General features: G+C 64.9%; 58 protein-coding genes and 2 tRNA genes (2 of these 60 running past the window's edge). 39 read left to right on the top strand and 21 right to left on the bottom strand.

The annotated features are described in order from the left end of the window. Positions 1-588, bottom strand: partial view of a translation elongation factor 4 gene (lepA, locus tag ACN0TK_RS03120; protein WP_417307978.1) — the 5' end (the start) only. The gene continues 1,218 nt to the left of window position 1, outside the view; 588 of the gene's 1,806 nt are visible here — the first part of the coding sequence; its start codon is at positions 586-588; its stop codon lies beyond the left edge, outside the window. Between the two features lie 206 nt (positions 589-794). Between lepA and ACN0TK_RS03115 the strand changes: the two genes are divergently transcribed. From ACN0TK_RS03115 to ACN0TK_RS03105, 3 genes are all read left to right on the top strand, one after another. After that, positions 795-1,268 carry a hypothetical protein gene (locus ACN0TK_RS03115; protein ID WP_417307977.1) on the top strand — a complete coding sequence of 158 codons (474 nt, stop codon included), beginning with the start codon at positions 795-797 and terminating at the stop codon, positions 1,266-1,268. Between the two features lie 76 nt (positions 1,269-1,344). Beyond that, positions 1,345-1,929 carry a YdcF family protein gene (locus ACN0TK_RS03110; protein ID WP_417307976.1) on the top strand — a complete coding sequence of 195 codons (585 nt, stop codon included), beginning with the start codon at positions 1,345-1,347 and terminating at the stop codon, positions 1,927-1,929. Continuing rightward, the gene (locus tag ACN0TK_RS03105; protein ID WP_417307975.1) at positions 1,919-2,887 is read left to right on the top strand and encodes a hypothetical protein; all 969 of its coding nucleotides are present in this window, start codon (positions 1,919-1,921) and stop codon (positions 2,885-2,887) included. The genes ACN0TK_RS03110 and ACN0TK_RS03105 overlap by 11 nt, the downstream gene beginning before the upstream one ends. Before the next feature lie 188 nt (positions 2,888-3,075). On the opposite strand, the gene ACN0TK_RS03100 is transcribed toward ACN0TK_RS03105, so the two are convergent. Continuing rightward, on the bottom strand, positions 3,076-3,714 hold the full coding sequence (locus tag ACN0TK_RS03100) for an outer membrane protein (RefSeq protein ID WP_417307974.1): 639 nt from the start codon (positions 3,712-3,714) through the stop codon (positions 3,076-3,078). A gap of 201 nt (positions 3,715-3,915) precedes the next feature. On the opposite strand from ACN0TK_RS03100, the gene ACN0TK_RS03095 reads away from it, so the two are divergent. From ACN0TK_RS03095 to ACN0TK_RS03085, 3 genes are all read left to right on the top strand, one after another. Further along, a complete protein-coding gene (locus tag ACN0TK_RS03095; protein WP_417307973.1) occupies positions 3,916-5,202 on the top strand; it encodes a hypothetical protein in 1,287 nt (428 codons plus the stop codon). Positions 5,203-5,251: 49 nt separating this feature from the next. After that, complete coding sequence (locus ACN0TK_RS03090) at positions 5,252-6,235, top strand: extensin family protein (protein ID WP_417307972.1); 984 nt, start codon at positions 5,252-5,254, stop codon at positions 6,233-6,235. Between the two features lie 127 nt (positions 6,236-6,362). Continuing rightward, a complete protein-coding gene (locus ACN0TK_RS03085) occupies positions 6,363-6,701 on the top strand; it encodes a YciI family protein (RefSeq protein ID WP_417307971.1) in 339 nt (112 codons plus the stop codon). On the opposite strand, the gene ACN0TK_RS03080 is transcribed toward ACN0TK_RS03085, so the two are convergent. The 3 genes from ACN0TK_RS03080 to ACN0TK_RS03070 all read right to left on the bottom strand — a co-directional run bounded on the left by ACN0TK_RS03080 (position 6,698) and on the right by ACN0TK_RS03070 (position 8,891). After that, positions 6,698-7,606: an HNH endonuclease gene (locus ACN0TK_RS03080; protein WP_417307970.1), complete on the bottom strand. Its 909-nt coding sequence runs from the start codon at positions 7,604-7,606 to the stop codon at positions 6,698-6,700. The two genes, ACN0TK_RS03085 and ACN0TK_RS03080, sit on opposite strands and share 4 nt — an antisense overlap. A gap of 139 nt (positions 7,607-7,745) precedes the next feature. Further along, positions 7,746-8,705 (bottom strand): ribosome small subunit-dependent GTPase A, encoded by a 960-nt coding sequence (rsgA, locus tag ACN0TK_RS03075; protein WP_417307969.1) that lies wholly within the window; start codon positions 8,703-8,705, stop codon positions 7,746-7,748. Continuing rightward, a complete protein-coding gene (locus ACN0TK_RS03070; protein ID WP_417307968.1) occupies positions 8,706-8,891 on the bottom strand; it encodes a hypothetical protein in 186 nt (61 codons plus the stop codon). Between the two features lie 162 nt (positions 8,892-9,053). Between ACN0TK_RS03070 and uxaC the strand changes: the two genes are divergently transcribed. The 4 genes from uxaC (at position 9,054) to ACN0TK_RS03050 (ending at position 13,495) form a co-directional block, all read left to right on the top strand. Next, positions 9,054-10,460 carry a glucuronate isomerase gene (gene uxaC, locus ACN0TK_RS03065; RefSeq protein WP_417307967.1) on the top strand — a complete coding sequence of 469 codons (1,407 nt, stop codon included), beginning with the start codon at positions 9,054-9,056 and terminating at the stop codon, positions 10,458-10,460. 38 nt (positions 10,461-10,498) lie between these two features. Beyond that, positions 10,499-11,227 (top strand): FadR/GntR family transcriptional regulator, encoded by a 729-nt coding sequence (locus ACN0TK_RS03060; protein ID WP_417307966.1) that lies wholly within the window; start codon positions 10,499-10,501, stop codon positions 11,225-11,227. A 23-nt stretch (positions 11,228-11,250) separates the two neighbouring features. Beyond that, complete coding sequence (locus tag ACN0TK_RS03055) at positions 11,251-11,583, top strand: cupin domain-containing protein (RefSeq protein WP_417307965.1); 333 nt, start codon at positions 11,251-11,253, stop codon at positions 11,581-11,583. Between the two features lie 226 nt (positions 11,584-11,809). Beyond that, on the top strand, positions 11,810-13,495 hold the full coding sequence (locus tag ACN0TK_RS03050; protein WP_417307964.1) for a diguanylate cyclase: 1,686 nt from the start codon (positions 11,810-11,812) through the stop codon (positions 13,493-13,495). 3 nt (positions 13,496-13,498) lie between these two features. On the opposite strand, the gene ACN0TK_RS03045 is transcribed toward ACN0TK_RS03050, so the two are convergent. Further along, positions 13,499-14,761 (bottom strand): Hsp70 family protein, encoded by a 1,263-nt coding sequence (locus ACN0TK_RS03045; protein ID WP_417307963.1) that lies wholly within the window; start codon positions 14,759-14,761, stop codon positions 13,499-13,501. Between the two features lie 153 nt (positions 14,762-14,914). Here ACN0TK_RS03045 and ACN0TK_RS03040 point away from each other — a divergent pair, with 153 nt between their 5' ends. From ACN0TK_RS03040 to ACN0TK_RS03030, 3 genes are all read left to right on the top strand, one after another. After that, entirely contained in the window at positions 14,915-16,027 is a 1,113-nt protein-coding gene (locus ACN0TK_RS03040) for an NAD(P)-binding domain-containing protein (RefSeq protein ID WP_417307962.1), read from the top strand. 168 nt (positions 16,028-16,195) lie between these two features. Beyond that, the gene (locus tag ACN0TK_RS03035; protein ID WP_417307961.1) at positions 16,196-17,695 is read left to right on the top strand and encodes a cation:proton antiporter; all 1,500 of its coding nucleotides are present in this window, start codon (positions 16,196-16,198) and stop codon (positions 17,693-17,695) included. A gap of 23 nt (positions 17,696-17,718) precedes the next feature. Beyond that, positions 17,719-18,564: an SDR family NAD(P)-dependent oxidoreductase gene (locus ACN0TK_RS03030; protein WP_417307960.1), complete on the top strand. Its 846-nt coding sequence runs from the start codon at positions 17,719-17,721 to the stop codon at positions 18,562-18,564. An 87-nt stretch (positions 18,565-18,651) separates the two neighbouring features. On the opposite strand, the gene ACN0TK_RS03025 is transcribed toward ACN0TK_RS03030, so the two are convergent. Next, positions 18,652-19,269, bottom strand: coding sequence for an outer membrane beta-barrel protein (locus ACN0TK_RS03025; protein WP_417307959.1), 618 nt, complete (start codon positions 19,267-19,269; stop codon positions 18,652-18,654). A gap of 80 nt (positions 19,270-19,349) precedes the next feature. Here ACN0TK_RS03025 and ACN0TK_RS03020 point away from each other — a divergent pair, with 80 nt between their 5' ends. Continuing rightward, the gene (locus ACN0TK_RS03020; RefSeq protein ID WP_417307958.1) at positions 19,350-19,601 is read left to right on the top strand and encodes a hypothetical protein; all 252 of its coding nucleotides are present in this window, start codon (positions 19,350-19,352) and stop codon (positions 19,599-19,601) included. On the opposite strand, the gene ACN0TK_RS03015 is transcribed toward ACN0TK_RS03020, so the two are convergent. From ACN0TK_RS03015 to ACN0TK_RS03005, 3 genes are all read right to left on the bottom strand, one after another. Further along, complete coding sequence (locus ACN0TK_RS03015; protein WP_417307957.1) at positions 19,576-20,820, bottom strand: FAD-dependent oxidoreductase; 1,245 nt, start codon at positions 20,818-20,820, stop codon at positions 19,576-19,578. The two genes, ACN0TK_RS03020 and ACN0TK_RS03015, sit on opposite strands and share 26 nt — an antisense overlap. Before the next feature lie 212 nt (positions 20,821-21,032). Further along, positions 21,033-21,108 (bottom strand) — tRNA-Ala (locus ACN0TK_RS03010). A gap of 156 nt (positions 21,109-21,264) precedes the next feature. Then, positions 21,265-21,696 carry a TIGR02300 family protein gene (locus ACN0TK_RS03005; protein ID WP_417307956.1) on the bottom strand — a complete coding sequence of 144 codons (432 nt, stop codon included), beginning with the start codon at positions 21,694-21,696 and terminating at the stop codon, positions 21,265-21,267. Between the two features lie 177 nt (positions 21,697-21,873). Here ACN0TK_RS03005 and ACN0TK_RS03000 point away from each other — a divergent pair, with 177 nt between their 5' ends. The 5 genes from ACN0TK_RS03000 (at position 21,874) to ACN0TK_RS02980 (ending at position 26,522) form a co-directional block, all read left to right on the top strand. Next, a complete protein-coding gene (locus ACN0TK_RS03000; RefSeq protein ID WP_417307955.1) occupies positions 21,874-22,515 on the top strand; it encodes a (d)CMP kinase in 642 nt (213 codons plus the stop codon). A gap of 189 nt (positions 22,516-22,704) precedes the next feature. Beyond that, positions 22,705-24,381 carry a 30S ribosomal protein S1 gene (gene rpsA, locus ACN0TK_RS02995; protein WP_417308139.1) on the top strand — a complete coding sequence of 559 codons (1,677 nt, stop codon included), beginning with the start codon at positions 22,705-22,707 and terminating at the stop codon, positions 24,379-24,381. A gap of 81 nt (positions 24,382-24,462) precedes the next feature. Then, positions 24,463-24,969: a GNAT family N-acetyltransferase gene (locus ACN0TK_RS02990; RefSeq protein ID WP_417307954.1), complete on the top strand. Its 507-nt coding sequence runs from the start codon at positions 24,463-24,465 to the stop codon at positions 24,967-24,969. Between the two features lie 475 nt (positions 24,970-25,444). Next, positions 25,445-26,104 carry a DUF4386 family protein gene (locus tag ACN0TK_RS02985; RefSeq protein WP_417307953.1) on the top strand — a complete coding sequence of 220 codons (660 nt, stop codon included), beginning with the start codon at positions 25,445-25,447 and terminating at the stop codon, positions 26,102-26,104. Between the two features lie 82 nt (positions 26,105-26,186). Further along, complete coding sequence (locus tag ACN0TK_RS02980; RefSeq protein WP_417307952.1) at positions 26,187-26,522, top strand: hypothetical protein; 336 nt, start codon at positions 26,187-26,189, stop codon at positions 26,520-26,522. A gap of 85 nt (positions 26,523-26,607) precedes the next feature. Here the strand turns inward: ACN0TK_RS02980 and ACN0TK_RS02975 are convergent. Further along, positions 26,608-26,692, bottom strand: a tRNA-Leu gene (locus tag ACN0TK_RS02975). Positions 26,693-26,860: 168 nt separating this feature from the next. Here ACN0TK_RS02975 and ACN0TK_RS02970 point away from each other — a divergent pair. Then, entirely contained in the window at positions 26,861-27,826 is a 966-nt protein-coding gene (locus tag ACN0TK_RS02970) for a complex I NDUFA9 subunit family protein (protein WP_417307951.1), read from the top strand. Between the two features lie 72 nt (positions 27,827-27,898). Here ACN0TK_RS02970 and ACN0TK_RS02965 read toward each other — a convergent pair whose 3' ends face one another. Then, positions 27,899-28,711 (bottom strand): undecaprenyl-diphosphate phosphatase, encoded by an 813-nt coding sequence (locus tag ACN0TK_RS02965; RefSeq protein WP_417307950.1) that lies wholly within the window; start codon positions 28,709-28,711, stop codon positions 27,899-27,901. A gap of 91 nt (positions 28,712-28,802) precedes the next feature. Here ACN0TK_RS02965 and ACN0TK_RS02960 point away from each other — a divergent pair, with 91 nt between their 5' ends. Genes ACN0TK_RS02960 through ACN0TK_RS02940 form a run of 5 tightly spaced genes read left to right on the top strand, consistent with a single transcriptional unit; the run spans position 28,803 to position 32,669 of the window. Beyond that, complete coding sequence (locus tag ACN0TK_RS02960) at positions 28,803-29,480, top strand: glutathione S-transferase family protein (RefSeq protein WP_417307949.1); 678 nt, start codon at positions 28,803-28,805, stop codon at positions 29,478-29,480. Further along, positions 29,461-30,630, top strand: coding sequence for a tRNA epoxyqueuosine(34) reductase QueG (gene queG / locus ACN0TK_RS02955; protein ID WP_417307948.1), 1,170 nt, complete (start codon positions 29,461-29,463; stop codon positions 30,628-30,630). Before ACN0TK_RS02960 ends, queG begins: the two co-directional genes overlap by 20 nt. 16 nt (positions 30,631-30,646) lie before the next feature. Further along, on the top strand, positions 30,647-31,519 hold the full coding sequence (locus tag ACN0TK_RS02950; RefSeq protein WP_417307947.1) for an SDR family oxidoreductase: 873 nt from the start codon (positions 30,647-30,649) through the stop codon (positions 31,517-31,519). After that, a complete protein-coding gene (locus ACN0TK_RS02945; protein WP_417307946.1) occupies positions 31,516-32,172 on the top strand; it encodes a GNAT family N-acetyltransferase in 657 nt (218 codons plus the stop codon). The genes ACN0TK_RS02950 and ACN0TK_RS02945 overlap by 4 nt, the downstream gene beginning before the upstream one ends. After that, a complete protein-coding gene (locus ACN0TK_RS02940) occupies positions 32,169-32,669 on the top strand; it encodes a DUF6886 family protein (RefSeq protein ID WP_417307945.1) in 501 nt (166 codons plus the stop codon). The genes ACN0TK_RS02945 and ACN0TK_RS02940 overlap by 4 nt, the downstream gene beginning before the upstream one ends. Here ACN0TK_RS02940 and ACN0TK_RS02935 read toward each other — a convergent pair. Then, positions 32,666-33,457: an alpha/beta hydrolase gene (locus ACN0TK_RS02935; protein ID WP_417307944.1), complete on the bottom strand. Its 792-nt coding sequence runs from the start codon at positions 33,455-33,457 to the stop codon at positions 32,666-32,668. The genes ACN0TK_RS02940 and ACN0TK_RS02935 overlap by 4 nt on opposite strands. Before the next feature lie 205 nt (positions 33,458-33,662). On the opposite strand from ACN0TK_RS02935, the gene infC reads away from it, so the two are divergent. The 10 genes from infC (at position 33,663) to pheT (ending at position 41,535) form a co-directional block, all read left to right on the top strand. Then, positions 33,663-34,199 (top strand): translation initiation factor IF-3, encoded by a 537-nt coding sequence (infC, locus tag ACN0TK_RS02930; RefSeq protein WP_417308138.1) that lies wholly within the window; start codon positions 33,663-33,665, stop codon positions 34,197-34,199. Positions 34,200-34,356: 157 nt separating this feature from the next. Continuing rightward, positions 34,357-35,118 (top strand): hypothetical protein, encoded by a 762-nt coding sequence (locus ACN0TK_RS02925; protein WP_417307943.1) that lies wholly within the window; start codon positions 34,357-34,359, stop codon positions 35,116-35,118. A gap of 67 nt (positions 35,119-35,185) precedes the next feature. Beyond that, positions 35,186-35,617, top strand: coding sequence for a MarR family winged helix-turn-helix transcriptional regulator (locus tag ACN0TK_RS02920; protein WP_417307942.1), 432 nt, complete (start codon positions 35,186-35,188; stop codon positions 35,615-35,617). A gap of 134 nt (positions 35,618-35,751) precedes the next feature. Continuing rightward, positions 35,752-35,952, top strand: a complete 201-nt coding sequence (rpmI, locus tag ACN0TK_RS02915; RefSeq protein WP_417307941.1) for a 50S ribosomal protein L35 — start codon at positions 35,752-35,754, stop codon at positions 35,950-35,952. Between the two features lie 14 nt (positions 35,953-35,966). After that, positions 35,967-36,368: a 50S ribosomal protein L20 gene (rplT, locus tag ACN0TK_RS02910; protein ID WP_417307940.1), complete on the top strand. Its 402-nt coding sequence runs from the start codon at positions 35,967-35,969 to the stop codon at positions 36,366-36,368. Between the two features lie 135 nt (positions 36,369-36,503). Beyond that, complete coding sequence (gene pheS, locus ACN0TK_RS02905; RefSeq protein WP_417307939.1) at positions 36,504-37,634, top strand: phenylalanine--tRNA ligase subunit alpha; 1,131 nt, start codon at positions 36,504-36,506, stop codon at positions 37,632-37,634. A gap of 16 nt (positions 37,635-37,650) precedes the next feature. Further along, a complete protein-coding gene (locus tag ACN0TK_RS02900; RefSeq protein WP_417307938.1) occupies positions 37,651-38,052 on the top strand; it encodes an ASCH domain-containing protein in 402 nt (133 codons plus the stop codon). Next, positions 38,049-38,702: a 3'-5' exoribonuclease domain-containing protein gene (locus tag ACN0TK_RS02895; protein WP_417307937.1), complete on the top strand. Its 654-nt coding sequence runs from the start codon at positions 38,049-38,051 to the stop codon at positions 38,700-38,702. The genes ACN0TK_RS02900 and ACN0TK_RS02895 overlap by 4 nt, the downstream gene beginning before the upstream one ends. Next, positions 38,699-39,127, top strand: a complete 429-nt coding sequence (locus tag ACN0TK_RS02890) for a hypothetical protein (protein ID WP_417307936.1) — start codon at positions 38,699-38,701, stop codon at positions 39,125-39,127. Before ACN0TK_RS02895 ends, ACN0TK_RS02890 begins: the two co-directional genes overlap by 4 nt. Then, positions 39,127-41,535, top strand: a complete 2,409-nt coding sequence (gene pheT, locus ACN0TK_RS02885) for a phenylalanine--tRNA ligase subunit beta (RefSeq protein ID WP_417307935.1) — start codon at positions 39,127-39,129, stop codon at positions 41,533-41,535. The genes ACN0TK_RS02890 and pheT overlap by 1 nt, the downstream gene beginning before the upstream one ends. 219 nt (positions 41,536-41,754) lie before the next feature. Here pheT and ACN0TK_RS02880 read toward each other — a convergent pair whose 3' ends face one another. Then, positions 41,755-42,777 carry an aldo/keto reductase gene (locus ACN0TK_RS02880; protein WP_417307934.1) on the bottom strand — a complete coding sequence of 341 codons (1,023 nt, stop codon included), beginning with the start codon at positions 42,775-42,777 and terminating at the stop codon, positions 41,755-41,757. 117 nt (positions 42,778-42,894) lie between these two features. Next, entirely contained in the window at positions 42,895-43,821 is a 927-nt protein-coding gene (locus tag ACN0TK_RS02875) for an aldo/keto reductase (protein ID WP_417307933.1), read from the bottom strand. Between the two features lie 161 nt (positions 43,822-43,982). Here ACN0TK_RS02875 and ACN0TK_RS02870 point away from each other — a divergent pair, with 161 nt between their 5' ends. After that, positions 43,983-44,996 carry a rhodanese-related sulfurtransferase gene (locus tag ACN0TK_RS02870; RefSeq protein ID WP_417307932.1) on the top strand — a complete coding sequence of 338 codons (1,014 nt, stop codon included), beginning with the start codon at positions 43,983-43,985 and terminating at the stop codon, positions 44,994-44,996. Positions 44,997-45,153: 157 nt separating this feature from the next. Here ACN0TK_RS02870 and ACN0TK_RS02865 read toward each other — a convergent pair whose 3' ends face one another. Beyond that, positions 45,154-46,008 (bottom strand): hypothetical protein, encoded by an 855-nt coding sequence (locus ACN0TK_RS02865; protein ID WP_417307931.1) that lies wholly within the window; start codon positions 46,006-46,008, stop codon positions 45,154-45,156. Between the two features lie 202 nt (positions 46,009-46,210). On the opposite strand from ACN0TK_RS02865, the gene ACN0TK_RS02860 reads away from it, so the two are divergent. Next, positions 46,211-47,521, top strand: coding sequence for a phenylacetate--CoA ligase family protein (locus tag ACN0TK_RS02860; RefSeq protein ID WP_417307930.1), 1,311 nt, complete (start codon positions 46,211-46,213; stop codon positions 47,519-47,521). A gap of 31 nt (positions 47,522-47,552) precedes the next feature. Here ACN0TK_RS02860 and ACN0TK_RS02855 read toward each other — a convergent pair whose 3' ends face one another. Further along, a complete protein-coding gene (locus tag ACN0TK_RS02855) occupies positions 47,553-48,407 on the bottom strand; it encodes a hypothetical protein (RefSeq protein WP_417307929.1) in 855 nt (284 codons plus the stop codon). Positions 48,408-48,668: 261 nt separating this feature from the next. Here ACN0TK_RS02855 and ACN0TK_RS02850 point away from each other — a divergent pair, with 261 nt between their 5' ends. After that, positions 48,669-49,985, top strand: coding sequence for a phenylacetate--CoA ligase family protein (locus tag ACN0TK_RS02850; RefSeq protein WP_417307928.1), 1,317 nt, complete (start codon positions 48,669-48,671; stop codon positions 49,983-49,985). Positions 49,986-50,108: 123 nt separating this feature from the next. Here ACN0TK_RS02850 and ACN0TK_RS02845 read toward each other — a convergent pair whose 3' ends face one another. Beyond that, positions 50,109-50,990: a hypothetical protein gene (locus ACN0TK_RS02845; protein WP_417307927.1), complete on the bottom strand. Its 882-nt coding sequence runs from the start codon at positions 50,988-50,990 to the stop codon at positions 50,109-50,111. Between the two features lie 441 nt (positions 50,991-51,431). Continuing rightward, positions 51,432-52,316, bottom strand: coding sequence for a hypothetical protein (locus ACN0TK_RS02840; protein WP_417307926.1), 885 nt, complete (start codon positions 52,314-52,316; stop codon positions 51,432-51,434). Positions 52,317-52,708: 392 nt separating this feature from the next. Between ACN0TK_RS02840 and ACN0TK_RS02835 the strand changes: the two genes are divergently transcribed. Beyond that, on the top strand, positions 52,709-54,334 hold the full coding sequence (locus ACN0TK_RS02835; RefSeq protein ID WP_417308137.1) for a GMC family oxidoreductase: 1,626 nt from the start codon (positions 52,709-52,711) through the stop codon (positions 54,332-54,334). A gap of 6 nt (positions 54,335-54,340) precedes the next feature. Here ACN0TK_RS02835 and ACN0TK_RS02830 read toward each other — a convergent pair whose 3' ends face one another. Further along, a complete protein-coding gene (locus tag ACN0TK_RS02830) occupies positions 54,341-54,739 on the bottom strand; it encodes a hypothetical protein (protein WP_417307925.1) in 399 nt (132 codons plus the stop codon). 126 nt (positions 54,740-54,865) lie between these two features. Next, positions 54,866-55,287 carry the 3' portion of a LytTR family DNA-binding domain-containing protein gene (locus tag ACN0TK_RS02825; RefSeq protein ID WP_417307924.1) on the bottom strand. Its footprint extends 352 nt past the window's final position, so only the last 422 of its 774 coding nucleotides appear in the window; its start codon lies off the right edge, out of view — the gene reads right to left on this strand; its stop codon occupies positions 54,866-54,868.

Raw genomic sequence — 55,287 nt, 5'->3', positions numbered from 1 at the left:
CTTGAGCGGCGCCGTGATATCGCCCTTGGGCGCCGGCAGCCGGGTGACGATCGCCTCGAGCACCTTGTCGACGCCCATGCCGGTCTTGGCCGAGATCTCGACCGAATCCGAGGCATCGATGCCGATTACATCCTCGATCTGCGCCTTGACCCGCTCGACATCGGCGGCCGGCAGATCGACCTTGTTGAGCACCGGCACCAGCTCGTGATTGGCCTCGATGGCGTGGTAGACATTGGCCAGCGTCTGCGCCTCGACGCCCTGCGATGCATCGACCACCAGCAGCGAGCCCTCGACGGCCGCCATGGAGCGCGAGACCTCATAGGCGAAATCGACATGGCCGGGCGTGTCGATGAGGTTGAGCACATAGGTCTCGCCATCGGCGGCCTTGTAGTGCAGCCGCACGGTCTGCGCCTTGATGGTGATGCCGCGCTCGCGCTCGATCTCCATCGAGTCGAGCACCTGAGCCTTCATCTCCCGCACCTCGAGCCCACCGGTCATCTGGATCAGCCGGTCGGCCAGCGTCGACTTGCCGTGGTCGATGTGCGCGACGATGGAGAAATTGCGAATATGGTCGAGTGAGACGGTCATGTGCGGCTGATAGCAGGGTTCTGACGGGTCGCAAAGGTGGTTTACGCGCGGTAAACACGTGCCTGCGTTCTGCGCATGGCGGCGTGGCCGGGTCGGTGCCGGCGGGGAGGGGCGAGGTGTGGCTTTGGTGCGCCGCCCGCCCCAGATTTGCCACGGCAATGACGTTGATCTGTCGCCGGCCGGCGCGGCGCCGCGAGGAGATATCGATGCTGAGACTGTGTGCGGTGATGCTGGCCCTGCTGGTGCCGGGGGCGGCGCTGGCCGCCGACTGGCAATATGAGGGCGGCGCCATCCCCATCGCCTATGTCGATGATGGCGCGGCGCAGCTGCATTTCGCCTGCCGCGGCGGCGATCTCGCCATGGGCTACTGGGTCCGCGCCCCGCACCGCGACGTCGCCGGCGGCAGCACGATGAGCGTGGCGCTCACCCCCGATCCGCCCGGCGGCAGCACGTTTTTCGCCCAGGACATGCCGCTGATCCACGCCGATGGCAGCTCGGTGATCGTGCGCGGGCCGGTGACCCAGCAATGGGCCAAGCTGGCAATGCAAGCGAAAACCGCCATGCGCGTCGCCTATGCCCGCCAGACCGCCGCGGGCAAGCTCGACTATCTCGACAGCCACGAGTTCGGCGCCAGCGGCTCCGCCGCCGCGATCAGAAAGGTCCTCGCCATCTGCGGGTGACGAGCCGCCGCGCCGGGCTTGAGTTCGGGCTGCGGCGCAGACTATGTAGGGCGATATTTTGTGAGTATTGCCCGCCATGTTGCCTCTCGATGCCCGTGCCAGGCGTCTGATCACGGAACTGGTGTTCCCGCCGGCGGCGCCGGCGCGTGCCGACTACACCATCGTGCTCGGCATGACCCTGTGGAAGAATCCGCTGGCCGCCGCCCTCCAGCTTCATGACCAGCAGATTGCGGGCAAACTGATCTTCACCGGCGGATACAATGCGCGGATCGGCCGCCCCGAGGCTATGGCGATGGCCGAGGCGGCGCTGGCGCATGGCGTGCCGCCGGATAGGGTGCTGTGCGAGCCGCGCGCCCGCCATACGGGCGAGAACATCGCCTTCAGCTGGGCGATGGTGGCAGCGCTGCCGTATCGCGTGGAGGCCGTCAATGTCGTGGGGATCTCCTATCATGTGACGCGTGCGTTGATCACCGCGCGCACGGTGGTCCCGGACACGGTGGCGTTGGGCCATCAAGGCTACCCGAGTCAGTATTTCGGACCCGACGACTGGCATTTGACGGCGCGCGGCCGCCGTGACGTGCTGGGCGAAGTCGCAAAGCTCGGTCGCTACTTTCCCCATGCGCTCCCACCCGAGCTCAGGGAGCAACGTTGTGCCTCGTGATCCGGCAAGCCCGATGTGGGTCGTCACCTCCTATTTCAATCCGACCGGGTCGCGGAACCGGCTGGAGAACTACCGCGCCTTTCGCCGCAATCTCGCGGCGCCGCTGTTGACGGTGGAGCTTTCCGCGCCCGGCAGCCGGCAGTTGGGTGAAGATGATGCCGAGATCCTGCTGAGCCGCGATGGAGAGCCGTTCATCTGGCAGAAGGAGCGGTTGATCAATATCGGGATCGCCGCCCTGCCGGCGCATGTGGAATTCGTCGCCTGGGTCGACTGCGACGTGATCTTCTCGCGCCACGATTGGCTGCAAAGCGCCATCTCGGCATTGCAACAGGACGGCGGACTTTTGCACCTGTTCCGCGAGGTGGTGCACTTGCCCCCCGGGGACGCCTCAGGCTGGACGGCCGAGACTGCGCGGCAGGCTTCGGCGCTGCTGCGCGAGCCGTCGCTTGGACTTGCGGCGGGCGAAGGGCGCGGGGCAGAGGCGCTGCGGGCCTGCTACGATCCAGCGAGCCGACGCGCGCATGGCAACGTTTCTGCCACCGGCATGGCGCTGGCGGCACGGCGAAAGAGTCTCGAAGACGGCCTCTACGATGCGGCAATCGTCGGTGGCGGCGATGCGATCATGATGTGCGCGGCGCTCGGCCTGCTCGACGAGGGTTTTATTCATCGTCAGGCCAATCCGTTCGAATTCGCCTGTATCGTGGACTGGGCGGAACGCGCTCGGCGTGCTGGCCTGTTTGCGCCGTTCCGGGCGATCGAGCAGACGGCCTATCACATGTGGCATGGCGATTTGCGCAACCGCAAGTATGGCAAGCGCCATCACATCACTGCGGCCGCCGGCTTCGACCCGCGCCGCCACCTGCGCCGCGCCGAAAACGGCACCTGGTCCTGGGCAGAGGGGCAGGACGCCCTTGCGCAGGGCGTCCGCGACTACTTCATTGGGCGGCGGGAGGGGTAGCGCGGGTCTCAACCAAGCGTGATACGACGGGCCCGCCCCGAGATTTCCGGACAGTCGATCGAGGTCCGATGCGATTGCGCCATGGCTGCCCGGGTCAAGCCCGGGCATGACGACTGATAAATTGTTGATCGGAGCCGATCTCGCATGGCCCGCGTCGTCACCCGACGCAGGCCAGCAAGTTTCCCGCCTCAGAAGTGATAGTTCAGAACGAGCTTGCCGATGTGGCTGTCGAGCTCCTGCTCGACGATGGTCCCCGTCGGTTCGGTATCGGTGGCCGACAGATCGACATAATTGTACGCGGCGCCGATCGAGACGTTTTCGGTGAGGGCCAGATCGATACCGGCGCCAAGGGTCCAGCCATTATAGAACGTGTCGCCGGAGTAGCTGGCGCTGCCTTCGGTATCGGACAGGGTGCCGGTCGCGACGGCCACGCCGGCTAGCCCGTAGAGGGACAGGTCGCCAGTCGACCACCCGAACTTGCCCTGCGCTAGGGCGAGCCCGGTCAACTCGCGCTCGACATAGCGGGGTATGGACGCATTGCCGAAATTTTCCAGCGTCTGGCTGTCGCTCGCATGACCGAAGGAGGCGCTCAGTTCCGCGCCGATGAGCAGGTCGGAACCAGTCGCGAAATTGTAGCCCAGCTGAACACCAGCAACGGGGCCCAGTGAATCGGCATCGGCCAGCACGCCGGAACCGTTGTTGGCCGTGACGTTGCCCGACAATGTGCCCATTGCCGCGCCGGCGTGAATGCCGGCATAGAAACCCGACATGTCCTGGGCCTGCGCCACGGCGCTGGCTGAAATGGCAATCACGGACGTGGCGCACATCAGCGAAAGTGTGGTTCTGCGCGACCGGCGAAAATGGCTGTAAAACATAAAAAAATCTCCTGATAACGATACCAGCCATACGATGATTTCCCTGCCGTCTGAAAGCCACAATCGAGCCGATCCGTGAACCTGCACGAACGATCCCTCATCTCTTCAGCCTTTTCGACCAACCCCTTGGAGTTGGTGCCCCGTGATGTGCAGATGCAGCTGTCCAATATTTCGGCGATGCAACTGCTCGAGAATGGCGACCGGGCGGCGCGAGAAACCTGGCAGCGGGCGCAATTGGGCAATGTGCTGCGCCATGCGGCGCAGAAATCGGCCTGGTGGCGAGAACGTATCCTGTCGGCATCCGACGGCTTCGCCGCGCTGCCGGCCCTGACGCGCGGCGAACTGGCGGCACAGAGCGAGGCGGATGGGAGCCTGGTTCCCGAGGAGAGCGGGGGAAAGAGGAGCTATGCGTCCACAGGGTCGACCGGCACGCCGGTGCGCGTCTACACCAGCGGCGCGAACGGCTATTACAACGTCCAGCGCAGCCTGGCGCAGTATTTCGTCAACGATCTCCCGCTGTCGGAGAACCGGGTGCAGATCAATCCGGCGCTCAATCTGGGCGCCATGCAGGGTCCGGTGGTCGTCCGCCGCAGCGAGAACTGGGCCGGCGATCTGGCGCGGCTCTTCGCCAATGGGACCAATCGCGAGATCATTCACAGCTTCGCCGACGGCGCGATTGAGGACGTTGTCGCGGCCATGCGGGAAGCCCCGGTCGGCTATCTCGTCAGCACCAGCCGCTTCGTCGAACTGCTGCATGAGCATGGCGGCGACGCGCTATTGGCCGAGCTGGGGGTCAAGGCCTGGATGCACACCTCGGACTATCGCAGCGAGGCGATGGTGGCGGCCTTCGCCCGATTGGGCGTTCGCTCCTACGCGAACTATTCCTCCGGCGAGACCGGACCAATCGCCTATGAGTGCCGGCATATGCCCGGCTATTTCCATGTCGCGCATAGCAATGTGATCGTCGAGGCCGACCCCTCCGTCACGGCCGAGTATCAGGGCGCGACGGTTAGCCGGTTGCTGGTGACCGGCCTCAACGCCTATGCCACCCCGATCCTGCGCTACGACATCGGCGACCTCGGGCAGGTGCACCGGCAGTGCCCGTGTGGGCATGATGGCACGACGCTGTCGCACATCTATGGCCGCGGCAAGAGCTTCGTCCGCCATCCGGATGGTCGGCTGATCCCGTTCTATCTGTCCACACGCTCGGTGATGAAAATTGCCGCCTTCGACGAGTGTCGCGTCCGCCAGTACAGCCGGGAGGTCCTGACCGTCGAGATCAGCCGGAAGGATCCGCTTGAGGCAGACGTACGCCAAAAGCTGCGTCAACTCATTCGAACGGCGACGGACACGGCGTTCGAGGTGGAAGTTGTTGTCAGTGACCGGCTGGACTGGTCCCAGGACCTCAAGCGGCTGTTCTTTGCGAGCAAGGTTTCATGACACTGCCTTGCCGCCGCAACCTCCCGGGGGCACAGGACGTTCAGCTGGCATGCGATTTTTGATCCCCCTGATATTTTGCCTGATTGCCGGCCCCGCTTTTGCCCAGGAGACGGCGGCCCCGCCGCCCGCTGCGGGCGACAGCGTTGCTACCCCCGCCAATACCGACGGCCCGCCGCTGCCGCGCAGCCGGCCAGAGGATCTCGGCACGCCATTGCCCGAACCCGAAGCGGCGGCAGAGTCGGCGGCCGAAGCCGATACGCCCGCGGATAGCCCCTCGCCCGAGGCCGCGCCGGAAGGTGAGGAGGGCGTCGCTGAAGCCGTGCCGGACGCGGAGGAGGGCGACGTGCCCCTGCCGCGCCCGCGGCCCGATGCGGCAGCCCCCGATGCAGAACCCCGCGATACCGGTAGCGGCGAAATCCCCGCCGACGAGGTGGTGCAGCAATATGCTGAGCCCGAGGTCACCGCGCCGCCGCGGGTCTATCAGACAGCGTGTCCTGCCATGATGCTCGGCCGGGTCGAGGCGAAAATGCTCGCGCCGATCGCCGACGGGGCCTGCGGCACGCAATCGCCGTTGTCGGTGACCGCGGTGTCCGCCAACGGCCGCATGATACCGCTCTCCAGCGCCGCCATCACCGATTGTGGCATGGCCTCGGCGCTGCCGGTGTGGGTCGAGGCGGTCGACAGCTGGCTCATCGGGCGGGAGAACACCCGGCTCAAGGAGATCATCATCAGCACCTCCTACATGTGCCGCCGCGTTAATAATGCCAAAACCGGTAATCTGAGCTTTCACGCCTTCGCCGACGCGCTCGATATCATGGGATTCCGGCTCGAGGATGGGCGCACGGTGATGATCGACGGCGGCTGGAGCGACCCGGATGCCTTCGAGGGCCGGTTCCTGCGCTATGCGCACGGCGCTGCCTGCTCGAGCTTCACCACCGTGCTCGGGCCCGAGGCCAATGCGCTGCACGGCGACCATTTCCACATCGACCTCGGCTGCCACGGCAAGAGGTGCACTGCGCGGATTTGCGAATAGCGGCGGACGCGCGCGGGCGGCCAAAGAAATTTCTGTCGCCTTTTGTCGATATCGCGCAGGCTGCGGCGTCGGGTAGGTGACGTGTAGGCGCGGTGCCGGCACGATAGCACCAAAAAGGGACAGCCCCATGCCGCAATTCCTGGTCGCCATTCAGCACCCCGTCGACTACGACGGCTCGGCCGAACCCCCTGAGATGGGGGAAGAGATTTCCGCCCTCAATCGCGAAATGACCGAGGCTGGCATCCGGCTTTTCGCCGGCGGCCTGCAGCCGGGCACGCGGGCCAAATCGGTCCGCAGGGGGCCGAACGGCGCCCTCAGCGTCACCGACGGCCCCTATGCCGAAACCCGTGAGATGATCGGCGGCTTCTGGATCCTCGAGGTCGCCGACATGGATGCGGCGCTCGGCTGGGCCAAAAAGGCCGCTGTCGCCTGCCGCGTCCCGGTCGAGGTCCGGGCGTTTCACTAGTGCTTGAAGCAGTTCTCGCGGTGCCAAGCGAGGAACGCGGGGTGTGGACGGTCTCGGGCCAACTCCGGGCCGATCAGGCGGCCGCTGCGGTTGATTAGGCCCTCCACGCTGTCGCGATCGTTGACCTGGCGAGAAATGCTGATCGTCAGGTCATCTTCAACCGCGATCATCCCGCGGTCAAACATCCAGTGCGCGGTGCCCGAGAGCGCAATGCCATTGGTGACGATGTCCGGGCCATTGGCTTCGACGGAGCGGATATGCGCTGCATCGACTTCGGCGCGCCCGCCGCCATTGATCAGTTTGATTCCAGTGACAGCACAGCGGGCGTCATAGGCGCGCAGCACCACCTTGCGGAACACGCGGTCGCGCACAATGCGTGATCCAAGCGTTGGGATGCGGATACGGTCGTCGAGCGCGAATTGCGCCTGATCGGCGTCGTTCCACTGAAACGGTTCGAGCTGCGGCGTCGCGGCGTCGACCCTTGGTAGAACCAGGTCGGTCTCGTCAGTTCCCCGGCTGACGATCCGGTTGAAATCGCCCGGCGACAGCGCCCGAACCGCCGCTTGCCGGGTCCCCGAGAAGCCCCCTTGCGCATTGACCAATCCGGTTTCGGCAGGGCCATCGGGCAGGTTGAAAGGCACGGGTTCTGCAAATTCGAGATATGAGCCCGGCGTAATCAGCGCGAGGTACATGTCCTGTGCGCTGGTATCCGGGACAATATCTTGGACCTGAGCGACGGCGTAGTAGCCGCGCGACTGAGGCACCTTGGTAGGTTCGTAATAAATGACCCAGTCGCCGACACAGCGTTCGGCGCGGCCGAGATACTGCTTCGGAAACTGGTACCGCGTCGCCGGGCTATCCGCGTAGATCGAGTCCGCTCGGTGAATGAATATGCCGAAACCCATGTACCGCTCCCCGACCCAACGCCACGCTATGCGCCGGGTGGCACCACCGCAATTGTTCAGTCGCGTATTTGGAAAGGGCTGGAGAGCAAACAAACGGGAGGCCGCACCGTCGCCAGGCGCGCATCTGCGCACGGCGCCGCTACCGCCCGCCACGGCTTTCGCTCTGGAGTTTCTGCCAGCGCTTGAGGCGCTCCGGGTCGAGTGTGCCGTTGGCGACGGCCTTGAGGACGGCGCAGCCGGGTTCGTGGGTGTGGCTGCAGTCGCGGAACTTGCACAGCGGCGCGAGTTCGGTGATCTCGGCGAACAGCAGGTCGATGCCTTCGGCCATGTCCTTGATGTGGAGGCTGCGGATGCCCGGCGTGTCGATCACCCAGCCGCCGCCGGCCATCGGATGCAGCGAGCGCGCCGTGGTGGTGTGCCGGCCGCGCGCATCGCTGGCGCGGATGGCGCCGGTGGCCTGCCAGTCTTCGCCGATCAGCGTGTTGACCAGCGTCGACTTGCCGACGCCCGACGAGCCGACCAGCGCGACGGTGGCCCCCGGCCCGCACCAGGGCGCCAGCGCCTCTGCCGCATCGGCGGCGCGCGCATTGACGGTGACCACCGCCAGGTCGCGCTGCAGAGCGGCGGCCTCGCGTGCGAAGCGTTCGGGATCGTCGGCGGTATCGGCCTTGGTGAGCACGATCACCGGATCGGTGCCCGCGTCATTGGCAAAACTCAGATAGCGTTCGAGCCGGGCCGGGTTGAAATCGGCATTGCACGAAGCGGCGATGAACAGCGTATCGACATTGGCGGCGACCAGCTGGAGCGGCCGGCGGCCTTCGCTGGGCCGCTGCAGCAGCGTCTTGCGCTCGAGCAGCCGGTCGCAGAGACCGGTTGCCGGATCGATGAGCACCCAGTCGCCGACGGCGAATTCGGCCGTACTGGTATTGACCGGCGGCTCGAGCCTGATCTGGCCCTTCGGCGTCAGGGCGGACAGTCGCCCGCGATGCACCGCGTCGATGCGCGCCGGCGCCAGCGCTTCATCGTCTGTGGTCAGCTGATCTGCGAAAAACCCCGACCAGCCGAGCCGCGCCAGCGCTGCATCGCGCGCCGCCGTCATCTAGTCCTCGGACGGGGGCGTGCCAGGCGTATCCCCGGCATCGGCGTCTTCGGCCGGCTTTGCCTTGGCCTCGGCCTTTTCCGCAGCCTTGATCTTCTTCAGCCGTTCGCGTTCGCGTCGTTCGAAGTCGTAATTGGGCTTGCGCGCCATGGTGCCTCGCTGGTTGTGCGGCAGGGGTCCTGCCACGGGCCCAAGTACCTGAGCCTTCGGGCGGCAAAACACAAGCCGCAGGCCGTGCCGGGGCGGGATCGGCTGGGCAAAGTTCCCGCTTTGCAACGCTGAGGCGCCCCTCATGCGTTGACATCGCGCGTCTGCTTGGTAACCAGTTGGTTAGGTGGAGGGACTGACTTGACGATACTACACGACGACCGGCTGTTTGACGCCGAGCCGAAGGCGCGCGGCGTGGCGCGGGCACTTTATGAAACGGTGAAGGACCTGCCGCTGGTTTCGCCGCACGGCCATACCGATCCGCGCTGGTATGCCGAGAACGCGCATTTCCCCGATCCCGCCCAATTGCTGATCGTGCCGGATCACTACGTGTTCCGCATGCTGTTCTCGCAGGGCGTCCGCCTCGAGGATCTCGGCGTGCCGACCGCCGATGGCAGCGCGGTCGAAACCGACGGGCGCACCATCTGGCGCCGCTTCGCCGAAAACTACTATCTGTTCCGCGGCACGCCGACCCGCATGTGGATGGACCATACGTTGGCCACCCTGTTCGGCATCACCGAGCGCCTGACCCCGGCGAACGCGGACGCGACCTATGACCGGATCGCCGAACTGCTGCTGACCGACGCCTACCGGCCGCGCCAGCTGTTCGAGCGCTTCAATCTCGAGGTGATCTCCACCACCGACGCGGCGCTCGACGACCTCAGATGGCACGAAATGATTGCCCAGAGCGGCTGGAACGGCCGCGTCGTGCCGGCCTATCGCCCGGATTCGGTGGTCGACCCCGATTTCGACGGCTTCGACCAGAACCTCGACCGGCTGGGCGAGATCACCGGCGAAGATACCGGCAGCTGGGCCGGCTATCTCGAGGCGCATCGCCAGCGCCGGGCGTTCTTCATCAAGCATGGCGCCACCTCGTCCGATCACGGGCATCCGACGGCCGATACTGCCAACCTGTCGGCCAATGCGGCTTCGCTGCTGTTCGACAAGGTGCGGACGGGCACGGCAAATGCCGCCGAAAAGGCCCTGTTCCGCGCCCAGATGCTGACCGAAATGGCCAAGATGAGCGTCGATGACGGGCTGGTGCTGCAGATCCATCCGGGCTCGTGGCGCAATCATTCCCCTGCGATGATGACGCGCTTCGGCCGCGACAAGGGCTTCGATATCCCGACCCAGACCGATTACGTCGGTGCGCTGAAACCGCTGCTTGACGTCGTCGGCACCGAGCCGGACCTGTCGGTGATCCTCTTCACCCTCGACGAAACCTCCTATGCGCGCGAACTGGCGCCGCTGGCGGGCGTCTATCCTGCGCTGAAGCTCGGCCCGCCCTGGTGGTTTCACGACAGCCCGGAGGGCATGCGGCGCTTCCGCGAGATGGCGACCGAAACGGCGGGGTTCTACAATACCGTCGGCTTCAACGACGACACCCGCGCCTTCCCCTCCATCCCGGCCCGGCACGATGTGGCGCGCCGTATCGATTGCGCTTTCCTCGCGCGGCTCGTCACCGAGCATCGATTGGAGGAGGACGAAGCGCACGAAGTGGCGCATGATCTCGCCTATCGCCTGGTCAAGCAGGCGTATCGGCTGTGAGCCCGACCCCCGGGATCGCCGCGGGAGGGTTTAACGACATGCGCAGGTCTGCAGCGCCGCGCGAAAAGCTCTCGGTGCGCGTCGCCGAGACGCTGCGCGAGCAGTTGATGCGGGGCGAGCTCTCGGCCGGCGAGAAACTGCCCACCGAGCAACGGCTGACCGAGATCTTCGGCGTGTCGCGCACCGTGGTGCGCGAGGCGATCGCCACTCTTGCGGCCGATGGGCTGGTGGTGCCGCGCCAGGGGGCAGGGGTGTTCGTTGCCGACCACCCGCTGCCCAGCTTCGGCGCCATGGCGGGCGAACTGGCGCGCCGGGTCTCGAATGCGCTCAACATGCTCGAAGTGCGGCTGGCGATGGAGGTGGAGGGCGCCGCGCTGGCGGCCGAGCGCCGCAACCCGACCCAGGAAGCCGAGATGCACGAGGCCTATCTGGAGTTCGATCGCCTGCTGCGCGAGGGCAAGCAGACCGGGCCGGCCGATTTCGCCTTTCACCGCGCCATCGCCCAGGCGACAGGCAATCCGTTCTATGTCGAACTGCTCGACGCCATGGGCCGGCGCGCCATCCCCGGCGATGTCGGCTCGATCTATCCCGGCGACCCGGCGCGGGAAGCCGAGATGCTGGCAACCGTGCATCGCGAGCATCTGGACGTCCTGACCGCCATCGGTGATGGCGACCCGGACAGGGCGCGCAGCACCATGCGGCTCCATCTGGTCAACAGCCAGGAACGCTATCGCGAGCACCAGCGCCGCCGCGCCACGCCCGCCTGATCCGCAAATCGAGGAAGTGCCCCATGTCCGCCCCGAAACTCTTTGCCGGCCCGCATGAGGGCAAGCTGACCCGGCTCGACGGATCGACCCGCCGGGTGATCCTCGATCTGCCCGAACTGATGCTGGTCGAGTTCAGCTTCGAAGCCGGTGCCGTCGGCGCTCCGCATACGCACCCGCATGTCCAGAACTCCTATGTCGCCGAAGGACGCTTCGAGGTCACGATTGGCGATGAGACGCAGATCGTTGCCGCAGGGGGCGGTTTCATCGTGCCCTCCGGCGTCACCCACGGCGTCGTAGCGCTGGAGCCGGGCCGCCTCGTCGACAGTTTTACCCCGCGCCGCGATGACTTTCTGTAAGGATCGCCGCCGTAGAACGGCTTAGCCGGACTTCTGTCTGCTAAGGCTTGCGAAGACTTTGTTAACCACGACTTGAGTGATTGACTAGGAACAGGAAGTAATCGGTCTCCCCACCTTACGCGCTTTGCGTTACCCATGCGGCGACGTGAGGGGATGGCGAGTGAATCGGATAGTTTCCAGATTGGGCGTGTGGCGGGACAGGCTCAGTCTCGGCCAGCAGACTGCCATGCTTCTGGTCACACTCTGCGTCCTTGTGGTGGCGACCTGCGTCGGGATTGTCGCCGACATTGCCCGCAACCAGGCCGTGGACCGCGCCAGCGCGCAGATGTCGGCTTTCAGCGCCAACATCACCTCAGGTCTCGACCGCATCATCAGCGGACACGTTCGCTCCGTAACCGATGTCGTCGGTCTCGAGCCGCTTGAGCCGGTCTTCAGAGCCGGCGGCGCGCCGCTGCGCGACATGTTCGAAGGCCTTCAGCGCGCACACCCCGAATTCGTCTGGATCGGCTTTGCCGGCACCGATGGCCGTGTCGATGCGGCGACCGGCGGGCTGCTGGAAGGCGAGTCGGTGGTCGGCAGCGCGTGGTTTTCGGACGGTCTGCAGCGGCCGACACTCGTGGATGCGCATTCCGCCGAGTTGCTGTCCGACCGCCTGCCCGTCAATAGCGCGGCCGGACCGGGCCGGCTTCTCGATATCGCGCTGCCGGTTCTGGCAAAAGACGGGCGGCAGATTGGCGTGCTTGGCACGCATGTGGACCTGGCACATCTCGACGCGAGCCGCGCCGGCGTTCTCGCGACACTCGACGCCGACTTGCAAAACGACTTGTGGATTCTTAGGGCCGACGGGCGTGTGCTGTTCGGGCCCGGCTATGGCACGGCACCGCTGCCACCCGAGCGCATCAACGCCATCACGACCGGGCACCCTACCGTGTTTATCGATGACACCGGCCCGCGGACCATCACCGCAGCAACCAGAATGGCGCTTCAGGTCGGGGGCAAGCCACTAGGCTGGATCGTGGTGGCACGGCGCCCCGTGGCGACGGCTTTTGCTGATGCCGACGCCCTGTCGATGACGATACTGGGCGTGGGCGTGCTGATCGCGCTGCTGGCCAGCATGCTGGGCGTCGTACTGGCTCGGCGTCTAACGAGCCCGCTGCGCCAGCTAGCCGAGCAGGTCGACCGCATCGGGCGCACCCCCGACGCCACGATGATCGAGCGCGAACATGGCTCGAGCGACATTCGGCAGCTCTCGACCTCCATCCGCGCCCTGCTGCGCCGCCTGGGCACCGCTGAGGACGCGGGAGAAAGTGCGCGCGCGGCGGCAGCCCAGTTGCAGCAGCACATGGACGAGCGAACCCGTCGGCTTGGCGAGCGCATCTCCAACCTGCAGGTGCTGGCCGACACCGATCCGCTGACGCAATTGCTCAACCGCCGGGCCTTCCTGACATTTGCGGAAGAAGCGATGGTTCAGTTCAACCGCAGCGGCCACGACTTCGGCATGCTGATCATCGACATCGACCACTTCAAGCGGGTCAATGACACCTATGGCCATGCGGTGGGCGATGACGTGATCACCTTCGTCAGCCAGGCCATCGAGCAGGAGGTGCGCCACGGCGACAAGGTGGCGCGCTTCGGCGGTGAAGAGTTTGTCGTCTTGCTGAGCAAGATCGACAAGGAAGGCGTCGAGCTGATCGCCGAACGGATCCGCTCACGCATCGCCTCGCGCCGCTATGTCGCGCGCGACCATGTCGCTGTTTCCGTCACCGCCTCGATCGGCGTGGCGCTGGCAAGCCGTGACGACCGCGACGTGTCCGATCTGATCGAGCGCGCGGACCGCTCGCTCTATGCCGCCAAGTCCGGTGGACGAAATCAGGTGATCGTGGCGCGTCGCGCCGTCTCCGACGCCGCCTGAGCCTCAGTCACCGAAGCGGCGCTTCGCATCGAGCGCCAGCCCCAGCCCCACACTGCCGAACGCGTCGGTTTCAACCGCCTTTGCTGCCGGAAACAGCGCCTTGAGCACGCGCCCAACGGCCGGTACGCGCGTCGAGCCGCCGGTCAGGATCAGCGTGTCGATCCGTTCGCCCGCAACCCCCGCTGCCGCCAGCGTCCGGGCAATCGCTTCGGCGATCGCGCTGGTGGCACTGTCGAGGGCCTCGGTCAGCTCGCTGGCAGTAATGCCGGTTTCGAGACGCACATCCGGCGTCGTGAAGCGGAACAGCGTCTGGTCAGCCTCGCTGAGCGCGATCTTGGCCTCTTCGACCCGGCCGGCCAGCCGGTGCCCCTGGCGTTCCTCGACCAGCGCCACCAGTGCCGCGACGAGATCGGGGTGCTGCGCTTCCTTTTGCGTGCTGCGCAGCTCGGCCAGCATTTTCGCACTGTAGAGCCGGTTGATCCGGTGCCAGGTGGCGAAATCATAATAGGGCGCGACGGGCAGGTTGCGCTTGCCGTCGGCTGTGCCGGTGCCCAGCCCCATCAGCGGCATGACTTTCTTCAAAGATAGCAGCCGGTCGAAATCGGTGCCGCCGACATGAACGCCCCCGGTGGCGAGGATATCGCTTTGCCGGTCGAGCGATCGCGCCCGCTCGGGCGACAAGCGGATCACCGTGAAATCCGAAGTGCCGCCACCGATATCGGCGACCAGCCCCAGTTCCTCGCCCGAGACCTGCTGCTCATAGTCGAGCGCCGCCGCGATGGGCTCGAACTGGAACTCGACCTCGGAGAACCCCTGGGCTCTCACGGCTGCCGCCAACTGGTCCTGTGCTGCGGCATCGGCGCTGTCATCGTCATCGACAAAACGCACCGGCCGCCCGCAGACCACCGCACGCGTCTCCTCACCCAGCGCTGTCTCGGCCCGCGCCTTCAGCTGCGCGATGAACAGGCCGATGATCTCGCCAAAGCCGTAAGCGTGCTGTTTGACCCGGGTACGATCGGCGAACAGCGTCGTGCCGAGCACGCTTTTCAGCGCCCGCATCAGCCGCCCGTCGATGCCGGAGACATATTGGCTGACCGCTTCGCGGCCGAAATAGATGCCCGGGTCCTCGAAGGAGAAAAAGAGCGCCGAGGGCAGGGTGGGCCGATCGTCCTCAAGCGGCAGCAGGCGGGGCGCGCTGCCTTCGGTTGCCACGGCGAAGGTGGAGTTTGAGGTGCCGAAATCCATGCCGCAGTGCACACGCGTCATTGTCTGTCTCATCGCTGAAAGGGCTGTGGTCGCGACCGGGCACATGGGCGGTCGGCGAGCGGGGTCGGTGCAATCGGAAATTTTGCCGCGCAAGTCAAGCCGCAGGGGACGCACCGCTTGCACTTGCCGGGGCCGCGCCCCCATATCCCGGCAATGAGTGACCCCGCCGCCGCGCCGACAGCGATTGCCAAAAACATCGCCATCAAGACCGAGATCGTGGTGATCGGCGCCGGACAGGCGGGCCTGTCGACCGCCTATCATCTGGTGCAGCGCGGGCTGAAACCGGGCGCGGGCTTCATCATTCTCGATGAAGCGCCCCAGGCCGGCGGCGCCTGGCAGTTCCGCTGGCCCTCGCTGACGCTGTCGACCGTCAACCGCATTCACGACCTTCCGGGCATGCCCTTTTCCGATGCCGTCGACACCAGTGCGGAAACGCTGGAGGCCGCCGCCGCCGTGCCGCGCTATTTCGCAGCCTATGAAGAGCGCTTCGGGCTCAATGTGGCGCGGCCGGTTGAGGTGGAAACGGTGACCGAACGCAACGGGCGCTTCCGGGTCGAGACCGACCGCGGCGCCTTCGCTGCCCGCGGTCTCGTCAATGCCACGGGCACCTGGACCCGGCCCTATATCCCCGACTATCCGGGCCAGGACCGATTTCGCGGCCGACAGCTGCACACCCGGGACTACCAGACCGCCGAGGCCTTTGCCGGGAAGCATGTGGTGATCGTTGGCGCCGGCATTTCCGCCATCCAACTGCTCGACGAGATCTCGCAGGTGACCGCCACCACCTGGGTGACCCGCCGCCCGCCGGTCTTCGCCGAGGGGCCGTTCGACGTCGAACAGGGCCGCGCCGCCGTAGCGCAGGTCGAAAAAAGGGTGCGCGCCGGCCTGCCGCCCAATTCGGTGGTCTCGGTCACCGGCCTGCACATGACCCCGCGCATTGCCGCGATGCGCGCGCGCGGCGCGCTCGAGCGCCAGCCAATGTTCGCCGAGCTCACCGAGACCGGCATCCGCTGGGCCGATGGCCGCGAACAGGCGGCCGATGTGATCCTGTGGTGCACCGGCTTTCGCTCGGCGCTCGATCATCTGGCGCCGCTCTATCTGCGCGAAGCCTCGGGCGGCATCACCATGACCGGCCGGCTCGCGACCGAGGTGGCCAAAGCCCCGCGCATCCATCTCGTCGGCTATGGCCCGTCCGCCTCGACCATCGGCGCCAATCGGGCCGGCGCCGTCGCCGCGCGGGAACTGATGGAAACGCTCGCGCTTTAGCTCTGGCCAGGGGCGGCAGAGGGCGCGCTGGCGCAACCGCGCTTGGCGATGTGCTTGAGGATGCTCTAACATCTGAATCGGCCGGCACGGCCGCCGAACCTTCCCCGGCGCATGCCGGCGCCATCACCGCACAGCCCAGGCGCGCCATCGCCGCTGCAGGAGAGCTTCATGGAAGACATGTCCCACAGCGTGCCGCTCGTCGAGATTGCCATCGTCGTCGTGGTCGCGGTGGTCTCCGGGCTAATGCTGATCCGGCTGAAACAGCCGCCACTGGTGGGCTATATTCTTGCCGGCGTGGTGCTCGGCCCGACCGGCCTGGGACTGGTCGAAAACAGCGAGGGCGTGTCGGCGCTGGCCGAAATGGGCCTGCTGCTGCTGCTGTTCTTCATCGGCACCGAGCTGTCGCTAAAGGCCTTCGTCGCCACCATCGGCCCGGCGCTGACCGTCGCTATCGGGCAATTGACCGCCGGTGTCGTCCTCGGCGCGGCGATCGCTTTTGCCATCGGCACTACCTTCGCCGAAGGCCTCGTTCTGGGCTTCATCCTCACGCTGTCGAGCACCGTGGTGGCGATGAAGATGCTCGACGACATGGGCGCGCTGCGCCGCAAGCCCGGCCGGATCGCGGTCGGCGTGCTGATCGCCCAGGACATTGCCGTCGTCCCCATGCTCATTCTCGTCTCCTCGCTGGGGCAGGAGGGCGAGATCAATCCCGGCGAACTGGCGCTGAAGATCGGCCTCGCCGTCGGCTTGCTGACGCTGCTGCTGTGGTGGCTGGGCCGCAGCCCCAAGTTCAAGATGCCCTTCGACGCGCAACTGGGCGACAGCACCGAACTGCTGGCGCTGGTTTCGCTGGCGCTCTGTTTCGGGGCGGCGGCGATATCCGGTCTGGCGGGTCTGTCGCCGGCCTATGGCGCCTTCATCATCGGACTGATCATCGGCAATTCGACGCTGCGCAACCGGGTGATCCCGGTGATCGAACCGATCCAGAGCGTCTTGGTCGTGGTGTTCTTTCTCTCGATCGGCCTGCTCATCGACCTCGGCTTCGTCTGGGGCAACCTGCTCCTCGTGCTGTTTGCCGCGCTGATCGTCATCGCCATCAAGACCGTGCTCAATGTCGCGCTGCTGCGGCTCACCGGTTCGGACCGGGAGACGGCGCTGATCGCCGGCCTTTCGATGGCGCAGATCGGCGAGTTCTCCTTCGTCCTCGCGGCGGCGGGCCTCGCGGCGGGCGCGATGAGCGATGACCTGTATCGTCTCGCCATCGCCGTGACCGCCATCACCCTGTTGCTGTCGCCGGCCTGGTCGGCGCTGATGCACCGGGTCGAGACCCTGAGGCTCGAAAGCTATGCCTCCTATCGCCTCGCCCTTGCCGAGGCCTATGCCGACGAGATCGGCAATGTGCAGAACGGGCTGTGGTGGCTGAAAGTGCGCTACCGCGCCTGGCGCCGGGCCCACCCGGCAAAGCGCGATGCGGCAAAGACCGAGACCGCCGAGGCGGCGCCCGAACCGGCGGAAGAGCCCAATACGGTTGCTACCGCGCCAGCAGTCGTACCGTCTGCGGCAGACGATCAGATGATGGGGCCACAGAAGCCTGCCTCTGCAGATGCCGAGCCGGACACGGAAGCGCCAGCGACACCAGCGGACGACGAGACGCCGCGCAAGGCGTGAACCAGAAACTCAGGGAGGCAGGAATGGCCGAGGCTTTTGCAAAGGACGGCGTGGCCGTCATCACCGGTGGCGCCAGCGGCATTGGCCGTGCGGCCGCCCGACGGGCTGCGGCGACCGGCATGCGCGTGGTCATCGCCGACATGAACGAGGCCAAGCTGGCCGCCACCGCGGACGAACTGGCGGAGACGCTTGGCGCGGACAACGTCATGGCAAAGGTGCTGGATGTCGCGTCGGTCGACGCCATGACCGCACTGGCGGGCGAGGTGGAAACCCGCTTCGGCGCGCCGACCCTGCTGATGAACAACGCTGCGGCCTTCGTTTCCGGTGGCGCCGGCGGCATTCTCGACCCGGTCGAGAACTGGCAGCGCCTGTTCGCCGTCAACGTGCTCGGCATCGTCAACGGTGTGCAGGCCTTCCTGCCCAAGATGCTGTCAGCCGGGCGCCCGGGGGCGATCGTCAACACCGGCTCCAAACAGGGGCTGACCAGCCCGCCCGGCAATCCGGCCTACAACACTTCGAAAGCCGCGGTGAACGCCTATAGCCAGAACCTGGCGCGCGATCTGCGCGAACGCCCCGACTGCCAGGTGACGGCGCACCTGCTGATCCCCGGCTGGACCACGACGGGCGACGCTACGCACAAGCAGGGCGCCTGGCTGCCGGAGCAGGTCATCGGGTTCATGGCAGACGTGATGGCGCGCGACGCCTTCTTCATCCTGTGCCCGGACGACGAGACCCCGCCCGAGACCGACCACAAGCGCATCTACTGGAATGCGATGGACATCATCCTCGACCGCCCGGCGCTATCGCGCTGGCATGCCGATTTCAAGGAGGCTTTCGCCGCCTTCATGCAGCGCGATCTGCCGAAGTGACGGGGGCAAGGCCGATGGCGCGCAACCAATGGCCTGCCAAAAGAAAGGCCCCCGTGCGGGGGCCTTGGAAAAGCGCTGCGACTTGAATCAGAAGTCGAACTTGACACCCGCGAGAACGGAAGTGGTGCCGATCTGCTCGTCGTCAATGCGTTCGAAAGACTCCACGTGGCGTATTTCGCCCACCAGGCTCACAGCATCAGCGACCTGAGCGGTCACACCGGCCTTCAGGAGATAGCCAGCCCCCCAGCCTTCAGCCTCGACGGCTCCGCCAATCTCTTCGTCACGCAAATAGACGCCACCAAGACCGACGGCTCCATAGACGGAGAAGGTGTCGTTGAGATCGACAGTGTACTTCAAGGCCGCCATGGCGCTCGCTGTCGTCACGTTGTACTCGTCATTCTCGTCAGGAGACGAATCCCGCGAGGCGTAGAACAGGTCACCTTCAAGCGACAGACCATCGATACCGGTGGCAAAGCCAAGCACGCCGGCCACAGCCCAGCCAGCGGCATAATCGTATTCATCATCGGTGTCGTAGATCATTGTAGCCGGGAGTGCGGCGCCGCCGAGAAACTCGGCGTAGACGCCTGTCTCATGGGCGGGCGCCATTGCCATCGGAGCGGGCGTGTCGATGATCAGATCAGCGGCCAAGGCGGGCATAGACAGGGCGAATAGTGCAACGCCCCCCAGCAGGGCAGATCTTGTCATGAATTCGGTCCTTACAGAGGTATGTTGATTCGGTATCGACTAGCACTATTGCTTATGGCCGACTCTGCTGTCCAACGTGTTTGGGGAAGCGCCGCACAATTTTGCTAGCGGTGTCACCGGCGCGCAACGGTTTCGGCGCATCGGTCGCGACCGACAAGAGACAGATCACTGTTTCGGTGCCAGTAGTTCTTTCGCACGCTGCGAATACCCACCACAAGCGCATCTACTGGAATGCGCTGGACATCATCCTCGGCCGCCCGGCGCTGTCGCGCTGGCATGCCGATTTCAAGGAGGCTTTTGCCGCCTTCATGCAGCGCGATCTGCCGAAGTGACGGGGGCGAGGCTGATGGCGCGCAAGGGACGCAGCATCTGGCCCGAAACCAGCTGCGCCAGCAGCGCGGCAACGGGGGGCAGCTTTCCGATACCGGAGACGAGGACGTCGCGGACGAACGGCAGGGTCCGGCTGTCGGACTGGTAAAAAGGCGTCAGCGCCAGCGACATGAATTGGTAGAACCGCACGTGCCAGCGGCGGAACCGGCAATAGAGCTCCAGCGCTTCCGCGACGGAGCCGGCGCGGTCGAGGGCCGTCGCCAGCGCCGCCGCATCGAGCAGCGCCATATTGGCGCCCTGGCCGAGTTGCGGGCTGGTGCAATGGGCGCTGTCGCCGACAAAGCCGATGCCGGTGCCGGCGGGCACTCGCAGGGTTTCATGCGCATAGCGGGCAAGGTTCATCTGTTCGAAGCTCGCCATATGGCTCAGATGCGGCGCAGTCTCCGGCCAGTGTGACAGCACCTCGTCGTGCCAGGCGGCAATGCCCCGCGCCCGCAACCCGTCATAGCTCTCCGGCTTGAGGCTCCAGAAGAACGCGGCGAGCTCCGGGCCGTCGCCGGTTTGCCTTCCAACCGGCAGCACGCCGATCATCACGCTCGATTTGCGATAGCGCTGGCTGAGGGCGTGCCGGTCGAACCCCGAATCGACCCACGGAACGGTGCTCCAGATTGCCCCATAGGTGAGCGGCCGTGGTTTGGGGGGAAAGCGCGCCGCCACCCGCAAGGGGGATCGCGCGCCCGAGGCATCGACGATCAGATCGAACGGCCCCTCGCGCCCCCTATCGCTCTGCAGCCAATGGCCGGTCTCGCCTGTTGTCATCGCGGTGGCGGTGAACCCCGTGACCAGCGCGATGCCCTTTCGCTGCACGGCACTATGCAGCACATTGAATAGCGCCGCGCGGTGGACCGCCAGCGCATGGACATTGGGTCCGAGCGGCGCATAGCCGACGTCGAGCACTGTGCGACCCGAGCGCGAATCCGTGCCGGTCAGCCGATCCACTCGGGCACCCAGCTGGCCGATCTGACCGTCCAGCCCGAGCGCCTGCAGCACCGCGAGCCCCGTCGGTTGCAGCATCAGGCCCGAGCCAACCGGATGCGCGGTGTCGAAGCGCTCGAAGACCGTGGCCCTGTGGCCCGCCCGGTGCAGGAACAGCGCCGTGGCGAGACCGCCCGGTCCCGCGCCGACGATTGCGATGTCGAGCTGATTGCGCAGGTTCGCCATCCCCTCCAAGCCAGGGCCACCCGAAAGCACTCCGGTCCCACATCGCGTCAGCAAGACACGGCGGGTCCGCACGGGCAAGGCCCCGCAGGGTGGCGCGCGCCGGCGAGGCGTCTTGTGGTGCGCAGCAGAAGCCGCCCGACAGCGCTCAAGCGCCGGGTCGTTCTACGATGCAGCGGGAGTGTGGTGGTGTCTCAGCCCTGGCGGGTGAGGAATGGTGGAGCCAGACGGAATCGAACCGACGACCTCTTGCATGCCATGCAAGCGCTCTCCCAACTGAGCTATGGCCCCATCCGTGATCTACCTCGATCACATCCGGCGACGCGGCGGGCAGGACCCTTTGCGTCTTTGGGATTTGCACTGCGGCGGTTTCCGTCGCAGCGCGGTGCTATCTACCCATCTGGCCCGGCGGTTGCAAGAGCCTATTTTGGGTTTTTGTGACGCCGCTTAGCGGTCGTCGGTATCGTCCTTGACCGGGAAGTCCAGATCGTCGTCGTCATCCTCGTCTTCTTCGAGGAAAACGTCGGCATCGTCCTCGCCGAGATCTTCGACATCGTCATCGACGCCATCCACATCGGGGATGTTCTCGCTGTCGGTATCGTCACCGGATTCCTCGGCGTCGGCTTCCTCGAGCGAAACGATCTCCGGGCCATCGGGCGCGGCCTCGGCCACGACTTCCAGCTCTTCCTCTTCCTCTGCGACCGGCTTTTCCTTCACTTCGGCCGCAGCCTTGTGACGGACCGCAACGGTCTCTTCGAAGAAGGAACGTGGATAGGATTTACCGGTATAGGGCGATACGATCGGATCCTTGTTCAGATCGTAGAACTTCTTGCCGGTTTCGGGATCTTCCCGTTTGGTCCCGCGAGCATCCTTGTCCAATTGCAGCCTCTTTACATTTGCGGGGCAAGCCCCACCGGGTAAGCGGCTCGGTTAGGGTGAAAGCCCGGCCCTGTCAAACCCTAATTGGCCCATTTGCGGGTGAGCGGCGCCCGGGCTGGCAGAAGGGCCGCACTTGATGTTAACACGGCGCCGGTTTGGGACCGCGCGGGGACGGGCATGATCATTGCAGTGGATGGACCGGCCGCGTCCGGCAAAGGGACACTGGCCGAAGGCCTCGCCGAGCACTACCAGCTGCCGCATCTCGATACCGGGCTGCTCTATCGTGCCGTCGGGCTGATGGTTGCCGACGACCTCGAAAGCCCTGATTTCACCGAGCGCGCCATCGCCGCCGCCCGCGCCCTGAAGCCGGGCCAACTGCCAGAACGCAAACAGCTCACTAGCGCCGGCGCCGGCGTCCTGGCCTCGCATGTGGCGGTCATCCGCGAAGTGCGCGAGGCGATGCGCGACTATCAGCGCAATTTCGCCCTGCAGCCGGGCGGCGCCGTGCTCGACGGGCGCGACATCGGCACCGTCGTCTGCCCCGAAGCCGATGTGAAGCTGTTCATCGTCGCCGATTCCAAGGCCCGCATGGAGCGCCGTGCCCGTCAGCTCGAGGCACGCGGCCTCACCGTCGACCGCTACGCGCTCTATCACCAGATCGAGGAGCGCGACGCGCGCGACAGTGCCAACCCTAACGGCGGCTTCTACAAGGCCGACGATGCCCACTTGCTGGATACGACGCTTCTCGATATACAGGCCGCACTCCGCGCAGCCGTCGCCATCGTCGACGGGGTCGTGGCACGTCGGGAGAAGCCCTGAGCTTCCAATCCAATTCCGATGGCCGGATCCCCGTTCTGAGGCAGACCACCAGGCGGCGGATTTCATCCACTAGACTCATGGCTCGCGCGCCGGCGCACCGGATCGTTCGTATCGAACGATGGCAGACGGGCCATTTCACACAAGCCACCGGGCGCAATGGAGAAGATTTTGGCAGTTGAAACTGTATCCATGGACGATTTCGAGTCCATGCTGATGGATTCCTTCCTTGAGAACGAGCCGCTGGAAGGCGCCGTTGTCAAGGGACGGGTCGTGGCGATCGAGAAGGATCTCGCCATCGTCGACGTCGGTCTCAAGACCGAGGGGCGCGTTGCGCTCAAGGAATTCGGCCAGGCCGGCCGTGACGGCACCATCCAGGTCGGATCGGAAGTCGAGGTCTATGTCGATCGCGTCGAGAACGCGGTTGGCGAAGCCGTTCTCAGCCGTGAAAAGGCCCGCCGCGAAGAAAGCTGGGTCAAGCTCGAGGATCTGTACGCCAAGAACGAGCGCGTCGAAGGCATCATCTTCAACCAGGTCAAGGGTGGCTTCACCGTCGACCTCGAAGGTGCCGTGGCCTTCCTGCCGCGTTCGCAGGTGGATATCCGCCCGATCCGCGACATCGGCCCGCTGATGAATGTGCCGCAGCCCTTCCAGATCCTGAAGATGGACAAGCGTCGCGGCAATATCGTCGTGTCGCGCCGTGCCATTCTCGAGGAAAGCCGCGCCGAGCAGCGTTCCGAGATCGTCCAGCAGCTCGAAGAGGGCCAGGTTGTCGACGGCGTGGTCAAGAACATCACCGATTACGGTGCGTTCGTTGATCTCGGCGGCATCGACGGCCTGCTGCACGTCACCGACATCGCCTGGCGCCGAGTCAATCACCCGACCGAAGTGCTGTCGATCGGCGAGACCATCAAGGTGCAGATCGTCCGCATCAACCACGAGAGCCACCGCATCTCGCTGGGCATGAAGCAGCTGCAGGCTGATCCGTGGGATGGCATTGCCGCCAAGTACCCGGTCGGCGCCAAGTTCACCGGCCGCGTGACCAACATCACCGACTACGGTGCATTCGTCGAGCTGGAGCCGGGCATCGAAGGCCTGATCCACGTCTCGGAGATGAGCTGGACCAAAAAGAACGTCCACCCGGGCAAGATCGTCTCCACCTCCCAGGAAGTGGAAGTCATGGTGCTCGAGGTCGATCCCGACAAGCGCCGCATCTCGCTCGGTCTCAAGCAGACCCTGTCGAACCCGTGGGAGAGCTTCGCCGAGAAGTTCCCGATCGGTGCGACCATCGAAGGCGAAGTCAAGAACAAGACCGAATTCGGCCTGTTCATCGGCCTCGACGGCGATGTCGACGGCATGGTGCACCTGTCCGATCTCGACTGGCAGAAGCCAGGCGAACTGGCCCTCGAAGAGTACAACCGTGGCGACATGGTTCAGGCTCGGGTGCTGGACGTCGATGTCGACAAGGAACGCATCTCGCTGGGCATCAAGCAGCTGTCGGCCGGCGATGCCGTCGACACCGGCGGTGATGGCATCCGCAAGGGCTCCGTCGTCACCGGCATCGTGACCGAGGTCAACGATGGCGGCATCGAGGTGAAGATCGAAGGTGGCGAGATGACTGCGTTCATCCGTCGTGCCGATCTCAGCCGCGACCGCAACGACCAGCGTCCGGAGCGTTTCTCCAAGGGCGAGAAGGTCGACGCGCGCGTCACCGTCTTCGACCGCAAGACCAGCCGCATCAACCTCTCCATCAAGGCGCTGGAAATCGCCGAGGAGAAGGAAGCCGTGGCCAATTACGGTTCGTCGGACTCGGGCGCTTCGCTCGGCGACATCCTGGGCGCTGCCCTCAAGGATCGCGAACAGAACTGAGCCTCGCCTCCTGTCGGAGGTTGAGTGCCGCAAATCCTGGGCTCGCACTTCGGTGCGGGCCCTTTTTCCGGGGGCTCGATAATGCTGCACAAGACGGTCGCCTGGCGCGCCATGACCGGCTACGACATGGCCGAAGTCGAAAAGATCGCCGATGTCGTTCATCCCGATTTCTTCGAGGCGCCCGAGGTGCTGGCCGAGCGTCAGCTGCTCTACCACAATGGCTGCTACCTGCTGGAGATCACCGACAAGCCCGCCGGCTATGTCATCTCCCACCCCTGGCGCTATGGCACGCTGCCGGCGCTGAACACGCTGCTCGAGCGCCTGCCGGCCGAGCCCGACACCTATTACCTGCACGATCTCGCGCTGCTGCCAGTCGCCCGCCGCGTCGGCGCCGCCAGCCAGATCGTCAGCGCGCTGATCAAGCATGCCGAAGTGGGCGGCTATCCCACCATGACCCTGGTTGCTGTCAACGGCTCGGTGCCCTTCTGGCAAAAGCATGGCTTCGTCGTCGCCGAAGTGCCCGATCTCTACGGCAAGCTGCTGAGTTACGAAGAGGGCGCCCGCTACATGGTCAAGCGGCTCGACTGAATCGCGTCGGCGAGAGCGAAAGTTGTCTTCCTCAGTCGGAATATTCAACGCAGCGTGTCTTTGTGGCTCTTGGCCGTCCGTTCGACGTCCGAGACGAAGCGCGATCCGTGTGCCCCAATCAACCGAATAACGCGCAGCATCCGGCGCTGGGCTGTTTCACGTATCCGTATTACCCCTCAGGCGGGCGATCCATATCTGTAAATCGTGCTGCGTAGATCACGTTATACTAGTCTGACGTTGTCATTTTCGAAGACGGCGTTATCATAATACGCGTGATGGTCGGTGGCTGCTGGGAGTCAGTCGCCGATTCGGAACGTGGTTCAAAGCGCAGCCGCTGCGTGACTTGTCCATAGCGGACCCGCAATCCATTCCGCCATCGCGTGAGGAGCCCGTCATCGTCGTGTGGTGACGCGCGCGTGCAGAACTGGCGTAGGAGGTTGAGGGGATGCGGCGATTTGGCGGAGTGGCTGCGATCGTGCTTGCGCTCGCATCGGCGATAGCGATCGTTTTATCAAATGTCGTGCTCACGCCCGCCGGGTTTAACGACCCCACTGCCGATGTCTTTGCCGTCTACACCAACCACCGGACTTCCGTTTACCTGTGGTTCCTGCTGACGGGCATCGTCATGGCGCTGCTGCTCATCCCGGTCAGTGTGGCGCTCGCCTACGAGATCCGCCACCGCGCGGAAATGCTCGCCTATGTCATTCTGGGGTTCAGCCTGCTCTGGGCGACGGCGCGTTTCGCGACGGGCTTGCTTGGCACCACCAGCCCCGATTTCGTCACGGACCTTTCGCGCATCAGCCGCGAGGATGCCATGGATGTCTACAATGTCCTGACGGCCTTTGACCGGGCGCTCAACCAGGGCGATACGATCCTCGGCGGCCTCTGGCTCGTGCTGATGAGCTTTGCCCTGCTGCGTGGAGGTCTGCCACGGCCGCTGTGCTATCTGGGCATCGCCGTCGGCGTCGCCGGCATCTCGCCAGTAGTGCCGCCCCTCGCGATCCAGGGCGCCAGTGTGTTCCTGCTCGGCAGCACGCTGTGGTTCGGCCTTGCGGGTTTGGCCATGGTGCGCTCCGCGCCGTCGCGCCGGTACAGCCCGCACCAGACAGACTCGCGGCACATTCCGGCAGAATAGCTCGCGCGCAGCAATGCGCAGCCCTCTCGAAACATGATCTTCAGCATTGCGGGCAAGACTATTGACCAGCTGAGGGCTGGCCATGTCGAAGAGATTTGTCATGCTGAGCGCGCTTGCGCTGCTTCTCTATACCGGTGCCGCGAGCGCCGCGCAGTTCCGTGATGACGGGTCCTTCGTGCATTACGAATATCCGCCGCCCGAGATGCAGCGCACTGCCACGGGCCTGCCGTCCTTCGTGATCCTGCCGGGTGCACCGGGTTTCCTGAAGGTCACACGGCGACACTATGGCGCCGGCAGCGCAGGTGCAGCCATCACCGATGACCGCAACTGCGACAGCTTCGCCGGACCGGTTCAGATCGTCAACGGCAACGATCCGTACAATCTCGACGCCGACAACGACGGCATCGGCTGCGAATAGCGCCGCTGCCCGGACCACCGGCACGCCATACGCCCCAAACGCAAAACGGCCCCCCTTGCGGGAGGCCGTTTTTGGCGCTGGCCATTGGTGCCCTGGAGAAGACTCGAACTTCCACGTCTTGCGACACACGGACCTGAACCGTGCGCGTCTACCAATTCCGCCACCAGGGCAATCCGATGGGGCGCGCGTCTCCTAGGCAATGGCCCGCAGCTTGTCAATGCGCCCTGTGCAGCGAAGCGAAACTTTGTGTCGCAGATGCAGGCGCGCACCCCACTCGACACATCGGGGGACGCGCGCTATTAGGCCTTGGCCTAACGCGAAAACGGAGCCCCGCGCCCATGCAACCTTCCGACACTGTCGTCACGGTTTTCGGTGGCTCGGGCTTTATCGGCACCCAGATGATCCAGTTGCTGGCCCGCAAGGGCTGGCGCGTGCGGGTGGCGGTGCGCCGCCCCGATCTGGCCGGTCACGTGCGCCCGCTGGGTACCGTCGGCCAGGTGATGCCGATCCAGGCCAATATCCGCAATCTCGAATCGGTGCAGCGCGCCGTGCACGGCGCCGATATCGTCATCAATCTCGTCGGCGTCGGCCATGAGAGCGGCAAGCAGCGCTTCCGCGCCGTGCACACCATGGGCGCCCGCAATATCGCCCAGGCCGCCACGGCCGCCGGCGTCAAATCGCTGGTGCAGGTCTCGGCCATCGGTGCCGACACGCAAAGCGTCTCCGCCTATGCGCGCTCCAAGGCGCTGGGCGAGGAAGAGATTCTCGCCGGCTTCCCCAATGCGATCATCCTGCGGCCCTCGATCGTCTTCGGCTCGGGCGATGGCTTCTTCAACCTTTATGGCGCCCTGTCGCGCCTGTCGCCGGTGCTGCCGCTGATCGGCGGCAAGACCCGCTTCCAGCCGGTCTATGTCGGCGATCTGGCCGAGGTGATCGTTCGCGCCGCTGAAGGTGCCGTGCCCGGCGGCCGCATCTACGAGATCGGCGGCCCCGAGGTCGTCACCCATCGCGAGGTGCTGGAGACCGTGGTGGCCGAAACCCAGCGCGGCAACCTGATCCTGCCGATCCCGGCAGGGCTCGGCAAGCTGATGGCCGTGCCCTTCGCCATCCTGCCCTTCCCGCCGCTGATCACCTCCGATCAGGTGGACCTGCTGCAGGTCGACAATGTCGTCTCGGACGAGGCGATTGCCGAGAACCGCGATATCTCCGCCTTCGGCATCGTGCCGACCGCCATCGAGGCGATCGTGCCGAGCTATCTGTGGCGCTTCCGCAAGAACGGCCAGTTCGACCGCCAGACGGTCTGATCCCGCGCAGGTAAAAGGCGGCGCCGGGTTCAGCCGGACACCGCCTTGAAGGACCGATGGGGCAGGCGCCGTTCAGCCGAACAGCAGGACGCCCCATAGCCCGATGGCGCCGACGAAAATGCGCCAGTAGGCGAACAGCGCAAAGCCGCGCTTCGACACGTAATCCAGCAGATAGCGCACCACGAAGAATGCGGTGACGAACGCGGCGGCAAAGCCGATGACGACGCTGAAGCCCACCTCGCTGGTGATGAACTCGCGGCTCTTGTAGAGCTCGTAGGCAAAGGCGCCGCTCATGATCGGCAATGCCAGGAAGAAGGTGAACTCGGCCGCAGAGCGCTTGTCGGTGCCAAGCAACAGGGCGCCGACGATGGTGGCGCCTGAGCGCGAGACGCCCGGCACCAGCGCCAGCACCTGGAACAGCCCGACATAAAGGCACAGCAGCGGCGGAAAGCTGTAGATATCGGTATATTTCGGCGTCAGCTTCAACTGGTCGACATAGAGCAGCACCAGCCCGCCGACGATCAGCGACACGCAGATCACCACCGGCGACTCATAGATAACCGTCTTGATGAAATCGTGTGCCAGCACTCCGGCCAACGCCGCCGGGAACGAGGCCAGGACGATGCCCAGGATGAAGCGAAGGGCCCCCGGTTTGCGGGCGATTGCGTCGCGCGCAATGGCGATCAGCCGGCTGAAATAGACGACCACGATGGCAAGGATGGCGCCGAGCTGGATAAGCACTTCGAACACCCGTCCGGGGCTGTCGAACCCCAGGAACTTGCCGGCCAGCAGCAGGTGTGCGGTGGAGGAAACCGGCAGGAATTCGGTAACCCCTTCGATGATGCCGAGCAGGAGCGGCACAAAAAGACCTTGATCGCCGTTCAATTCATCTCCTACTCAATCTCATCGTCGCCGCTTTGGGCTGCTTCTAGCCCGATTTGCCGGCCATCGCCAAGGAATAGCGCCACCCGCTGATATGACCAGGTTGCTTCATCACCGGCTGGATCCCGCGTCCCGCCTCGTCCGCCTGATGTTCGCCGAATATGGCGTTACTGCGGAGCTTGAGGACATCAAGCCCTGGGCCCGCGAGGCCCGGCTGCTCGACATCAATCCGGCGGGCACCGTGCCCGTGCTGTTCGAGGACGGCGAACCGCCGATCGTCGGCACGCTGGCCGTGCTTCATGCGGTCGAAGACGCCTATGCGCCGACCTCGGTGCCGGGGCTGATCCCCGCGTCGCCGCGCGACAAGGCCGAGATGTGGCGCCTGCTCGAATGGGTGCTGATCAAGCTCAATGACGAAGTGACCCGCTACGTGCTCGAGGAAAAGATCGTCAAGCGCGACCAGCGCGGCGCGACGCCAGAGCCCGGCGTGCTGCGCGTCGCCAAGGCCAACCTCGGCGAGCATCTGCTCTATTTCAACTGGCTCTTCGCCTCGCGCGAATGGATGGCCGGCGACGACATGACGCTCGCCGATTTCGCGCTGGCCGCGCACCTGAGCAGCCTCGACTATCTCGGCGACGTGGCCTGGGATTCCTCGCCCGAAACGCGGCAATGGTATGCCCGCATCAAGTCGCGTCCGGCCTTCCGCACTCTGCTGAACGACCGCATCTCCGGCATGATGCCGTCAAAGGGCTATGCCGACCTCGATTTCTGATACGCTGCCGCGGGTGGATCAGACAAAACTCATTGCCGAACTCAAAAGCCGCGCCAAGGCGCTGGGCTTTGATGCCTTCGGCATTGCGGCGGCCGATGCCCGGCCCGACCTGCCCGAAAAACTGCAAGTGGCGCTTGAGCGCGGCTGGCATGGCGACATGGACTGGATGGCCGAAACCGCCGCACGGCGGGAAGCACCGGCGGGCCTCTGGCCCGAGGCGCGCGCCATCATCATGCTCGGCGTCAACTATGGACCCGATAGCGATCCGCTGGCGCAGCTCGGCGAGCGCGAGACCGGCAATATCTCGGTCTATGCCCGCAATCGGGATTACCACGACCTGATCAAGGGCAAGCTGAAGGAGCTCGCGGGGCTCTTGCATCGGCGCGCCGGGGCTGAGGTGAAGGTCTTTGTCGATACCGCCCCGGTGATGGAAAAGCCGCTCGGCGAAGCAGCCGGTATCGGCTGGCAGGGCAAGCACACGGTGCTGGTCAGTCGCGAATTCGGCTCCTGGCTGTTTCTGGGCGCCATCATGACAGACATGGCGCTGCCGCCCGATGCGCCGCATGCTGAAAGCTGCGGCTCGTGCCGGCGCTGCCTCGATATCTGCCCCACCAATGCCTTCCCGGCGCCCTTCCAGCTCGATGCGCGGCGCTGCCTCGCCTATCTCAACATCGAGCTCAAGGGCGCCATCCCGCACGAATTCCGCATCGCCATGGGCAACCGCATCTATGGCTGCGACGATTGCCTCGCCGTCTGCCCGTGGAACAAGTTCGCGACGCAAACCCGCGAGATGAAGCTGCAGGCCCGCGAGTATCTCAGGGCCCCGGCGCTGGCCGATCTCGCGCAGCTGGACGACCCGGGCTTTCGGGCCCTGTTCGCCGGCTCCCCGGTCAAGCGGCTGGGGCATGCCCGTTTCCTGCGCAATGTGCTGATCGCCCTCGGCAACTCGCAAAGCCGCGCCCTCGCGCCGCTCGCCGAGCAAAGGCTGACGGATCCCGACCCGCTGATCCGCGGTGCCGCCGTCTGGGCCACTCGCCGGCTGGCCGAGGCCGAAAAAGCCGCAGCCCTGAAACTTGCCTTTTTGCCCGCAGAGCGCGACACATCCGTCCGTGAAGAATGGAACGCGGTCGTCCCAGCCGACGCGCGCTGACTGAAAGGTAGTAAAAGTGCGCCTCTTCTTTTTTGGCATGGGCTATTCCTCGCGCGCGACCGCACAGGCGCTGCGCAATCTCGAAAACCAGGACATTCCCGTCGCCGGCACCACCCGCAGCCTCGAATCTGCGGAAGACTGGGCCGACACGAGCTACGACATGCATGTCTTCGATGGCGAAGTGCCCGGCCCGACGCTGTCGGCCGACCTGCGCCAGGCGACGCATGTCATTCTCTCGATTCCGCCCGACGAGCGCGGCGACGCGGCGCTGAACCTGCACCGGGCCGATCTCGATGCGGCCGAAAACCTCGAATGGATCGGCTATTTCTCGACCGTCGGCGTCTATGGGGATTTCGGCGGCCAGTGGATCGACGAGGATGCGCCGACGCGGCCCGTCAATCCGCGCTCGAAGCAGCGCGTTGCGGCCGAAGAGGCCTGGCGCGACTATGCGAAAGAGCGTGGGGTGCCGCTGTTCATCGAGCGTCTCGCCGGCATCTACGGGCCGGGCCGTTCCGCCTTCGACAAGCTGCGCGCCGGCACCGCCCGCCGCATCGTCAAGCCGGGGCAGGTGTTCAACCGCATCCATGTCACCGATATCGGCGAAATCACCGCGCTGGCCGCCCGCGCCCGCCTGGCCGGCACCTACAACCTCACCGATACGGAGCCCGCGCCGCCGCAGGATCTGGTCAGCTACGCAGCCGACCTGATGGGCGTTGCGCCGCCGCCGGACACGCCCTTCGAGACCGCGCCGCTCAGCCCCATGGCGCGCAGCTTTTATTCCGACAACAAGCGCGTGTCCTCGAAACGCCTGCTCGCAGCGCTCGATACCGAGCTGCGTTTTCCGACCTATCGCGAGGGGCTGAACGCCATCTGGGAGACGCATCAGTGAGTGCGCCGCAGCCGGCTAGCGGGCGCCCGGCGCGCATCGTACTCGAGGGGCAATATGTCCGCCTCGAGCCGCTGCGCCCCGAGCACGCGGCCGATCTCTACGTCGCGTCCGCCGATCCGGATGCGGCCGCGCGCTACCGCTATCTGTTCGAGTCGGCACCGGCCGACGCCGACGAGATGGACGCCTGGGTCGCGGCCGCGATGCCGGTCGACGATCCGCTGCACTTCGCGGTGGTCGATCGCGCCACTGGCCGCGCCATGGGCCGGCAGGCGCTGATGCGCATCGTCCCCGAGCATGGCGTCATCGAGATCGGCTCGATCTACTGGGGGCCGGCCATGGCCCGCACCCGGCGCGCCACCGAAGCGCTTTATCTCAGCGCGCGCTACATCTTCGATGAGCTCGGCTACCGGCGCTTCGAGTGGAAGTGCAATGATCGCAATGCCCCCTCCATCAGCGCCGCCAGGCGCTTCGGGTTCACCTATGAGGGCACGTTCCGCCAGCACATGATCCAGAAGGGCGAAAACCGCGACACCGCCTGGTTCGCCATGCTGGATGGCGACTGGCCCAAAATCCGCGCCGAATACGAACGCTGGCTCGCCCCGGAGAATTTTGACACCGATGGCGTGCAGAGGGCGCGCCTCAGCCTGTCGTGAAGCTGCTCCACGTCAGCGAAACGTCCGGCATCGCGCGTTTCGTGCCGCGGCCGGCGGCGGATGGCGTGGCCAAGGTCTGGGCTGTCGAGGAGCGGACGCTCGTCAATTACCTGCTGCCACGCGACTGCCCGCGGCTTTGCTTCCACCCGGGCCCGGATGCGACGCCGGACGAACTGGCGCTGCTCGGGGGTGCGGCAGCCGTCGTCGCCATCGAGCAGGCCTGGGCGGCCCGGGTAAACGCCGCCAGCGTCTGGGTCTACGATATGCCGGCCGAAAGCTTCCGCAACATCGATCCGGTGGCCGGCTACTGGATCAGCGAGACGCCGGTGACCCCGGTCGCGGCGCGTCTCGAGACCGACCTGCCGGCGCGGATTGCCGCCCGCGGCGCGCAGTTGAGAGTCCTCGATTCGCTGTGGCCGCTCCATGATGTCGTCACGGCTTCCGGGCTGGCATTCTCTGCGATCCGCATGCGCAACGCCGCCCTGCGCCCCGCCTAAAGCTCCATGCGCAATTGCAGCGCCGGGGCGCCGACCTGCCGCTTCACCGCCTCGCGCAGCAGTTCGAGGTCGCTGTCGCGGCTCAGCCGATGGTCGCCATCGGGGATGAGGGTCAGCGTCGTGGGGTCGATCAGCAGGTGCTGGACCAGTTTCATCGCGTGCTCCGGCGGCACGTCCGGGTCCTTGGCGCCCTGCAGGATGGTCACCGGGCAGCCGGTCTCGATGCCGCGGCCGAACAGCAGATGGTTGCGCCCGTCCTCCAGCAGCGCCCGGGTGTAGGGGTAGGGCGTGTCCGAATACTGCGAGGCGCGGTAGACGACGCCGTCGCGCTTGAGAATGTGCTGCTCGGCCGTGCTCAGGCGCTTCTGCATCAGTTCAGCTGTCGCATCGACGGCTGGTGCTATGAGGATCAGCGCTTTCACCCGGTCGGGCGCAGACTTGCGCAGCGCCCGGGCGAGCAGCAGCGCGATCCAGCCGCCGATCGATGAGCCGACGATGATCTGCGGCCCTTTGGTGGTCGAAAACACCGCCAGGGCCTCTTCGAGCCAGCGGCTGATCGTGCCGTCGAGAAAATCACCGCCCGACTGGCCATGGCCCGAATAGTCGAAGCGGGTGACGGCAAGACCCAGTTCGGCCCCGAACGCATCGAGCGCCTCGGCCTTCAGCCCCACCATTTCGGAGCGATAGCCCGACAGCCAGAACAGGCCCGGCGCGCGTCCGGTGCGGCGCAGCACGGCGATCTGCCGGGCATCGCTGCCTACGCTCAGGAACTCCGGACCCCCCACCATGCCTCACTCATGCCCTCGTCACACCGGGTTTGTGCCGGTTTGTGCACGCCGCAGCAACACTTTGGCGTGTTAATCGTTAGTGCAGCGACCCAATCGGGCAAGTTTGCCGATTCCGGTCACGCTTGGCTGTTGACTTATGCCGGTCCCAGCACGATTTTAGGCGCGATTTCCCGCCGTCCTGGTAACAATTGAAGGAACGTCTGCCATTCGTCGTCCCATGAGACCCGTAGCGCCCCAGAAGGATGGGCCGCTTTCCAATGAAGATATCACCTCCGCCGACGTCCAGCTGATCGACGGCGAGGGCACCAACCGTGGTGTGATTCGAACCCGCGATGCGCTGACCGAAGCGCAGGACCAGGGGCTCGATCTGGTCATTATTTCCCCGAACGCGAACCCACCGGTCGCCAAGATGCTCGATCTTGGCCGCTTCAAGTACGCCGCCCAGAAGAAAGCTTCCGAGGCGCGCAAGAAGCAGAAGGTGATCGAGGTCAAGGAAATCCAGATGCGGCCGAACATCGACACGCATGACTACGACACCAAGATGAAGAAGGTTCACAAGTTCCTCGAGGACGGTGACCGCGTCAAGGTGACCATGCGTTTCCGTGGCCGTGAGATGGCGCATCAGGACATCGGCATGGATCTGCTGCGCAAGGTGCAGTCGGAAGTCGACGAGAAGGCCAAGGTCGAATCCGCGCCGCGCTCCGAGGGCCGCCAGATGGTGATGGTTCTCGCGCCGAAGTAAGGCGCACACAGTTTTGATCGTTTATGGGGCGGCCTTCGGGTCGCCCCTTTTGTTTTTGGGTCCCGGGGACTCGCATCCGCTAACCAGATATTGCAAAAGCGGTTTCAGATTTATTTTTTTATGTATCTACTTAATCCGATTTTAATTGGTGGTGACCGTGTCTCCCTCCGGATATCTGCGAAAAATTCTCGAACGCGAGGCAGTCGCGGTCGAGACAGAAGCCAATCTGCGCCTACTTGAAGGCCGCGTCCATGAACTGTGCGCCGACTGGGCCGGGCGGCACCTGCTCGAAATCTTTCCTGTTGGTGCCGTGCAAAAGCGCACCGCCAACATCGGCGGCATTGCTATCGACTTCGCCGTTGCCTTGAGCCCCCGCACGCCCCACGCCGTACCGGTGATCTATCGCTCGATGGAAAGTGCGCTGCAGCGCGCTGGATACCCGACGCGGCGGCGCAACGTCTCGCTCGCGGTCGATCTCGATGGCACGCTGGTCGATCTGGTGCCGGTCAAGCGCGAGAGCTTCACCAGCGAGATGCACGAGCTCTACTCGGTGCGGCGCGACACCTCGATGAAATCCAATCTGGCCCGCAACAGCCGCGCCATCCGCGACAGCGGTCGGCTGGAGGAGATCCGCGTGCTGAAGCTGTGGCGCGACAAGCTCGGGCTCGATTTTCCGTCATTCTATCTGGAGCTCAGTGTGCTGGCGGCGCTGCGGGGGCGCCCCACCGGGGAACTGGCCGACAATGTCTGGGTGACCTTCGGTTATCTCGAAAAGCACTTTTTCGCCCGGGCGGCACTCGACCCCTCGCATGCCATCAACCTGGTGTCGGACGAACTGACCCGCGGGCAGAAGCTTGCCATCCGTGATGCCGCCGCCGCCGTGCGCGCCACCCGGGCCTGGTCGGATATCCTTGCCTGAGCGGCTAAGGCCCAGTTAATCAGAACACGTTATGCTACGCCCTGCAGTTATTCGTCTGGTGGCTCTCATGCCGGTTTCGCCTGACTTCAAGGACAGCCTGTTTCAGGTCTCAGCGCTTTTGGCGCGACGCCTCGCCGTCGTGCTGCGCGATGCGCTTGCCCCGCATGGCCTGCATCCGGCCCAGTTCATCGCTCTGAACGAGATCGCCGCGCGCGAGGGGCTGACCCAGGCCGAACTGGCCCTCAGGCTCGAACTCGAACAGCCCGGCGTGGCCCGCACCCTTAGCGCCTTGTCCGCCGATGGCTGGATCGAGCGCAGCACCTTGGGCAAGGGCCGCGCCCAGGGACTTTATCTCAGCGAACGCGCGCGATCCGTGCTACCTGAGGCTGCAGCGGCCGTCGCAGCGGCCGAACGCAAGGCCACGGCCTCGCTGGGCCGCACCGAGTCCGCGCTGCTCGTTGATGCACTGGCCATGCTGGCAGCGGAAATCCGCGACTGAGCGCCTCCAGCGCCCTTGCCTTCGGTCAAAATTGCCCCTATAGACGCGCCTTCTAGCGGGCCGCCCGGCCAACAGGCATGCCGTGGCAGTCTCGAATGCTGGTCCTCCGGACCACCTCTAACAGGATGAGCAAAATGCCCAAAATGAAGACCAAATCGGGCGCTAAAAAGCGCTTCAAGATGACTGCGACAGGCCGCGTCAAGGCAGGCGTCGCAGGCAAGCGTCACCGGCTTATCAGCCACAGCGCCGACTACATTCGCTCCCACCGCGGCACCAAGGTGCTCAAGAAGGGCGATGAAGGTCTGGTGAAGTGGTACATGCCCTACAATCGCTAAGGAGCCAGTGAACAATGTCACGCGTTAAAAGAGGCGTTACCGCCCACGCCCGTCACAAGAAGGTTCTGAAGGCAGCTTCGGGCTTTTATGGTCGCCGCAAGAACACCATCCGCACGGCCAAGGCCGCTGTCGATAAGGCCGGCCAGTACGCTTACCGCGATCGTCGCGCCAAAAAGCGCAACTTCCGCGCCCTGTGGATCCAGCGCATCAACGCCGCTGTCCGCGAGCACGGCCTGACCTACGGTCGATTTATCGACGGCCTCTTGAAGGCTGATATCGCTGTCGACCGCAAGGTGCTCTCTGATCTCGCGATCACCGAGCCCGCAGCGTTCGCAGCGCTGGTTGCCCAGGCCAAGACCGCGCTCAACTATCTCGGCGACGTCGAAAAGACGACGCACGAGCGCGTTTCCGCCTAAGCACCTCGCCTTTTAAGAGGCCTTGAGCTAAGCCTTGCGCCGCCCCGACGGGTGGCGCGGGGCTTTTTGCTTTCCGCCGTGTGCTTGCGTTCGCAGGCCGCTCGCAGCCAAGACGACGAATACGGAAGAACCCCAATGTCTCTCGACGCCCAGATCGATACCCTTCGCACCGAGATCACCGCCGCTGTGGCGGCTGCCAGCGATCAGACGCAGATCGAGGCCGTGCGCGTCGGCGCCCTCGGCAAGAAGGGCTCCGTCTCCGCCTTGCTGGCAACGCTCGGCAAGATGCAGCCCGAGGAGCGCAAGAGCGCCGGTGCCGCGATCAACGGGCTGAAGACGGAAATGGCCGGCCTGATCGAAGCGCGTGCCGCCGAACTGGCCCGCGCCGCGCTCGATGCGCGCCTCGCTGCCGAGCGGGTCGATGTCACCCTGCCGGTCGGTACCCCGCCCACCGCCGAAGGCCGCATCCACCCCGTCAGCCAGGTGATGGACGAGATCACCGCGATCTTCTCGGACATGGGCTTTTCCATTGCCGAAGGCCCGGAAATCGAGACCGACTGGTACAATTTCACCGCGCTGAACTTCCCCGAGGGGCACCCGGCGCGCGAGATGCACGACACCTTCTTCATGGCGCCGTCGGCCGACGGGGTGAAGCGCGTGCTGCGCACCCACACCTCGCCGGTGCAGGTGCGTTCGATGCTGAAGACCAACGAAAAGCCCGCCGCGCCCTATCTCACCCCGGCCGTCGAGCCGCCGATCCGCGTCGTCTGCCCGGGCCGCACCTACCGGCACGATTCCGATCAGACCCACACGCCCATGTTCCATCAGGTCGAGGGTCTGGTGATCGACAAGACCAGCCATATCGGCCAGCTGCGCTGGGTGCTCGAGGAGTTCTTCAAGGCCTTCTTCGAGATCGACGACGTGACGCTGCGGTTCCGCCCCAGCTTCTTCCCCTTCACCGAACCCTCGATGGAGGTCGACGTGCAATGCGACCGCTCCGGCCCGGACGTGAAGATCGGGCAGGGCAGCGACTGGCTGGAAGTGCTCGGCTGCGGCATGGTGCACCCCAACGTCCTGCGCAATTGCGGGCTCGACCCCGACGTCTACCAGGGCTTCGCCTGGGGCATCGGCATCGACCGGCTCGCCATGCTGAAATACGGCATGAACGACCTGCGCGCCTTCTTCGACGCCGACAAGCGCTGGCTCGATCACTACGGCTTCCGCCCGCTCGACCTGCCGACGCTGTTCGGCGGCCTCAGCAGCTGATGTTTGGGGCAATGGCATGAGCGATCAACAGACCGGCACCGTCACCTTTGCCTTCGGCGATAGCCCGGAAATGGCCGATGAGCTGCTCGGGCTGGTGCTGGCCGGCAAGAAGACCGCGACCTGTGGCGCCCTGCGCGATTTCGGTCCGGGTGGCGAGGCGCGCCCGGTTGTCGGCCGGCGCGACGTCATTCTCGACGGCAAGGGGCGCCCTGGTGCGCTGATCGAAACCCTCGAGGTCACCGAGCGTCGCTTCGACGAGATTGACGAAGCCTTTGCCCGCGATGAGGGCGAGGGCCTGTTGACCCTGGCCGACTGGCGCGAGGGCCATCGGGACTATTTCGAACGCAATGGCGGCTGGAGCGAAGACATGATGCTGCTGTGCGAGCGCTTCCGCCTCGTCGAGGACCTCACCCGATGAGCCTGCAGCCGCCCATCCTCGACGAAGAGCCGCCGGTCACCACGTTTGTCGTGACCGATATTGAGTCCGACGGTCACGACCCGTTGCAGAGCTCGATGCTGAGCTTCGCCTCGGTCGCCTGCGACGTCACAGGCAAGGTGCTCGGCGAGTTCGACGCGGTGCTGAAGCCGCGCACAGACCGCGCGCCTGACCCCAACACCATGGCCTGGTGGCAGACCCAGCCCGAAGCCTGGGCGCACGCGACCAACAATCCCGAAGCGCCGGAAATCGTCATGCCGCGCTTTGCCGACTGGGTCGACAGCCTGCCTGGCTTCAAGGTGTTTGCCGCTGCGCCGATGATCTTCGACGGGCTGTGGATGGATCATTACCTGTCCACCTTCGCTGGCACGCGAGTGCTCGGTGGGCCCTACAAGTCGCGCCAGATCTTCCGCGGTGGCGGCGTCTGCCTCTACACTATGGCCGGCACGCTGCGCGGCGCGGAATATCTGCAGTGGGGCATGCAGCGCGTGCCGCCCGAATGGTACGGCCATATCGAGCACACGCACCGTGCCATCGACGACGCGCGCGGCTTTGCCAATGTGCTGGCCAAACTGTTCGAGATTTCCGGCGGCCTGCCGAAGATCGAGGCAACCGAGAGCGTTTACAAATGAGGGGCTTCGGGGTCGTGGCATTGCTGCATATGGCCGGGAAAAAGCCCGTCGAGAAAAAGCCGCTGCCGCATGGCGCGCCGGCGGGCACCTATACCTGCCTGGTGCGCCGCGTCGAATATTGGTCGGGCCCCCGCGCCGGCGAGGTCGAGGAGCTGGAGGGCGGCGACTGGCAGCTCGATGTCATCACCGACCAGAACCTGTTGTGGGAATATGAAGACGGCAACAGCCTGCACAACGGCCTGCCGCTGACCATTCGCTACAAGCCCAATGGCGCCGATCAGCTGATCGCCCATACCTCCGATCTCGGCCTCGTGCTGCGCATTGCCCTGGGGCCGGACCCCGAGCACGTTCCCGATCCTTTCACGGCCCTTGGCGCGCAGGTCGCGCTGAACGGTATCTGCTATTTCCAACCACGAGGTTCATGATGAAATTCACCCTGGAGTGGCTGAAGGACCATCTCGAAACCGAAGCGAGCGTCGAAGAGATCGCCAAGGCGCTGACCGAAATCGGCCTCGAGGTCGAAGACGTCTCCGATCCTGCCGAGGCCCTGCGCCCCTTCGTCGTGGCGAAGGTGGTCGAGGCGAAGCCGCATCCCAATTCCGACCATCTGAACCTTTGCAAGGTCGATGCCGGCACCGGCGAACTGATCGACGTGGTCTGCGGCGCGCCCAATGCGCGCACCGGCATCAAGTCGGTTTTCGCGGCGCCCGGCACCTATATCCCGGGCAAGGATTTCACCTTGAAGGGCGGCGTCGTCATCCGCGGCGAGCCCTCGAACGGCATGCTGTGTTCGGCCGCCGAGCTCGAGCTCAGCGACGACCATGACGGCATCATCGAACTGCCCGAGGATGCGCCGGTCGGCATTTCCTATGTCGATTATGCCAAGCTCGGCGGCGCAGTGATCGACATCTCGATCACCCCCAACCGTGGCGACGCGACCGGCGTTTATGGCATCGCTCGCGATCTCGCAGCCTTTGGCCTCGGCACGCTGAAGCCGACCGACATGTCGCCGGTGCCCTCGAAGGGCAAGAGCGCCATCGCGCCCCTGGCGCATGACTTCGCCGAAGGTCAGCCCAAGGCGATCCGCAAGTTCGCCGGTCGGCTGATCGTCGGCATCGTCAACGGCCCGTCGCCCGACTGGCTGCAGCAGCGCCTGCGCGCCGTCGGCCTGCGCCCCATCAACAAGGTGGTGGACATCACCAATCTCGTGTCGCTCGGCTGGGGCCGGCCGCTGCACGCCTATGACGCCGACAAGGTCGCCGGCACCATGGTGCTGCGCAATGCCCGCGAAGGCGAAACCCTCGACGCGCTCGACAACAAGATCTACCCGCTCGACGACACGATGACGGTGATCGCCGACAATCAGGGCCCGCTCTGCCTCGGCGGCATCATGGGCGGCATCCGCTCGGGCGTCACCGATGAGACCACCAATGTCTTCATGGAATCGGCGAGCTGGGACCCGGACCTGATCGCCCAGTCGGGCCGCAAGACCGGCATCGTTTCCGATGCCCGCTATCGGCTGGAGCGCTCGGTTGATCCTGCGCTGACCGAGCCCGGCCTTGAACTCGCGACCCGTCTGGTGCTCGAGCTCTGCGGTGGCGAGCCGATGGAACACGCCATTTCCGGCGCCGATGTCTTCCCCGAAACCGAGATCGACTTCCCGCTGTCTGAAGTGCGCCGCCTCACCGGTCTCTCCCGCGCGCCTGAAGAGATCACGGCCGTGCTCGAACGCCTCGGCTTCGAGGTCGAAGGCGATGGCGAAACCCGCAAGGTGCTGGTCCCCTCCTGGCGTCCCGATGTCACCATGAAGGCCGACCTCGCCGAAGAGGTGATGCGCATGGTGGGCGTCGACAACATCCCGGTCGATCCGCTGCCGCGGCTCACCACCGTTGCCCCGCGCATCCTCACCACCATGCAGAACCGCCGCCGTCTGGCGCGGCGCGTTCTGGCCGCCCGCGGTCTCGACGAGGCGGTCAACTGGTCCTTCATTTCGGCAAAGGAAGCCGAGCGCTTCGGCGGCGGTTCGCCCGAGCTGAAACTCGCCAACCCGATCGCCTCCGAACTGACCGACATGCGGCCTTCGCTGCTGCCGGGCCTGCTCGGAGCGCTGCAGCGCAACACCGCACGCGGCATCAACGAGCTGAAGCTGTTCGAGGTCGGCCAGGTCTTCGCCTCGGTCAATCCCGATGGCCAGCGCACCTATGCCTCGGGCCTGCGCATGGGCGCCCCGCGCGACTGGCGCGGCGTCAGCAAGACTCCGGATGTCTTCGACGCCAAGGCCGATCTCGGCGCGCTGCTCGATGCCATGGGCCTCGATATCGACAAGCTGCAGGTGACGGCAGACGCCGCCGGCTGGAGCCATCCCGGCCGCGGCGGGCGCATCCAGATGGGCCCCAAGCTGATCATCGGCTGGTTCGGCGAAGTGCACCCCGATGTGCTGGAGCTCTACGATCTCACGGGCCCGGTCGTCGCCTTCGAACTCGATCTCGACGCCATCCCCGAGCCGCGCCGCAAGTCGAGCCGCGCCAAGCCGGCGCTGTCACTCTCCGACCAGATGCCGCTCAACCGCGATTTCGCCTTCGTCGTCGACAGCGACGTGCCGGCGGCAACCCTGCTCAAGGCCGCCCGAGGTGCCGACAAGACCCTGATCTCGAACGTCAATGTCTTCGACGTCTTCGAGGGCAAGGGTGTCGGCGAGGGCAAGAAGTCGGTCGGCCTCGCGGTCACCCTGCAGCCGCAGGACAAGACCCTGACCGACGAGGAAATCGAAAAGGTTGCGAGAAACGTCGTCGCCGCCGTTACCAAGGCGACGGGCGGCACGCTCCGGGGGTAGGGGCACGAACTCTCGGTGTCATCCCGGCCTTGTGCCGGGATCCATCTTCAGATGTCGCGCCGAGAAGGTGTGGATGCGGTAGCCATCCAGGATGGGCCCCGGCTTTCGCCGGGGTGACATCCTGGATGGTGTGCCTCTGTGCCTCACGCCCTTCTTCCTTCTCCCACAAGGGGAGAAGGCGCTGACTGCCGGCAACCTGTCAGGACGCGGCCCGCCCGCTCACACCTGCGGGCGGTTGTCGGTCAGCCCGTCCTTGACCGCCGCGTCGATCGCCGCGATTTCGGCGTCGTCGAGGCTCAGGTTGTCGAGCACCCCGAGGCAGTCCTTGAGCTGGTCCAGCGTGCGGATGCCGATCAGCGCCGAGGTGATCTCCTTGCGCCGCAGCACCCAGGCCAGCGCCAGTTGCACCATGCTCTGCCCGCGCGCTTCGGCGATGGCGCCCAGCTTTTCGACGGCATCTAGCACGCGCGGCTCCAGCCGGCTGGCGTTCAGCGAATAGTTCTCGGAGGCGCGGGTGCCGCCGAGGTCGTCGCGTCGGTTGTACTTGCCCGACAGGATGCCCTGCTGCAGCGGCGAGAAGGCGATCATGCCGATCCCCAGTTCGTCGCAGACGCCGATCGTGTCGTCATCCTCGATCCAGCGGTTTAGGATCGAATAGCTCGGCTGGTGGATGAGGCAGGGAACGCCCATCTCCTTCAAAATTCGGTGCGCCTCGCGCGTCTGCTCGGCGGGGTAGCTGGAAATGCCGACATAGAGCGCCTTGCCCTGCCGGTGCAGCTGCGCCAGGGCGCCCATGGTTTCTTCGAGCGGCGTCTCCGGATCGAACCGGTGCGAATAAAAGATATCGACATAGTCGAGACCCATCCGCTTGAGGCTCTGGTCCGCCGAGGCGATAAGATATTTGCGCGAGCCGTGGTCGCCATAGGGGCCATCCCACATCGGCCACCCGGCCTTGGACGAAATCACCATCTCGTCGCGATAGGGCCGGAAGTCCCGCGCCATCACCTGGCCGAACAGTTCCTCGGCAGAGCCCGGCGGCGGGCCGTAGTTATTGGCGAGGTCGAAATGCGTGACGCCCTTGTCGAAGGCATAGCCGAGCATTTCGAAGGCGCTGGGATAGTCGCGGCTGCCGCCGAAATTCTGCCACAGCCCCAGCGAGATCGCCGGCAGCATCAGCCCGGATCTGCCGGTGCGCCGGTACGGCATTTCGCCATAGCGGTCGTCGCTGGCCCGATAGGTCATGAAGTCTCTCCTGATATGTCCTGGCGGCCCACGGCGCGCCGTCGTCGTCAAATGCGGCCCGCCGCACATTCTCGGGCCGGCGGGTGAGGGGGCGGCGCGCGGCCGCCCCGGACGCCATTACGGCACCTTGTGGCCGGCGGCGCGGAACAGCCGGTACCAGTCTTCGCGGCTGAGCTGCACGTCGGCTCCCGCCGCGCATTCGCGCACCCGCGACGGCTTCGTGGTGCCGAGCACGACCTGAATATTGGCCGGATGACGGGTGATCCACGCCACCGCGATGCCGGTCGGCGTGACGCCATGCGTTTCCGCCAGTTCGTCCAGAACGTCGTTCAATTCGGCATAGTTCTCGCGGTCGCCGACGAAGACGCCATTGAAGAACCCGGCCTGGAACGGCGACCAGGCCTGCAGCGTCACGCCGTTGAGCCGCGCATAGTCGAGTAGGCCCACATCGCGCGAGATCGACTGGTCGAGCCCGTCCATGTTCACCGCAATGCCCTGCGCAATGAGATTGGCGTGAGTGATCGACAGCTGCACCTGGTTGAACAGCAGCGGCTGGTTCAGCGTGCCTTTCAATAGCTCCATCTGCCCCGGCGTCTGGTTGGAGACGCCGAAATGGCGCACCTTGCCGGCGGCGTGCAGCGTGTCGAAGGCCTTGGCGACATCCTCGGGCTCCACCAGCGTGTCTGGACGGTGCAGCAACAGCACGTCGAGATAGTCGGTATTTAGCGCCTTCAGCGACTCGTCCACCGAGCTCAGGATGTGCTCGGACGAAAAGTCGAAGAACCCCTTGCGGATGCCGACCTTGGACTGAATGACCATCTTCTCGCGGTCGCTGGCGCTCAGCTGCATCGCCTCGCCGAAGCGGCGCTCGCACAGGTGGTCGCCGCCATAGACATCGGCATGGTCGATCATCGTCACGCCGGCGTCCATCGCCGCGCCGACCAGTTCGCGGATCTCGGCGTCGCTCATCTCCTTGATGCGCATCAGCCCGGCGATGACGGCCGGCAGCGCGAGCTCGGAATTGGGTATCTGATAGGTCTTCATGGCGCGTTGGCCTCCCTCTTTGGTCTGTGCTTTGCAGCTTGCGATCGGATGGCGCGACGGGCAGGCAATGCCACCCGCCACCAGCCCCGTGACTGGTTCCAAACGGTTCCGATGTATCGAAGTTGCCCGTCATGCCAGCCGGATGATACATCCGGCCCATCATGATCGCGCCCGTTGACAGTTCCGCCACCCTGCCCGAAACGCCAAAGCCCTTCAAGGTTCTGGCCCTCTACAGGTTCGCCGCGCTGCCCGATTGCGCCGCGCTGCAGCCGGAACTGGCCCGGTTCTGTTGCGCCCGCGGCATTCGCGGCACTTTCATTCTCGCGCCGGAAGGCATCAACGGCACCGTGGCGGGGACGCCCGAAGCGATCGACGCGCTGGCCGCCTGGTTCGAGACCGACCGGCTGTGGGCCGGCCGGCTGGCCGGGGCCGAGGCCAAATATTCGTGGTCGGACGAGATGCCCTTTCACCGCATGAAGGTGCGGCTGAAACCCGAGATCGTCACGCTGCGCGCGCCCCAGGCCGACCCCTCACGCCGCGTCGGCACCTATGTCGCGCCAAAGGACTGGAACGCGCTGATCGACCGCAACGACGTGCTGGTGATCGATACCCGCAACGACTACGAGGTGGCGCTCGGCAGTTTCGCCCGCGCCGCCGATCCGCACACGGCGAGCTTCACCGAGTTCAAGGACTATGTGGCGAAGCTCGACCCGAAGAAAACGCCGAAGGTCGCGATGTTCTGCACCGGCGGCATCCGCTGCGAAAAGGCCTCGGCCTATATGCTGGAGCAGGGCTTCCCCGAGGTGTTTCACTTGCAGGGCGGCATCCTGAAATATCTCGAAACCGTGCCGGAAGCCGAAAGCCGCTTCGCTGGCGAGTGCTTCGTTTTCGACGAGCGCGTCTCGGTAACCCATGGGCTCCAGGAGGGGCAGGCCGAACTCTGCCGCGCCTGCCGTACCCCGATGGCGCCCGATGCGCTGCAGGACGGCATCTGCCAGACCTGTCACGACACAGGCAACACCGCCCGCGCGCTGGAGCGCGAACGCCAGATGCAGCTGGCGCGAGAACGGGGCGAAGCGCATCTGGGCGATGACGCCGCGGCCCGTGCCGCGCACAATCGCCAGCTCAAGCAGGCGCGCCGCGCCGCAGCCCGCGACACCCGCCCGCGGCCCTAACCACGCCGCGACGCGAACTTACCTTCGAATGCAAAAATCCCCCGGGCTTTGCCGGGGGATTCGGACTATGGGATGCATCTCGCGAAGTTCTAGCCGGTTCCTGTTCCGATCGCGGCAGGCGTAGTGCGGAGGTCGGCGGCTGATTCTCGCACTCGGTTTAGTCCGGCAGCTCCGACTGCTCCGGGGGCGGGGGCGGCGGGACGACAATCTGGTCCGACTGGATCTCGAGCAAATCGCCAGCGCCACCCGCCAGGCTGAGCGCCCGGTTCGGCGGGTCATCCTGGCGATGGCGGGCGATCAGGCTCTTGCCCGGCTCGCCGAAATAGCCCTTGAGCCCAACCATGGCGGCGACCGCGCCACTGTCATGAAAGCGGCTCTCGGCCGACACGGATAGCCCCATCTCCGGCGCAAACTGGTATTCGGTTGCGAGCCGCAGCGAATTCTCACCTAGGATCGAGGCCCCACCGAGGCTCAGCCGCCAGTCGTCCGTCGCGTACCAGGCGAGGTCGGCGATGGCGAACATGCCGTTCTCGTCGGGGATGGCAACGTCGTAGTCGACCATGGCCCAGCCGGCCCAGGCCTCAAGACTGATCTGGCCAAGATAGAGTTCAGCTTCGGGGCCGATCGCCGTCAGCATGGCGTCGTCGTTGCGCAGCACGCCGGCGGTAATGCCCAGCAGATAGCTGGATGGGTCGCGGGTGAACCCGTGAACCGCGCCGCCAACCGACCAGTCGCCGTCCTCGGACTGCAAGGACAGGTCGCCCTGCAGGCCGAACATGTCGCCCACTGGTGCCGAAATCGAGCCCGCAGCGCGGAAGATGGCGCTCGACGGATCGGTGAGATAGCCGAGATCGAGTTCCAGCTTGCCGTTTACACCGGACACGGCCGGCGCGACGAAATCGGCGGCATAATCCGCCATTGGCTCCGGATAGATGATGAGATCGGCCGCCTGCACGCCGGTTCCGCACAAGGCGGTGCCGAGCAGCGCGACGCCGAGGATACGCAGTCGCATGTAAAGCCCCCAGTAAACATAGTCTGGAGAAATTACGTACATATCTCTGCTTAAGCGGCAAGCCTCTGGCAGATGTGACGAAATCCTTCGCCGCGGGAGTTGCGGAAATGTGACTCGCGGCCGGCTGGCGCAGCAAAGCGGCAATCCGTGACTTGCCGCCTCGTCTCTTGCCTCGCGCGGCGGACCGCGATTTAGTCGAGGGATGACTGAAGACGAGTTGCAGCAACAGTTCTTCGAGATGCTGATGGAGAGCCAGTACTGGTCTCCGTCGCAGCTCGTCGCCTATCAGCGCGAGCAGCTCGAGCAGCTTCTGCGCCATGCCCGCGCCAACGTGCCCTTCTACGAAAACCGCCTCGATTCCGTCTTCCGCCCCGGCGGCGGCATCGACTGGGACCGCTGGCACGAGATCCCGATCGTCACCCGCACCGACATGCGCGACCACCGCGACGCCATGCTGGCGCAGCGCGTCCCGACGGGGCACGGGAAGTACAGCACCATTGAATCCTCTGGCTCTACGGGATTGCCGATCAAAATCACCACGAACCGTCTGATGATGCTGGCCACGCGCGCTGTTCGATATCGCGCACAAACCTGGCACGACTTTGACTGGTCCAAGACGTATGCCGCGCGCTATGTCGGTGAGGTTCGGGAGGATCGTGGCTACCGATCAGACGGCCCTTGGGGCCCGCCTTGGCTCAGCTCAGCGCAACTCGGCACCGCATATCTGATGGACCGCAAGTTGACTGCAGAGCAAATGGTGGACGTCATGTCCAGCGTAGGCGCTAGCTATTTGCGCGCTGGTCCGAAGCCGGCACATGTGCTCGCGCTTGCTGCTGAGCGGGAAGGGTTGGATCTACCACTGCATGCGGTGATCACGCATGGCGAGCAAGTCGAAATGGACGACAAGCAGGCGTACCGGCGGGCATTCGGGGCGATCTGTTTCGAACAGTACAGCTCCAAGGAAGGCGGGCAGATGGCGCACCCCTGCCCGAGTAGCGCTGGTCTGCACGTCGGCGCGGAGAACCTCCTGTTGGAGATCGTTGACGAGAACGGGAAACCTTGCGCCGTCGGTGTCGAAGGCCGCGTGGTCATTACGCCTTTTACCAGCACCACGCAGCCGCTCATTCGCTATGATCAGGGCGACATCGCCGCTCTTGCGCCGCCCTGCAGTTGTGGGCGCGGACTACCCCTCCTGGCGGCTATTTCAGGCCGACAAACAGCGTTCTTCACTCATCCAGACGGTCGTCGCGCATCCGGCATGTTGCCCGAGGCCGTCCGCAACGGTCTCGGTGCGACCATCTGGCAGGTCGCGCAAGTTGGGCCGCTCGATTTCGACATCCGCTATGTACCGAACGATCCAGACAGACCTGGCGATGAAACGGCGGCGATAGCCGCCTTTAAGGCAATCTACTTCGAAGACGCGCGGGTCAAATGCATCCGGCTGCCGCGGATCGAACCCACGGCAGCCGGAAAATATCTTCAATATGTGAACGAGTGGCAATCGTTGAGCTAAGGTTGATCAAACAACGACTAAAATCGATTGCCTAAGTGGGCTCGAGGTCCTGCGGCGGATCTTTCAGATCTTCTTCTGGCTCCTCGTACTCTTCCGAGATCAGACCGCTGGCACCCGAGAACAGGTTGAGTGCCCGGTTCGGCGGGTCGTCCTGGCGGTGGCGATCGATCAGGCTCTTGCCCGGCTCGCCGATATAGCCCTTGAGCCCCACCATGGCGGCAACGGCGCCGGTGTCGTGCCAGCGGGCCTCGCCGGAGAGCGCCAGACCCATTTCCGGGGCAAACTGATATTCGGTTGCAATGTTCAGCGAGTTCTCGCCGAGGATCGACGAACCGCCGATGCTCACCCGCCAGTCGTCCGTCGCATAATAGGCCAGGTCGGCTATCGCAAACCCGCCGCTCAGATCGGTCAGCCCGGCATCGTCATATTCAAGCGCTGCGTAACCAGCCCAGGCCTCGATGCTGATCTGGCCGAGATAGAGTTCAGCTTCGGGGCCGACGGCGAACAGGGTGGAATCGCCTGTCGAGACCACACCGGCAGTCACACCGAGCAGGTAGCTCGACGGGTCGCGGGTGAAGGCGTGCACTGCGCCACCGAAACTCCAGTCACCCTCATAGGACTGCACGGAGAGATCGCCCTGCAGGCCGAACATGTCGCCCACTGGCGCCGAAATCGAGCCCGCAGCGCGGAAAATCGCACTCGAGGGGTCGGTGAGATAGCCGAGGTCGAATTCCAGTTTGCCGTTCACCCCGGACACTGCAGGCGCCGCGAAATCGGCGGCGTAATCGGCCATCGGTTCAGGATAGATGATGAGGTCTGCGGCATTCGCCGCGCCCACCGAAAACACACTGGCCATCAAGACCGTATTCAATACCCGCAGCCGCATCGCCGCCTCTCCTTAATTTCCCTTTCAGAAAAATACACTTATGGGGCTTGGTGACAATCGCCATAGGCAACGAAAGGGAGTGTTCAAATACGGCTGTTGCAAACGGGTAACGCCATACAGAGGTCGGGCAGGATCGTCCGCACGAGGAGGGCGGCGCCTTGGCTCGGCAGATCATCGAGGCGATGCGTTCGAACTGGTGATAGAGGCTCGGCGCCACCGCCTCGTCTTGCGCCCCGCGGCGGACCGCGATTTAGTCGGGAGATGACAGAAGACGAGTTGCAGCAACAGTTCTTCGAGATGCTGATGGAGAGCCAGTACTGGTCTCCGTCGCAGCTCGTCGCCTATCAGCGCGAGCAGCTCGAGCAGCTTCTGCGCCATGCCCGCGCCAACGTGCCCTTCTACGAAAACCGCCTCGATTCCGTCTTCCGCCCCGGCGGCGGCATCGACTGGGACCGCTGGCACGAGATCCCGATCGTCACCCGCACCGACATGCGCGACCACCGCGACGCCATGCTGGCGCGCAACCGGCCGCGTGGCCACGGGGATTACAGCACCATTGAATCCTCGGGCTCGACCGGCCTGCCGATCAAGATTTCCACCAACCGGCTGATGATGCTCGCCACCGCAGCCATCCGTTGGCGGGCGCAGCGCTGGCATGGCGTCGACTGGTCAAAGACCTACACCGCGCGCGGCGGTTTCGATCCCGATGCCCTGTACCCCGACGGCAAGCAGACGGGTATCTGGGGGCCGCCCTGGGATGCTGCCGCACGGGCCGGCAGATCCTTCACCATATCGCGGCGCTTCACCTCCGAGGAGACACTTGAGTTTCTGTCGCGCACAGCGACCGCCTACTATTCCTCTGTGCCCAAGAATGTTCACACTCTGGCGCTCGAGGCAGAGCGGCTCGGTATTTTCGCCAGCCTCGAGAGCATTTTCGCCCACGGGGAACACGTCGGTGCCGACGATAAGGCGGCTTTCCGGCGGGTGTTCGGCGCTGCCTGCCTGGAACACTACAGTTCCAAGGAAGGCGGTCACATGGCGCATCCCTGTCCCGACGGCCCGGGACTTCATGTCAGCGCAGAGAACCTGTTTCTGGAGATCGTGGATGCCGAGGGTGCCCCGTGCCCGGTCGGTGTGGAGGGGCGCGTCGTCATCACGCCGTTTGTCAGCACCATCCAGCCGTTGATCCGTTACGACCAGGGCGACATTGCCGCCTTCGCCCCGCCCTGTTCATGCGGGCGTGTCCTGCCCTTGCTGAAATCCATCTCCGGGCGGTCCATGGCCATCTTCACGCATCCCGATGGTCGCGCGGCGGCCCGCATGCTGCCCGATTCTGCCCGGGAAGCGCTGGACGCGACAATGTGGCAGATCGCGCAGGTGGGGCCTCTGGATTTCGAGATACGATATGTGCCGCGCGATACCGCGCGGCTCGGCGACGAACATCAGGCCGAGGCGGCCTTTCGCGAGATCTTTTTCGATGACGCAGCAGTCAAAATGATACGGCTGCCGCGGATAGAAACCACGGCAGCCGGTAAATTTCTGGAATATGTCAACGAGTGGCGCCCGTCCCAGACATAACTGCTTAAACAAGGTCTGCGGTATGAACCACATGCGGAAAGCATCAACCTTGAGTTAATGCACCGCGCTGTAGTGCGGCAAGTAGTCAGCTCCGCTCACATGCCTTTGTGCCGGCAGCTGATGTCACTTCGGTATGTCTGAGATGCTCTCGCAGTCGTATGTGTCGGTATCAACTAGCACGTACTTTTCGCCTTCGCCGCAGTACGCGCCATCATGGATCAGTTCGCTCGCCCCCGAGAACAGGCTGAGCGCCCGGTTCGGCGGATCGTCCTGACGATGGCGATCGATCAGGCTCTTGCCGGGCTCGCCGATATAGCCCTTGAGCCCGACCATGGCGGCAACCGCGCCGGTATCATGCCAGCGCGCTTCGCCGCTGACCCCAAGGCCCATCTCCGGCGCAAACTGGTATTCGGTGGCCAGCCGCAGCGAGTTCTCGCCGAGGATCGACGAACCGCCGATGCTGACGCGCCAGTCATCCGTCGCGTAATAGGCGAGGTCGGCGATAGCGAACATGCCACTTAGGTCCGGCTGCAGCACATCGGTATAGTCGATGGAAGCCCAACCGGCCCAGGCCTCAAGACTGATCTGTCCCAAGTAGAGCTCCGCTTCCGGACCAATCGCCATGAGAGTGGACTCGGAACTGGTAACGAAGCCACCCGTCACGCCGAGTAGATAGCTCGAGGGGTCACGGGTGAAGCCGTGCACTGCGCCACCGAAACTCCAGTCACCCTCATAGGACTGCACGGAGAGATCGCCCTGCAGGCCGAACATGTCGCCAACCGGCGCCGAAATCGAGCCCGCGGCGCGGAAGACAGCGCTCGACGGATCGGTGAGATAGCCGAGATCGAGTTCAAGCTTGCCGTTCAGCCCGGAGACGGCCGGCGCGACGAAATCGGCAGCATAATCGGCCATCGGCTCGGGATAGATGATCAGGTCTGCGGCATTTGCCGCACCCACCGAAAACACACTGGCCATCAAGACCGTATTCAATACCCGCAGCCGCATTGCCGCCTCTCCTTTAATTCCCTTTCAGAAAAATACACTGATGGGGCTTGGTGACAATCTCTACAGGCGCGGCAAGAAAGTGTTCAGGTGCAACCGTTGCAAATGGGTGACTCGATACAGACGTCGGGCAAGCACGTGTGCCCGAACATGACAGGGCCGAGCGTAAATAAAGTTGAGGCGTTCAGAACCTCAGTCCAGCCGCGCGGCTTCAATGCAATCGCCCCAAATCTCGATATGGCCACGACCGCACCCTTCCCGCTAACTAGCCTCAGCGCTGAACGGTCCAACGGCACGGGGCGAACGGAGACTCGGCGCGTAGGATGAGCGATGCCAAACGGTGACCCAGCTGTCGGGCAATCCCGTACGGCAATGCGCAAAAAAGAACGCCGCCCCCGAAGGAGCGGCGATCGTCTGGTGAGGCGCGGCGCCTGGTCGATAGCGTCAAATAGGGTACTTGACACAGGTCTGGGTCTGCTCGTCAAAGACTTCGTCTAGCTCGCAGTCGGCATCACTCTTGGGCCCGTCGTCGGGCGCCGTGGATATTGCGGACATCAGATCTCCCGCACCGGCAGCGAGGTCAAGCGCCCGGTTCGGCGGATCATCCTGGCGATGGCGATCGATCAGGCTCTTGCCTGGCGTGCCGAGATAGCCCTTGAGGCCCACCATGGCGGAAACGGCGCCCGTGTCGTGCCAGCGGGCCTCGCCGGACAGCGCCAGGCCCAGTTCCGGCGCAAACTGATATTCGGTGGCAAGGTTCAGTGAGTTTTCGCCCAGGATCGAGGCGCCACCAATGCTGACCCGCCAGTCGTCGGTCGCGTAGTAGGCCAGGTCGCCGATGGCGAAACCGCCGTCCAGATCGGGCGTCGCATCGTCATAGTCGAGCGAGGCCCAGCCACCCCAGCCCTCGAAGCTGAGCTGGCCGAGATAGACTTCGGCTTCGGGTCCGATGGCCGCCAAAGTGGCATTGTCGTTGCGCACGACGCCGGCGGTGATGCCGAGCAGATAGCTGGACGGATCGCGGGTGAAGGCGTGCAGCGCTCCGCCAACCGACCAGTCGCCAGCAGAGTTTTCGACTGAAATATCGCCTTGCAGCCCGAACATGTCGCCGACCGGGACGGAGATCGAGCCAGCGCCGCGGAACATCGCGCTCTCGGGGTCTGTCAGATAGCCGAGGTCGAGCTCCAGCTTGCCATTGACGCCGGACACCGCCGGCTCGGCAGCATAGTCCGAGGTTGCCTCGGGATAGATGACCAGGTCTGCAGCCTGCGCTGCCCCCACCGACAACACACCGGCCATCAAGACCGCCTCGAATATCAGCAACTTCATTAAATCTCTCCCTTAAATTCATTGCAGGACTTACACCTGTCGGCACCGGTGACAATCGTTGCCATCGCGGAAAATCAGCGCTACCGCGTAGTTGTTGCACATGGGTGACAGCGTTGACGCGCTCAGCACCAGGGTCTGCGGGCAAAAAACCTATCGGCGAGAAATCGCGATGGGCGCTCAGATCTTCAGTCCAGCCGCGCGCGCCGCTGGTAGCCAGCTGCGGCTGATCGGCAGGCTCCAACCGTCTGTCAGCGTTACCATTGGTTCGCCGCCAAGCCGCACGGCGTTGCTGATGGCGTCCGGTGCGCACCGGCCATCGTCCGATCATCCCCCCGCCCCGTCTGTTCAAGTCCTTCTGCCCTCGCTACAAATACCTGCAGGAGGGCTTCGGCATGGCGGCGGCGCGGGCATACGATTTCATCATTTGTGGCGGCGGCTCGGCGGCCTCGGTGGCCGCATCGCGCCTTGTCGGCGAGTTCGGCTATTCCGTGCTGCTGCTCGAGCGCGGGCCCAAACGCACCAACCCGATCATGGCCATGCCGGCCGGCTACATGAAATATCTGGGCCGCGACACCTTCCTCGAAATGCACAAATCCGTGCCGCAGCCGCAGCTCGGCGGCCGTGCGCCCACCGTGCCGGTGGCCAAGGTTCTGGGCGGCGGCAGCGCCGTCAACGCCATGGTCTATATGCGCGGCCAGGCCGAGGATTACGACGGCTGGGCCGCCGGCCTCGGCAATGCCCCCGACTGGTCCTACGAGGACATGCTGCCCCATTTCACCACGCTCGAATCCAATGCGCGCTTCAACAACCGCTTCCACGGCATTTCCGGCCGGTTGCGGGTGTCCGAGCCGGGGCACATTTCGCCCACCACCGAGCAGTTCATGCTGGCCGCCCAGGGCCTGGGGCATGACTACAACCCAGATTTCAATGGCGCCGGCCAGTCCGGTGTCGGCATCATGCAGCACAGTTTCGGCCAGCGCGGTGCCCACAAGCAGCGCTCCGACGCGCGCCGTGCCTTCCTCGATCCGCTGCGTCGCGACCACAGGCTGAAGATCGTCACCGGCGCCCGCGTCGATCGCATCATCGTCGAGAACGGCCGTGCGGTCGGCGTGCGCTACACGGCGCAAGACGAACCGCACGAGGCGCGCACCGATGGCGAGGTGCTGGTCGCCGCCGGCACCTATAATTCCACCAAGCTCATGCTGCTCTCGGGGCTCGGTCCGGCCGATCATCTGGCCGATTTCCAGATCCCCGTCACCGCCGATCTCTCCGGCGTCGGCCACAACCTGCAGGACCACCACGAGGTCCCGGTGATCGCGACCACCAGGGGCAAGTCCGGCTATTACGGCCAGGATCGCGGGTTGAAAATGGTGCTGAACGGGCTGCAATACATGCTGTTCAATTCCGGTCCCGTCACCACCACCGGTATCGAATCCTGCCTCTTCTACGATCCCGATGGCGGCGACCGCCCCACCATTCAGCTCTATTGTGCGCCGATCATCTATCAGGATCGGGACGTGTCGAAGGCCGAGCCCACCTGGGGCGTCACCTTCACCTCATGCCTCTTGCGCCCCAAGGCGCGTGGCACGGTGCGGCTGCGCTCCATCGATCCGGCGGCCCAGCCGCTGGTCGATTGCAATTTCTTCGGCGATCCCGACGACCTGCGGCTCACCCTGGCGTCGATGCGCCATGCCCGCAAACTGCTCGAAACCGCGCCGCTGGCCGACGCGATCCGCGAGGAGATCCTCCCCGGTCCGGACGTGACGGACTACGCCGGTCTCGCCAAGTTCGCCGCCGAAACGGTGAAGACCAATTATCACCCGGTCGGCACGCTCGCCATGGGCCCCGACAGCGATCCGATGGCCGTGGTCGATTCCCGCCTGCGCGTCCGCGGGGTCGAGCATCTGCGGGTCATCGATTGCTCGATCATGCCGCAGATCGTGTCGGGCAACACCAATGCTCCTGCCATGGCCATCGGCTCCAAGGCCGCCAGCCTGATCGCCGAGGACTGGGCGTAGGTAAGCCTACCTGCCGAACGTTTTGCAGACGGGTCCCAACCATGAGATGATTCCATGCGGGCCGCCGGAGTCGACCTGCCAAAGCATGCCCGTCATATAGCTGCCGGCGGGGCAGGTTGCCGATTTTCCGTTGCCCTGTGGGCTGGGGATTCGCTCCTGCCCGTCAGCAATCGTCTGAATCACTTGGTTCGCTGCGCTCGGAATGCGATCTTCGACTATTCGGAGAACGTCTCCTTCCTGAACAGCCTCTTGCTGTACCATCACTCTGGCGTCCGATTCAGTGATGCCGCCGAGGGCCCGCACCACACCCCCATCTGATCCCCAATTCCACAAAAGGGTGAGCCCACCAAGGATAATGGCCGTGAGAACGGCAATGCCCACCCGCTCCAGAATAGTTTTCGTCACAATCTGTCTCCCTCAAGCCAAAGGTGAGAACAGTCTGATCATCGAATTGGCGCGAGGGCAGTTGGGTAAGTTACGAACGCCGGCCCACGACTGTCGCTGTTGTGAGAGCAAACGCACGCCGAATGCTCAAAGCAACCCTGCCGCCTTCACCGCGCCGAGATAGGTCCGGCTGACCGGCACGATGGTGCCATTGCTCAGCTCCAGCACCGGCTTGCCATCCTGTCGGAAACCGCGTGTCACGGCGCCCAGCGCCACCCAGTGCGAACGGTGGACCTGCAGGCCCGGCTCGGGCGCCGTCTCGCGGATCGCGTCGGCGAGGCGGATCAGCACCAGCGTCGTGCCTCTGTCCGTCGTCACGTCGACATAGTGGTCGGCGACGGCGAGGTGCAGCAGCGTGCCGCGCCTGTCGTGCGGCAAGCGGTCGAGCAGTGGCGGCGGCCAGGGGCTCTCGGTCCCCGTCTCCGGCTGCGGCACCGGCCGCTCCAGCACTGCGTGCAGCAGCGTCACCGCCGCGGCGATCGGCGCGGTATAGGCGACGAGGGTCAGCA

It is taken from the genome of Devosia sp. (assembly GCF_048261455.1).
Taxonomy (GTDB): Bacteria; Pseudomonadota; Alphaproteobacteria; order Rhizobiales; family Devosiaceae; genus Devosia_A.
The sequence above is the reverse complement of the archived record's forward strand: the minus strand, read 5'-3'. Positions and strand labels throughout refer to the sequence as shown.

Bases quoted from the DNA above. Each gene is read 5' to 3' on its own strand.
- ACN0TK_RS03055 (WP_417307965.1), top strand. From the start codon at position 11,251: ATGTCCGCCCCGAAACTCTTTGCCGGCCCGCATGAGGGCAAGCTGACC.
- ACN0TK_RS02895 (WP_417307937.1), top strand. From the start codon at position 38,049: ATGAGCCTGCAGCCGCCCATCCTCGACGAAGAGCCGCCGGTCACCACG.
- ACN0TK_RS03095 (WP_417307973.1), top strand. From the start codon at position 3,916: ATGCAGCTGTCCAATATTTCGGCGATGCAACTGCTCGAGAATGGCGAC.
- ACN0TK_RS02880 (WP_417307934.1), bottom strand. From the start codon at position 42,777: ATGACCTATCGGGCCAGCGACGACCGCTATGGCGAAATGCCGTACCGG.
- ACN0TK_RS03115 (WP_417307977.1), top strand. From the start codon at position 795: ATGCTGAGACTGTGTGCGGTGATGCTGGCCCTGCTGGTGCCGGGGGCG.
- ACN0TK_RS02845 (WP_417307927.1), bottom strand. From the start codon at position 50,990: ATGCGGCTGCGGGTATTGAATACGGTCTTGATGGCCAGTGTGTTTTCG.
- ACN0TK_RS03060 (WP_417307966.1), top strand. From the start codon at position 10,499: ATGCGCAGGTCTGCAGCGCCGCGCGAAAAGCTCTCGGTGCGCGTCGCC.
- rplT (WP_417307940.1), top strand. From the start codon at position 35,967: ATGTCACGCGTTAAAAGAGGCGTTACCGCCCACGCCCGTCACAAGAAG.
- ACN0TK_RS03080 (WP_417307970.1), bottom strand. From the start codon at position 7,606: ATGGGTTTCGGCATATTCATTCACCGAGCGGACTCGATCTACGCGGAT.
- ACN0TK_RS03090 (WP_417307972.1), top strand. From the start codon at position 5,252: ATGCGATTTTTGATCCCCCTGATATTTTGCCTGATTGCCGGCCCCGCT.
- queG (WP_417307948.1), top strand. From the start codon at position 29,461: ATGCCGACCTCGATTTCTGATACGCTGCCGCGGGTGGATCAGACAAAA.
- rpsA (WP_417308139.1), top strand. From the start codon at position 22,705: ATGGACGATTTCGAGTCCATGCTGATGGATTCCTTCCTTGAGAACGAG.
- ACN0TK_RS03015 (WP_417307957.1), bottom strand. From the start codon at position 20,820: ATGGCGAACCTGCGCAATCAGCTCGACATCGCAATCGTCGGCGCGGGA.
- ACN0TK_RS03100 (WP_417307974.1), bottom strand. From the start codon at position 3,714: ATGTGCGCCACGTCCGTGATTGCCATTTCAGCCAGCGCCGTGGCGCAG.
- ACN0TK_RS02875 (WP_417307933.1), bottom strand. From the start codon at position 43,821: ATGAAGACCTATCAGATACCCAATTCCGAGCTCGCGCTGCCGGCCGTC.
- ACN0TK_RS03110 (WP_417307976.1), top strand. From the start codon at position 1,345: ATGTTGCCTCTCGATGCCCGTGCCAGGCGTCTGATCACGGAACTGGTG.
- ACN0TK_RS02835 (WP_417308137.1), top strand. From the start codon at position 52,709: ATGGCGGCGGCGCGGGCATACGATTTCATCATTTGTGGCGGCGGCTCG.
- ACN0TK_RS03045 (WP_417307963.1), bottom strand. From the start codon at position 14,761: ATGACGCGTGTGCACTGCGGCATGGATTTCGGCACCTCAAACTCCACC.
- ACN0TK_RS03025 (WP_417307959.1), bottom strand. From the start codon at position 19,269: ATGACAAGATCTGCCCTGCTGGGGGGCGTTGCACTATTCGCCCTGTCT.
- ACN0TK_RS02960 (WP_417307949.1), top strand. From the start codon at position 28,803: ATGACCAGGTTGCTTCATCACCGGCTGGATCCCGCGTCCCGCCTCGTC.
- ACN0TK_RS02855 (WP_417307929.1), bottom strand. From the start codon at position 48,407: ATGCGGCTGCGGGTATTGAATACGGTCTTGATGGCCAGTGTGTTTTCG.
- rpmI (WP_417307941.1), top strand. From the start codon at position 35,752: ATGCCCAAAATGAAGACCAAATCGGGCGCTAAAAAGCGCTTCAAGATG.
- ACN0TK_RS02935 (WP_417307944.1), bottom strand. From the start codon at position 33,457: ATGGTGGGGGGTCCGGAGTTCCTGAGCGTAGGCAGCGATGCCCGGCAG.
- ACN0TK_RS03030 (WP_417307960.1), top strand. From the start codon at position 17,719: ATGGCCGAGGCTTTTGCAAAGGACGGCGTGGCCGTCATCACCGGTGGC.
- ACN0TK_RS02850 (WP_417307928.1), top strand. From the start codon at position 48,669: ATGACAGAAGACGAGTTGCAGCAACAGTTCTTCGAGATGCTGATGGAG.
- ACN0TK_RS02890 (WP_417307936.1), top strand. From the start codon at position 38,699: ATGAGGGGCTTCGGGGTCGTGGCATTGCTGCATATGGCCGGGAAAAAG.
- ACN0TK_RS02970 (WP_417307951.1), top strand. From the start codon at position 26,861: ATGCAACCTTCCGACACTGTCGTCACGGTTTTCGGTGGCTCGGGCTTT.
- ACN0TK_RS03085 (WP_417307971.1), top strand. From the start codon at position 6,363: ATGCCGCAATTCCTGGTCGCCATTCAGCACCCCGTCGACTACGACGGC.
- ACN0TK_RS02865 (WP_417307931.1), bottom strand. From the start codon at position 46,008: ATGCGACTGCGTATCCTCGGCGTCGCGCTGCTCGGCACCGCCTTGTGC.
- rsgA (WP_417307969.1), bottom strand. From the start codon at position 8,705: ATGACGGCGGCGCGCGATGCAGCGCTGGCGCGGCTCGGCTGGTCGGGG.
- ACN0TK_RS03035 (WP_417307961.1), top strand. From the start codon at position 16,196: ATGGAAGACATGTCCCACAGCGTGCCGCTCGTCGAGATTGCCATCGTC.
- ACN0TK_RS03050 (WP_417307964.1), top strand. From the start codon at position 11,810: ATGCTTCTGGTCACACTCTGCGTCCTTGTGGTGGCGACCTGCGTCGGG.
- ACN0TK_RS02870 (WP_417307932.1), top strand. From the start codon at position 43,983: ATGATCGCGCCCGTTGACAGTTCCGCCACCCTGCCCGAAACGCCAAAG.
- ACN0TK_RS02860 (WP_417307930.1), top strand. From the start codon at position 46,211: ATGACTGAAGACGAGTTGCAGCAACAGTTCTTCGAGATGCTGATGGAG.
- pheT (WP_417307935.1), top strand. From the start codon at position 39,127: ATGAAATTCACCCTGGAGTGGCTGAAGGACCATCTCGAAACCGAAGCG.
- ACN0TK_RS03000 (WP_417307955.1), top strand. From the start codon at position 21,874: ATGATCATTGCAGTGGATGGACCGGCCGCGTCCGGCAAAGGGACACTG.
- ACN0TK_RS02920 (WP_417307942.1), top strand. From the start codon at position 35,186: ATGCCGGTTTCGCCTGACTTCAAGGACAGCCTGTTTCAGGTCTCAGCG.
- ACN0TK_RS02840 (WP_417307926.1), bottom strand. From the start codon at position 52,316: ATGAAGTTGCTGATATTCGAGGCGGTCTTGATGGCCGGTGTGTTGTCG.
- ACN0TK_RS02980 (WP_417307952.1), top strand. From the start codon at position 26,187: ATGTCGAAGAGATTTGTCATGCTGAGCGCGCTTGCGCTGCTTCTCTAT.
- ACN0TK_RS02990 (WP_417307954.1), top strand. From the start codon at position 24,463: ATGCTGCACAAGACGGTCGCCTGGCGCGCCATGACCGGCTACGACATG.
- pheS (WP_417307939.1), top strand. From the start codon at position 36,504: ATGTCTCTCGACGCCCAGATCGATACCCTTCGCACCGAGATCACCGCC.
- ACN0TK_RS02900 (WP_417307938.1), top strand. From the start codon at position 37,651: ATGAGCGATCAACAGACCGGCACCGTCACCTTTGCCTTCGGCGATAGC.
- ACN0TK_RS03040 (WP_417307962.1), top strand. From the start codon at position 14,915: ATGAGTGACCCCGCCGCCGCGCCGACAGCGATTGCCAAAAACATCGCC.